We start from the raw sequence: 54469 nt of genomic DNA on the forward strand, positions 1-54469 counted from the left end.
TTTTTCCCACCCTCCAACGGGAGGGGGCGGGTCGGAGCGGGTGGGGTGTGCCGGACGTAAAGCGAAGCAGTCCGGCACACCCCACCCGCGGAGGCCCGTCACCGCACCCCGACAGCCCCGCGCAGCGGACCGGCCCGCCGCAGGCGCAACGGCGGGAACCGACAAGCATCACCCGCGCCCAAGCCCCGCGCAGCGGACCCGTGACGGTGGGGGCACCCACAAGCATCACCCCAGCCCAAGCCCCGCGCAGCGGAGCCGTAACGGAGCCCCCCGCGGCGGGAACGCGGACTACGTGGGAGGCAGGCCAAGCGCAGCGATAGGGTGGCGCGGTTGCCGATCGCCGAGTTCAGCCGACGGAGACCGTGACTACCACCACCAGCGCCACCAATAACCATCACCTGTCCCCGGCGTTTCCGGGGCGGGCCCCTTGGGGTACCGCGAACAAGCTGCGTGCCTGGCAGCAGGCGGCCATGGACCGCTACATCGAGGCGCAGCCGAGAGACTTCCTCGCCGTGGCGACGCCGGGCGCCGGCAAGACGACCTTCGCGCTCACGCTCGCCTCGTGGCTGCTGCACCACCACGTCGTGCAGCAGGTGACGGTCGTCGCACCGACCGAGCATCTGAAGAAGCAGTGGGCGGAGGCGGCCGCCCGGCTGGGCATCAAGCTGGACCCGGAGTACAGCGCGGGGCCGCTGGGCCGTGAGTACCACGGGGTCGCGGTCACCTATGCCGGTGTGGGTGTCCGGCCGATGCTGCACCGCAACCGGATCGAGCAGCGCAAGACCCTGGTGATCCTCGACGAGATCCATCACGCCGGTGACTCCAAGTCGTGGGGCGAGGCGTGTCTGGAGGCGTTCGAGCCGGCGACCCGGCGGCTGGCGCTGACCGGTACGCCGTTCCGGTCGGACACCAACCCGATCCCGTTCGTGACGTACGAGGAGGGGAACGACGGCATCCGGCGTTCCTCGGCCGACTACACCTACGGCTACGGGAACGCGCTGGGCGACGGCGTGGTCCGGCCGGTCATCTTCCTCTCGTACAGCGGCAACATGCGCTGGCGGACGAAGGCGGGTGACGAGATCGCGGCGCGGCTCGGCGAGCCGATGACCAAGGACGCGGTGTCGCAGGCGTGGCGGACGGCGCTGGACCCGCGCGGCGACTGGATGCCGAACGTGCTGCGCGCCGCCGACCGGCGGCTGAGCGAGGTCCGCAAGGCCATTCCGGACGCGGGGGCGCTGGTGATCGCCTCCGACCAGGAGCAGGCGCGGGCGTACGCCAAGCTGATCCGGGAGATCACGGGGGAGGGCGCCACCCTGGTGCTGTCCGACGACTCCGGGGCCTCGCAGCGCATCGATGACTTCTCGCACTCCCAGGACCGCTGGATGGTCGCGGTCCGGATGGTGTCCGAGGGGGTGGACGTGCCGCGGCTGGCGGTCGGGGTGTACGCCACCACCATCTCGACGCCGCTGTTCTTCGCGCAGGCCGTCGGGCGTTTCGTGCGTTCCCGTAAGCGCGGCGAGACCGCCTCGGTGTTCCTGCCCACCGTCCCGAACCTGCTCGGCTTCGCCAACGAGATGGAGGTCGAGCGCGATCATGTGCTCGACAAGCCGAAGAAGGACGGGGAGGAGGACCCCTACGCCGAGTCCGAGAAGGAGATGGACGAGGCGAACAAGGAGCAGGACGAGGACACCGGCGAGCAGGAGCAGTTCTCGTTCGAGGCGCTGGAGTCGGAGGCGGTCTTCGACCGGGTGCTCTACGACGGTGCCGAGTTCGGGATGCAGGCGCACGCGGGCAGCGAGGAGGAGCAGGACTACCTCGGCATCCCCGGGCTGCTGGAGCCGGACCAGGTGCAGATGCTGCTGCAGAAGCGGCAGGCCCGGCAGATCGCGCACAGCAAGAAGCGGCCGGACGAGGAGGCCGACCTGCTGGAGCTGCCGGCCGAGCGGCGTCCGGTGGTCACGCACAAGGAGCTGCTGGAGCTGCGGAAGCAGCTGAACACGCTGGTCGGCGCGTATGTGCACCAGAGCGGGAAGCCGCACGGGGTGATCCACACCGAGCTGCGCCGGGTGTGCGGCGGGCCGCCGAGCGCGGAGGCCACCGCCGGGCAGCTGACCGAGCGGATCAAGAAGGTACGGGAGTGGGCGACGCGGATGCGGTGAGCCCGCCCGGAGCCCGGTGGGGCGGTGTGCCGTGGGGACGGTGTGCCGCCCTTTGCCGTTTCCGCGGCCGGTGGGGCCGTGTGCCGGATCTGCCGGTTTCCGTCACCCCCGGATAACGTGCCGGCCCTCCCTGAAACACCACACGGAACACAACGGGGCGTTCTGGGTGGACGTACTGGGATATTGCGGGCGCCGGCGACCGGATTCTGGACGGACTCTTCCGCTCACCGAACCGGCTCGCTACTGTCCCGGTCACGCACACGCCCCGTGGCAGCGCCGCCGCGGAGCGCAGCCGGTGCCATGCGGCCGGCGGCCTCTAGCGCGCGCTGCCTCCGGGACCGCAGCGCGTCGCGCCCGAGGGCCGCCACTCACCCAGGAGGGCGTCGTGACCGCAGAGACCTCCCAGACACTCGACCGAGGACTGCGTGTCCTCAAACTCCTCGCCGACACCGATCACGGGCTGACCGTCACCGAGCTGTCCCACAAGCTCGGCGTCAACCGCACGGTGGTCTACCGCCTCCTGGCCACGCTGGAGCAGCACGCCCTGGTGCGCCGCGACATCGGCGGCCGGGCCCGGGTCGGCCTGGGGGTGCTGCGCCTGGGACGTCAGGTGCATCCGCTGGTCCGCGAGGCCGCCCTGCCCGCGCTGCGGTCGCTCGCCGAGGACGTCGGGGCCACCGCGCACCTCACCCTCGTCGACGGTACGGAGGCGCTGGCGGTCGCCGTGGTGGAGCCGACCTGGACCGACTACCACGTGGCCTACCGGGCCGGTTTCCGTCATCCGCTGGACCGGGGGGCCGCCGGGCGGGCCATCCTCAAGGCCCGGCAGGGCCGTATCCAGGACGCCGGGCTGGCGCTGACGCACGGGGAGCTGGAGGCCGGTGCGAGCGGTGCGGCGGCCCCGCTGCTCGGGGTGAGCGGTATCGAGGGGAGTGTGGGCGTGGTGATGCTCGCCGACACCGTCTCCGAGCGGATCGGACCGCGGGTGGTCGACGCGGCCCGGGAGGTGTCCGAGGCGCTCCGCTGAGCGCCGGGGCGCGGCCGGGGCCACGGGGTGTGAAGGGGCGGTGGCCGTGTCGTGAGGCGGCAGCGCCGTAAGACCCTGGTGGGGCGGGGGTCAATTAGGGTGGCGGGGTGTCTGCACGCACCCGCGCCCTGGCGGTCTGCACCGCCCTCGTCCTCGGCCTTCTCATCACCGCGGTCTTCGCCCCGCTGCCGTACTCGCTCGCCTATCCGGGCATGACGGCGAACGTCCTCGGCAACGACAAGGGCAAGCCGGTGATCACCATCTCCGGCTCCGGGACCCGAAAGACCAGCGGGCAGCTGCGGATGACCTCGATCGTGGCGACCGGCCCGGACGCCACCGTCCATCTGCCGGACCTGGTCACCGGCTGGTTCCGTACGGACGAGGCCGTGATGCCGCGGGAGGCGGTCTACCCGGTGGGCGAGAACACCGAGGAGATCGCCGAGCACAACGCGCAGCAGATGCGGGAGTCCCAGGACACGGCCACCAGCGCGGCCCTCGGGCAGGTCGGCAGGTCCGCCAAGGACATCAAGGTCAAGCTGAGCCTCGCGGACGTCGGCGGGCCGAGCGCCGGGCTGATGTTCGCCCTGGGCATCGTCGACAAGCTGGACGGTGACGGCGCGGGCCACGACCTGACCGGCGGGCGCACCATCGCGGGCACCGGCACCATCACGGCCGGCGGCAAGGTCGGCGCGGTGGGCGGCGTCCCGCTGAAGACGCAGGCCGCGAAGCGGGACGGCGCCACGGTCTTCCTGGTGCCGCGCAAGGAGTGCGCGGACGCGCGGGCGGAGCTGCCGAAGGGGCTGCGGCTGGTCCCGGTCAGCACCCTCGACGGCGCGGTGGACGCCCTGAAGGCGCTGCGGACCGGGGGCGCGGTCCCCAGCTGCTGAGACGGCGGGCGGCGGCCGGGCGGACGCGGGCGGGGACCGGTGGACGCGGGCGGCGCGGGCCGGGCCCGGCAGCGGGCCCCGCCCTCACGCCTCCTTGATGAAGCCCTGCTGGATCAGCCAGTTCTTGGCGACCTCGTGCGGGTCCTCGCCGTCCACGTCGACCTTGCGGTTCAGTTCCTGGGCGACGGTGTTGTCGAGCGCCTTGGTGACCGGGGCCAGCACCTCGGCGATCGCCGGGTACTTCTTCAGGGCCTTGGCGTTGATCTCGGGCGCGACGTTGTAGTTGGGGAAGAAGTGCTTGTCGTCGGCGAGGACGTGCAGATGCATCGCCTTGATCCGGCCGTCGGTGGTGAAGACCTCACCGAACGCGCAGGTGCCCTTCTCCGTCTCGGTGTAGACGACACCGCCGGTCATCTTGCGGACGTTGCCGGAGGGCACGTTCATGCCGTACGCCCGTGCCATGCCGGGCAGCCCGTCGTTGCGGGTGGCGAACTCGTTCTCCACGCACATCGTCACGGCGCCGGGCTTCCGGTGGGACAGCGCCGCGACGTCCGAGAGGTCGCGCACCGCCAGCTTCTTGTAGTTCGCGGAGTTCAGCGCCAGCGCGTAGGTGTTGTTCAGCCGGGAGGCCGGCAGCCAGACGATGCCGTTCTTCGCGTCCTCGTCGCGGACCGCCTTCCACTGCTCCTGGGGGTCGACGATCGGCTTGGTGTGGCCGAGGTAGGTGATCCAGCCGGTGCCGGTGTACTCGTACGCGGCGTCCGCCGTGCCGGACTTGACGGCCTCCCGGGCGCCGATCGAGCCCTGGATGCTGGTCTTGTCGATGACCTTGGCGCCGGCCGCCTCGAAGACGATGCCCATCATCTGGCCGAGGACGATCTGTTCGGTGAACTCCTTCGAGGTCACGGTGAGCTGCGCCCCGGAGAGCGGACGGCCCTGGTAGCCCGCCTTCGGGCCCGGCCGTACGTCGTCGGTCATCGCGCTGCCGCTGACCAGGCCGCAGCCGCCGAGGACGGCGGCGGTGAGCAGGGCGACGGCGAGCCGGGCGGTCCGGCGGGGTGCGGGGCGGCGGCCGGTCATGCCGTCACCTCCAGGCCGCGCGGGCGGAGCAGCAGTTCGGCCAGCGAGGCCAGCCACTCCACCAGCAGGGCGAGCGCCACGGTCAGCACCGACCCGAGGATGAGGACGGGCATCCGCTGGGTGACGATCCCCGCCGAGATCAGGTCGCCGAGGCCGCCGCCCCCGCCGAAGGTCGCCAGCGTCGCGGTGCCGACGTTCAGCACCAGCGCGGTACGGACCCCGGCCAGGATCAGCGGGACCGCCAGCGGCAGCTCGACCTGGGTCAGCACACCCGTGGGGGACATGCCGATGCCGCGGGCCGCCTCGGTCAGCGTCGGATCGATGCCGCGCAGCCCGGCGATGGTGTTGGCGAGCACCGGCAGCACGGCGTAGATGACCATGCCGACGATCGCCGACCGGGCGCCGATGCCCAGCCAGATCACCAGCAGGATCAGCAGACCCAGGGCCGGCACCGCCTGCCCGAGGTTGGCGAAGGCCATCGCGAGCGGGGTGGCCCGGCGCAGCCTGGAGCGGGTCAGCGCGATGCCCAGCGGGATCGCGATGATCAGCACGAAGAAGGTGGAGATCGCGGTGAGCTGGATGTGCTGCCGCAGCGCGATCCACACCTTGCCGTTGTCCACCGCCTGGTGGGCGATGGAGTCCAGCCGGGCGCCGCGGAACCACAGCCAGGTGGCGAGCAGCGCGGCCACCAGGAAGGCCGGCATGAAGGTCCACTTCTGCCAGCTGATCCGGCGCGCGCCGGAGGGCGGGGCCACGACCGGCGCCTCGCCGGACGCCAGCTCCCGCTGCGCCATCTCGACCTCGTCCTTGAAGGCGAGGGCCTCGTGGTCGCTCGGGTGCCGCCCGCCCGGGCGCGGGCTGTCGCCGCCGCTCCCGTCGCGGGGGCTCATGCCTTGCCTCCCGGTCCGGCCCCGTCGCCGCCCGCCCCGGCCAGGCCCTCCTGCTCCAACTGGGTCCGGCGGGCGCGCTGTTCCTGGAGCTGGTGCTGGTGCTCGATCGCTTCGAGGCGGTCGGCCTCCAGCAGCTCGTGGACGTTGTTCATCAGCGTCTCCATGTCGACCACGCCGATGTACTCGCCGCGCCGCCCGGTGACCGCGACCCGGCCCGCGTTGTCGGTGAGCACCGCCTCCAGGGCGTCGCGCAGCGTCGCGTCCCGGGTCACCGTGTCGGCCACCAGGGTGCCGGCGCGGGCCAGCGACTCCCTGGCCCGCGCCAGATCGCCGCGGCGCAGCCACTTGTACGGGCGGTGGTTGCGGTCGAGCAGCAGCAGTTCGTTGTGGGAGCCGGAGCGCAGCCGGTCGAAGATGGCTTCCAGGGGGTCGTCGAGGCCGGCGGTGGGGAAGTCGACGATGGGCACGTCCCGTACGCGGGTGAGGTTCAGCCGTTTGAGGGCCGCCCCGGCGCCGACGAAGCCGGAGACGAAGTCGTCGGACGGGTTGGTGAGGATGGCCTCGGGGGTGTCGAACTGGGCGATGTGCGACTGCTCGCGGAGCACCGCGATGCGGTCACCGAGCTTGATCGCCTCGTCGAAGTCGTGGGTGACGAAGCAGATGGTCTTGTGCAGCTCGTGCTGGAGCCGGATCAGCTCGTCCTGGAGGTGGTCACGGGTGATCGGGTCGACGGCGCCGAACGGCTCGTCCATCAGCAGCACCGGCGGGTCGGCGGCGAGCGCGCGGGCCACCCCGACGCGCTGCTGCTGGCCGCCGGAGAGCTGGCGCGGATAGCGGCCGTGGAACTCCCGCGGGTCCAGGCCGACCAGGTCGAGCATCTCCTCGACCCGGCCCGCCACCCGGCTCTTGGACCAGCCGGTCATCTTCGGGACCAGGGCGATGTTCTGGGCGACCGTCATGTGCGGGAAGAGGCCGGAGGCCTGGATGGCGTAGCCCACCTTGCGGCGCAGCTTGACCGGGTCCATGTCGGTGACGTCCTCGTCGCCGATGCGGATGCGTCCGGAGGTCGGCTCGATCAGCCGGTTGATCATCTTCAGACAGGTGGACTTGCCGCAGCCGGAGGGCCCCACGAAGATCACGGTCTCGCCGGCCTTGATCTCCAGGTTGACGTTGTCCACCGCGGGGGCGGCGCTCCCCGGGTAGACCTTCGTCAGGTTCTCCAGATGGATTCTGGCCCCGGAGTCCGGGGCGGTCTCTGTCGTCTCAGGCACGAATCCCCCTGGAGATGGTCAGGCGTCCGATGAGGACGTACGCGGCGTCGAAGAGAAGAGCGAGGATGGCGATCCCGAGGGTGCCGGAGAGCACCTGGTTGAGGGAGTTGGCGCTGCCCAGGGATGCGATCCCGCGGAAGATCTCGTTGCCCAGGCCGGGGCCGGAGGCGAAGGCGGCGATGGCGGCGATGCCCATCAGCATCTGGGTGGCGACCCGGATGCCGGTGAGGATGGGCGGCCAGGCCAGCGGCAGTTCGACGCGCAGGAGCCGGGCGGTGCGGGACATCCCGATGCCGGTGGCCGCGTCGACCAGGTCCGGGTCCACCCCGCGCAGCCCGACGATGGCGTTCCGGACCACCGGCAGCAGTCCGTACAGCGTCAGGGCGATCACCGTCGGGGGGACGCCCAGGCCGACGATCGGGATCAGCAGACCGATCAGGGCCAGGGACGGGATGGTCAGGATGGTGGCGGTCGAGACGGTGGCGAGATTGCCGGCCCACTCGCTGCGGTAGGTCACCACGGCGATGAGGACTCCCAGCAGGGTGGCGAGCACCATGCACTGGAAGACCGCACTGGCGTGCTGATACGTGTCCGTCAGCAGCTGGGCGTGCCGGGTCACGACGTATTCCCAGAAGCTCACTCGGTCTCCTCGGTTCAGTCTCCCGATGCCTGTTTCACCAGCGGGATGATCCGCAACGGAACCGGATTTTCCATCACGATTGCCGTCGAGGCCCGCACGATCCCATCAAAGCCCACAACTCGGTCGATCACGCGCTGAAGATCGGCGTTGGACCGGGCGACGAGCCTGCACAGCATGTCCCCGTGTCCCGTCGTTGTATGCAGTTCCAACACCTCGGGAACGGTCGTCAAGTGGGCGCGTACGTCATTCCCTTGCCCTTGTTTGATCTCCAGCGTGGCAAAAGCGGTCACGGGATAGCCGAGCGCCGCCGGGTCCACCTCCGGCCCGAAGCCCCGGATCACTCCATTCGACTGAAGCCGGTCGAGCCGGGCCTGCACGGTGCCGCGGGCCACCCCCAGCCGCCGGGACGCCTCCAGGACGCCGATCCGCGGCTCCTCGGCGAGCAGCTCCAGCAGCGCCCCGTCCAAATGATCGATCGCCATGGTCCGTGCCGTCCCTTTCGATGGTCATCATGTACAGATAGCCCGGCGCGGGCGTCATCTCGCTATGCAGAATGCCCAAAGGATTCGCGAACTATTGCGCACCTTGTGGATCGGCGAGACTCTGCGGCCATGGCAGACACCACGATGCACCCTCAGCCCACCACCCCCGACGCGGCCCGGCAGGCGGACCCCTTCCCGGTCAAGGGGATGGACGCGGTCGTCTTCGCCGTCGGGAACGCCAAGCAGGCCGCGCACTACTACTCGACCGCCTTCGGCATGAAGCGCGTCGCCTACTCCGGTCCGGAGAACGGCAGCCGGGAGACCGCGAGTTATGTGCTGGAGTCCGGCGGCGCCCGGTTCGTGTTCACCTCCGTCATCAAGCCCACCACCGAGTGGGGCCGCTTCCTCGCCGAGCATGTCGCGGCCCACGGCGACGGCGTCATCGACCTCGCCATCGAGGTCCCGGACGCCCGCGCCGCCTACGAGCACGCCGTCGCCCAGGGCGCCACCGGCCTCGTCGAGCCGTACGACCTCAAGGACGAGCACGGCACCGTCGTCCTGGCGGCCATCGCCACGTACGGCAAGACCCGCCACACCCTCGTCGAGCGCTCCGGCTACGACGGCCCCTACCTGCCGGGCTACGCCGCCGCCGAGCCGCTGGTGGAGACCGGGCCGCGGCGCTTCCAGGCCATCGACCACTGCGTCGGCAACGTCGAACTCGGCAAGATGAACGAGTGGGTGGCCTTCTACAACAGGGTCATGGGCTTCACCAACATGAAGGAGTTCGTGGGCGACGACATCGCCACCGAGTACAGCGCGCTGATGTCGAAGGTCGTCGCCGACGGCACCCTCAAGGTCAAGTTCCCGATCAACGAGCCCGCGATCGCGAAGAAGAAGTCGCAGATCGACGAGTACCTGGAGTTCTTCGGCGGCCCCGGCGTCCAGCACATCGCGCTGGCCACCAACGACATCGTCGCCAGCGTGCGGGCGATGCGCGCGGCCGGTGTGGAGTTCCTGGACACCCCCGACTCCTACTACGACACCCTCGGCGAGTGGGCCGGCGAGACCCGGGTGCCCGTCGAGACGCTCCGTGAGCTGAAGATCCTGGTCGACCGCGACGAGGACGGCTATCTGCTGCAGATCTTCACCAAGCCGGTCCAGGACCGGCCGACCGTGTTCTTCGAGATGATCGAGCGGCACGGCTCCATGGGCTTCGGCAAGGGCAACTTCAAGGCGCTCTTCGAGGCCATCGAGCGGGAGCAGGAGCGGCGCGGCAACCTCTGAGCCGTGCGGCGGGCCGGGGCGCCCGCGCCCGGTGGCGCCCGACGGGCCCGGGGGCCGTACACGATCTTCCGTGGACGGCCCCCGGATGCGAGGCTTGAGGTATGGACCTCATCGCACGTCTGCGCGCCGGGCTCCCCGAGGAAGCGATCCTCACCGACCCCGACGTCACCGGCTCCTACGCCAACGACATGGCGAGCTTCTGTGAGGCGGGGACGCCCGCCGTGGTCGTGCTGCCGCGGACCGTCGAGCAGGTCCAGCACGTCATGCGGACGGCCACCGAGCTGCGGGTGCCGGTCGTCCCGCAGGGGGCGCGTACGGGACTGTCGGGCGCCGCCAACGCCTCCGACGGCTGCCTCGTGCTGTCGCTGGTCAAGATGGACCGGATCATCGAGATCAACCCCGTCGACCGGATCGCGGTGGTCGAACCGGGCGTCATCAACGCCGTGCTGTCCCGCGCGGTGAACGAGCACGGGCTCTACTACCCGCCCGATCCCTCCAGTTGGGAGGAGTGCTCCATCGGCGGGAACATCGGCACCGCCTCCGGCGGCCTGTGCTGCGTCAAGTACGGCGTCACCGCCGAGTACGTGCTCGGCCTGGACGTGGTCCTCGCCGACGGGCGGCTGCTGACCACCGGCCGGCGCACCGCCAAGGGCGTCGCCGGCTACGACCTCACCCGGCTGTTCGTCGGCTCCGAGGGAAGCCTGGGCATCGTCGTCCGCGCCGTCCTCGCGCTCCGGCCGGAGCCGCCGCAGCAGCTGGTGCTGGCCGCGGAGTTCCCGTCCACCGCCGCCGCCTGCGAGGCGGTCTGCGAGATCATGGCCCGCGGCCACGCCCCCTCGCTGCTGGAGCTGATGGACCGTACGAGTATCCGCGCGGTCAACGCCATGGCGCAGATGGGCCTCCCGGACAGCACCGAGGCTCTGCTGCTGGCCGCCTTCGACACCCCCGACCCGGCCGCCGACCTCGCCGCCGTCGGCAAGCTGTGCACCGCGGCCGGAGCCACCGAGGTGGTGCCCGCCGAGACCGCCGCCGAGTCCGATCTGCTGCTCCAGGCCCGCCGGCTGACCCTCACCGCGCTGGAGCGGGTCAAGTCCGCCACGATGATCGACGATGTGTGCGTACCGCGCTCCCGGCTCGCCGAGATGCTGGACGGCACCGCCGCCATCGCCGAGAAGTACGGCCTCACCATCGGCGTCTGCGCCCACGCCGGGGACGGCAACACCCACCCCACGGTCTGCTTCGACGCCGCCGACCCGGACGAGTCCCGCCGGGCCCGGGAGTCCTTCGACGACATCATGGCGCTCGGCCTGCGGCTGGGCGGCACCATCACCGGGGAGCACGGGGTCGGCGTCCTCAAGAAGGAGTGGCTGGCCCGTGAACTGGGGCCGGTGGGGCTGGAGTTGCAGCGCGGCATCAAGGACGTCTTCGACCCGCTGGGCATTCTCAACCCCGGGAAGCTCTTCTGACACACCCGGGACCGGAGTTCCCGCTGCCCGCGTGAGGCCGGATTTTACCCGTCATGACGCGGGTGCGCAGAAAGGGCGAAGGTGGACCCTTCTGCCTATCCTGAACACGGATATCCGCGCCTTCCGGCTCCTTCCGCGAGAAGTCCGGCCACCAGCGGCCCCCAGGGATTCCGCCGTTCGGGATCACGGCGTTCCCCGCGCGCACGATCGCCGTCGTGAGGGAGATCCGTTCCCATGGACCTCAACACCATCACCGAAGTCGTCCGGCGCCCGCCCGGACGGCCGGGCGCGGACTGGCGCGCGGGCGACGCCTGGCTCGCCGGCGGCACCTGGCTGTACTCCGTACAACAGCCGGACCTGCGGCGGCTGATCGACCTGACGGCGCTGCGCTGGGACTCCCTCGTCCCGGGGGAGGCGGGGCTCGGCATCGGCGCGACCTGCACTATCCGCGAGCTGTACGGCTACACCCCGCCGCAGGAATGGCGCGCGGGCGCTCTGTTCGCGGCGGGCTGCGAGGCGTTCCTGTCCTCGTTCAAGGTCTGGAACGCGGCGACGGTCGGCGGCAACATCTGTATGTCCCTGCCGGCCGGCCCCATGATCACGCTGACGGTCGCCCTGGAGGCCCGGTACGAACTGTGGGGCGCCGACGGGACCTCGCGCACCGTCGACGCGCTCGACTTCGTGACCGGCAACCACGAGAACGTGCTCGACTTCGGGGAGGTCCTGCGGCGCATCGACATCCCGGCGCACGCCCTGCGCAAGCGCACCGCACACCGCCGCTTCTCCCTGACCCGGCTCGGCCGTTCGACGGTCTTCCTCATCGGCACGCAGACGCCGGGCACCCACGACCTGCTGCTCACCGTCACCGCCGGCACCACCCGGCCGGTGCGGATGGCCTTCGACGAGGTGCCCGACGCCCGGACGCTGCGGCAGCGCATCGACGCCCTGCCCGCCGACATCTGGTTCGACGACCCCAACGGGACCCCTGACCACCGCCGCCATCTGACCCGGCATTTCGCCGAGGAGATCCGTCACGAACTCCTCGTGGGGGGCCCGGCATGACGTACCACGTGAACGGCGAGCGCTTCGAGGAGGAACCGGCCCCCGGGCAGTGTCTGCGCACCTTCCTCCGCGCGCTCGGCCATTACGGCGTCAAGAAGGGCTGCGACGCGGGCGACTGCGGCGCCTGCACGGTCTGGCTGGACGGCGATCCGGTGCACAGCTGCATCACCCCCGCCTTCCGGGCGGACGGCCATGAGGTGACGACGGTCGAAGGGCTCGGAGCGCCCGGGAGGCTGCATCCGGTGCAGCGCCGGTTCCGCGACGCCCCCGGCTTCCAGTGCGGGTTCTGCACCGCAGGGATGATCATGACCTCGGCGACCTTCAGCGAGGACCAGAAGGCGGACCTGCCCCGGGCGCTGAAGGGGAACCTGTGCCGCTGCACCGGCTACCGGGCGATCGAGGACGCCGTGCACGGCGTGGCCGGAGTGGCGGAGGCCGTGCCCGGGAAGGCCGTCGGGACGAGCGTCGGCGCGCCGGCCGCCGACGAGGTGGTCACCGGCCGCGCCGAGTTCACCATGGACACCCACCTCGACGGCATGCTGCACCTCAAGGTGCTGCACTCCCCGCACGCACACGCCCGGATCGTCTCGGTCGACAAGACCGCCGCGCTCGCCGTGCCCGGGGTGCACCGCGTCTACACCTGGGAGGACGTCCCGCGCCGGCGCTTCACCACGGCGATCCACACCGACCACCTGGTGGACCCGGACGACACCTACGTCCTCGACCGCACCGTCCGCTTCGCCGGCCAGCGCGTCGCCGCGGTCCTCGCCGACTCGGTCGGGGCGGCGGAGGAGGGCTGCCGCCAGGTGGCCGTGGAGTACGAGGTGCTGCCCGCGGTCTTCGACCCCGAGGAGGCACGGGCCGACGGGGCGCCGCAACTGCACGGTGCGCACGACCCGTTCGTCCGCGACCCGGTCCGCAACACCCTGGTGGAGATCCACTCGCACCTCGGCGACGTCGACGCGGGGTTCGCCGAGGCCGAGGTGATCCACGAAGGCACCTACTTCTCCCCGCGGGTGCAGCACGCGCATCTGGAGACCCACGGCTCGATCGCCTGGATGGAGGACGGCCGCCTCCACGTCCGCACCAGCTCGCAGTCCCCGTCGATCGCCAAGGTCAAGCTGGCCTATCTGTTCGCGCTGCGCCCGGACCAGCTGCGGGTGTTCTGCACCCGCGTGGGCGGCGGCTTCGGCGGCAAACAGGAAGTGATCTCGGAGGACCTGGCGGCGCTCGCCACCCTGGACACCGGGCGGCCGGTCAGCTTCGAGTACACCCGCGAGGAGGAGTTCACCACCGCCTCGCCACGGCACCCCATGACCCTCACCGTGAAGCTCGGCGCCAAGGCGGACGGCACGCTCACCGCGGTGCAGATCCGCAATGTGTCGAACACCGGCGCCTACGGCAACCACGCCGGCGAGACGCTCTTCGCGGGCGGCGCCGCCGTCATGATCTACCGCTGCCCGAACAAGAAGTACGACGCGTACTCCGTCTACACCAACACCGTGCCGAGCGGGGCCCTGCGCGGCTACGGCATGACACAGCCCGCCTACGCCGTCGAGTCGGCGATGGACGAACTGGCCCGCGCCCTGCACATGGACCCGCTCGCGCTGCGCCGGCGCAACATCGTGCGGCCGGGTGATCCGCTCGTCGCCATGGAGGAGGGCCCCGACGACGTGGTGTTCAGCGAGGACGGCCTCGGCGCGTGCCTCGACCTGGTGGACGAGGCCATGGCCCGTACCGCCGGCACACCGCCGCCCGGCCCCGGGTGGCTGGTCGGGGCCGGGGTGGCCGCCTCCCTGCACGAGACCGCGCCGCCGACCGAGCACCTTTCCGAGGCCTGGGTCACGCTGGGGGACGACCTGGTCTACGAACTCGCCGTCGGCACCGTCGAGTTCGGCGAGGGCACCTCGACCGCGCACGTCCAGCTCGCGGCCCAGCAGCTGGGCACCACCCCGGCGCGCATCCGCCTGGTGCAGTCCGACACCGACCGCACCGGATTCGACACCGGCGCCTTCGCCAGCGCGGGCCTCTTCGTGGCGGGCAACGCCGTACTCCGCGCGGCCAACGCCGTACGCGACCGCGTCCTGGAGTTCGCTGCCGCGCACACCGGCGTCCATCTCGTGCTGTGCTCGATGGACGACGAGGGGGTCGTCTGCGGTGACCGGCGGGTGTCGCTGGCGGAACTGGTGGCGGCGGCCCGCGCGCGCGGCATCCGCTTCTCCGCCGCCCGCAAGGCGTACGGCTCGCCCCGCAGCGTCACCTCCAACGCGCAGGGCTTCCGGATCGCCGTCCACCCGGTGACCGGCGAGATCCGCGTCCTCCACAGCGTCCAGGCGACCGACGCCGCGGTCGTCATCAACCCCGCGCAGGTGCGGGGGCAGGTCGAGGGCGGGGTCGCCCAGGGCCTCGGCTTCGTCCTGACCGAGCACCACCACGTCGACGCGGACGGTGTCATGGCCAACCCGGACTTCCGCAACTACCGCCTCCCCACCTACGCCGACATCCCCCGCACGGAGGTGCTCCTGGTGGACTCGGCGGACTCCGTCGGGCCCCTGCGGTCGAAGGGCATCGCGGAGTGCTGCATCAACCCGGTGGCCCCCGCGCTGGCGAACGCGCTCCACGACGCCACCGGCGTCCGCTTCCGTGACCTGCCCCTCACCCCGGAACGCATCTACCGGCGGATCGGCGCGAGCGCCGCGGTGACGACGGGACCGCGCACATGACCACCGCACAGCCGGTGGGCGCCGGGGCGACGGTCATCATCGGGCAGAAGGTCCGGGCCGGCCAGGAGCGGGAGTTCCACTCCTGGCAGGAGGAGGTCAACGCCGCTGCCGCCGCCTACACCGGCTTCCTCGGCGCCGAGATCTCCCCGCCCACGCCCGTGCAGCCCGACTGGGTGGTCGTCTACCGGTTCGACTCGATCGCCCATCTCCAGGCGTGGATCAACAGCGCCACCCGGCAGAGCTTCCTCAACCGCGGCCGCGCCTACCTCGACGGCCCCGCCACCCAGCAGGTGCTCAGCGGCGGCACCCAGCCACCGGACCCGCTGGTGACCGTGGTGGTCACCCACCGCGTCCACCCGGACCACGTCGACGCCTTCCTCGCCTGGCAGCGCCACATGACCGAGCAGGAGAGCACCTTCGAGGGCTTCCGCGGCACCGAGCTGTTCCGCCCCGTCGAGGGGCTCCAGGACGAATGGACCACCCTCTACCGCTTCGACAGCGCCGAGCACCTCGACGCCTGGCTGACCTCGGGCCGACGGCGGGAAGTCCTCGCGGAGGGCGCGAAGTTCCACGACTTCCGCATGCGCACCATCGACAACTCCTTCGGCAGCTGGTTCGCCTTCGAGGAGAACGGCAGGCAGGCGCCGCCGCCGTCGGAGACCAAGACCTCCGTCGCGGTCTGGGTCGGCCTCTACCCGACCGTGGTGCTGCTGACGCTCGCCCTGTCACCGGCGCACCTGCCGCTCTGGCTGAACCTGCTCATCGGCAACCTGCTGTCCAGCTTCATCATGAGCTTCCTCACCATGCCCTTCTATGTGAACCCGCTGCTCAGACGGTGGCTGCGGCCGCCCCCTGACGCACCGCCCGGCAGGACCCGCCTCCTCGGACTCGGCCTCGTCACCGGGGTGATGGTGTTCTGGGCCGCGGTCTTCTTCCTCGTCACCACCCAGATCTGGCACCTGCCCTGACCCCGCGCCCCCCCCGCCCGCCGCCGCCCGGATGTACACGGCGGGGCCGGGAGGGTTGACTGCCCCCATGACGATCAACGATCCGCACCGACCCGGCGAGGGCATGGTGACCTTCCGGGTGACCGGCCGGGGCGTCGACGACATCACCTACGCCGTCCAGGCACCGGGGGACTCCGGCAGCGAAGAGCAGGTCACCCGGCCGGAGTTGCCGTGGTTCGCGGTGACCGACGCGCGCGGGGTGGGGGCCATGCCGATGCTCACCCTGACCCTCGACGGGCCGGACGCCTACGCCGAGTGCGAGATCCTCACGGACGGCGCTCCGGCCGTCCGCGGCACCCTGCACGGCCCGGCCGCGACTGCCGTGTTCATGGCACGCGCCGCCGCCTCGTAGGGTGACCGCCATGGAATCCGTGCTCCCCGTCGTCATCACCCTTCTCGTGCTGGCCGTCATCATGCTGGTCGCCGCCTCCGACCGCCGCGCCAGGACGCTGGAGCGCCGGCTCCGGCAGCTGGACCGCAAGGTGGACCTGCTGCTGGCACAGGCCGGCGTGGAGCAGCCGCAGGACGCCCGGATGGCCGAGATCGACCAGCTGCTGGCGCAGGGCAGGACGATCCAGGCGATCAAGATGCACCGCGAGGTGACCGGCTCCGGACTCGCCGAGGCCAAGGAAGCGGTTGAACGCCGGATGCGCTGACGGCCCGTTGGGCTGAGGATGACCAGAAGGACCCGCCGGGCCCGAAGCCCCCTCATGCCCCGCAGGAAGTGAGAGCCGATGGCAGCCACCGAAGCCGCTGATGAGGCGTACGACGTCATCGTGCTGGGAGCGGGACCGACCGGCGAGAACGTCGCCGACCGGGCGCACGCCGCCGGGCTGAGCGCGGTGCTCGTGGAGAGCGAACTGGTCGGCGGAGAGTGCTCCTACTGGGCGTGCATGCCCAGCAAGGCACTGCTGCGCCCGGTCACCGCCCGCTCCGAGTCCCGCCGGGTGCCCGGCCTCCAGGACGCCGCCGACGTCGCCCTGGACGCGCCCGCCGTACTGGCCCACCGGGACGCCATCACGTCCTACTGGAAGGACGACGGGCAGGTCCGCTGGCTGGACTCGGCCGGCATCGACCTGGTGCGCGGTCAGGGGCGGCTCGCCGGGCCCCGGCGGGTGGTCGTCGACGGCGGCCGGGTGCTCACCGCACGGCACGCGGTCGCGGTGTGCACCGGCAGCCGCGCGGTGCTGCCCGGCGTCCCCGGGCTCGCCGCCGCCCGGCCCTGGACCAGCCGCGACGCGACCAGCGCCAAGAGCGTGCCGGGCCGTCTCGTGGTGGTCGGCGGCGGGGTGGTCGGCGTCGAGATGGCCACCGCCTGGCGGGCCCTGGGCGCGTCCGTGACGCTGCTGGTCCGCGGCGACGGGCTGCTGCCCCGGATGGAGCCGTTCGCCGGGCACCTGGTCGCGGAGTCGCTCGCCGAGGCGGGCGTCTTTCTGCGGACCGGCGTCGAGGTGCGCGAGGTACGCCGGGAGGCCCCGGGCGGTCCGGCCACCGTCCTGCTGGACTCCGGCGACGAGATCGTCGCCGATGAACTCCTGATCGCCACCGGCCGGGCCCCGCGCACCGAGGACATCGGCCTGGAGACGGTCGGCCTGACGCCCGGCTCCTGGCTGGACGTCGACGACAGCTGCCGGGTGAAGGGGGTGCCCGGCGGCTGGCTCTACGGCGTCGGCGACGTCAACCACCGCGCGCTCCTCACCCACCAGGGCAAGTACCAGGCCAGGATCTCCGGCGCCGCGATCGCCGCGCGCGCCCGGGGCGTCCCGATCCTGGAGTCCGACCCCTGGGGCGCGCACGCCGCCACCGCGGACACCCGCGCCGTCCCACAGGTCGTCTTCAGCGACCCGGAGGCCGCCTCGGTGGGCCTGACCGCCGCCGCGGCCGAGAAGGCCGGCTACCGCATCCGGGTGGTCGACCAGGACCTGGCGGCGGTGGCCGGGGCGTCGCTGTACGCGGACGGCTACCGCGGCCGGGCCCGGATGGTCGTCGACCTGGACCGTGAGGTGCTGCTCGGCGCCACCTTCGTCGGAGCCGGCGTCGGCGAGCTGCTGCACTCCGCGACGGTCGCGGTGGCCGGCGAGGTCCCCGTCGAGCGGCTGTGGCACGCGGTGCCCTCCTACCCCACGATCAGCGAGGTGTGGCTGCGGCTGCTGGAGGCCTACCGGGGCTGAGGCGGCACCGGGCGGTACGGGCCCGTCCCGCACGGGCCCGGTCCGCCGCCCGCTACGCCCCGGGCTCCGGGGACTCGTCCACCGGCCGCGGGACGCCCGGCCGCAGCTCGTCCCCGGACGCCATCGCGAACAGGTCGCTCAGTCCTTTGTCGAGGCCCAGGTGCCCCCGCTCGGACCCCGGCGGCACCACTCTCAGGGTGCGCTCCAGCCAGGCCGAGACCGCCGCGGCCGGCGCCTCCAGCAGGGCCCGCCCGTCCGGCGAGTCCAGCGCTATGCACACCAGGCTGCGGCCGTCCCGCTTCGCCGGCCACACCCGCACATCGCCGTCGCCGCACGGCCGGAACACCCCCTCGACGAGCAGCTCCCTGGCGAACGTCCAGCTGACGGGGGAGTCCGAACCGATGTGAAAGGTGACGTGGACGGCGTACGGGTCGTCCGTCCCGTACCTCAGCCGGGCCGGTACCGGAACACTGCGCTCCGGCGACAGGACCAGGCCCAGCTCCAGCTCTCGTTCCACCACGGTGTGCATGGGGTCCGCCTCTCCTCGTTCCTGCGGGCCCCGGTACCGGCCCCGCGCACAGAGAGAGCCGCCAACGGCCGGACTCTTACACGACTTCGTACAACTTTTTTCCCGCGCCTCTTCCAGGTGGTCGTCGGCGGGCACGGGCACCCGGGAACCCGGGGTCTGATAGATGTGGACGCCGCGTTGCGGCAGACTGCACCCCACACCCACCAGGCCGAGTACAGATACGGGACTTCGGATGAGCGCCCCTACCTCAGGAACCGCCGGCGGTAGCCCCACGCCAGGCTTCTACCCGGACCCGTCCATTCCCGGCTACATCCGGTACTGGAACGGCGCCGCGTGGGTGCCGGGCACCAGCCGGCCCGCCCCGGCCGACGGCGAGGCGATGCCCGCCCCGCCGCCCGGCACGGCCCCCGCCGTCGAGGAGACCGGACCGGTGTTCTTCGACGAGGAGGAGGCGGCCGGTGGCTCCGCGGCGCCCGCCGTGCGCCAGGGCGGCGAGGCCGCCGTCCCGCCCGTCGCGAGCTGGGACGACCCGGCCCGCCTGCACGGCACCAGCCCCGAGTCGGCCGCCTCCTGGCAGGCCGATGCCTCCCGGCAGAGCGGGTTCGGCGGGGAGTCCGTCTCCTGGGGTGCGCCGGACCAGGCCCCGGCCGGCACACCGTCGGGGGCCGCGTCCTGGGGCGCGGTCCCGCCGCAGCGCGAGGAGCGGGGCGCGGACGCCGGAGCCGGTGAGGGCGCCGGCGCCACCCCGCCCACGGGGCGGGCCACCGGCGACGGGACGGTCGCCATCCGCGCGGTGAACCCGGCCGCCCGCCGCGGCTCCGGCGACCAGGGCACCACCGCGATCCGCGCGGTACGGCCCGAGGGCGGCAAGCCCGCCAAGGGCAACGAGACGATGGCGATCCGGGTCGCGGGCGGCGGCCGTACCCCGTCCGCCCCCGCCGAGGAGAGCACCCCGCAGTCGCTGCCGTCCGGCGGCGACCGGCCGCAGAACCAGGCCCCGCAGCGCCAGGCCCCGCAGAGCCCCGCCCCGCAGGCGGCGGCCCAGCCGGGCCCGGCGCCCCGGAGCCCGGCGCCGCAGCAGCACGCGCCGCAGGCCCCGGTGCCGCCGCAGCCCGCCCCGCAGGCGTCCGCCCCCGCCGCCGGGGTGCCGCCGCAGGGCGGTGCCGCACCGGCCCGGCCCGGCCCGCAGGGCGCCGACGCCGACGGGGTCCTCCCCTGGAAGCCGCCGACCGCCAGTGACCCCTTCGCGGCCATGGCACAGGCGGCGCAGGGCCACCCGGCCGGTCTCGGCCGCCGGTTCGCGGCCCGGCTGATCGACACCCTGGTGCTGGGCGCGCTCACCGCCGCGGCCGCCGTCCCCATGTGGGGCACGGTCGCCGACCACCTCGACGCCAAGGTCGAGGCGGCCAAGCAGTCCGGCCGCCAGGTGACGGTCTATCTGCTCGACGGCACCACCACCCCGGTCTTCGCCACGATCCTGGCCGTCCTGCTGCTCGGCGGCGCGCTCTACGAGGCGCTGCCGACCCTCAAGTGGGGCCGCACCCTGGGCAAGAAGCTCTGCGGCGTACGGGTCCTCGACATCGAGAGCCATGACAGCCCGACCCTCGGCGCCGCGCTCAAGCGCTGGTTCCTCTACAGCGTCCTCGGCGTCCTCGCCGTCGGTGTGCTGAACGTCGTCTGGTGCCTGTTCGACCGGCCGTGGCGCCAGTGCTGGCACGACAAGCTGGCCCGGACCTTCGTCGCGGCCGGCTGACCGGCGGCGGCACACCGGCTGGCCGTACCGCGGGCCGTACCGCCGTGGCGGTATCCGTTCCCCCGAACGGACCTTGCCGGATGCGGCGGGCCGCGACAAGGGGTCGACTCGGGCCATGAGTACCGACCAGCCCCGGCCCGGCCCCGGTGAGCCGCCGGAGAACGACCCGTTCCAGAAGCCGCAGGAGCCCCCGGCGGGCGACGCCCCCCGCAACAGCGCGCCCCGGGAGAACGGCGCGCCCCGCAACAACGCCCCGCACGGCAGCGGTACCGGGGGCGGCGGCTGGGGCGGCGCCGAGGGCGGGGGACCGCCCCCGGGCGGAACGCCGCCGCCGGGTGGCACCACGCCGCCCGCCGGGGGCCCGTACGGCGCCGGCCCGTATGCCGGTGACCCCTACGGCGGCCAGTACGGGGCGCCCGATCCGCTGGCCGGGATGCCGCCGCTGGCGAACCGCGGCCGCCGGCTGGTGGCGCGCATCATCGACGCGATCATCGTCGGGGTGCCGGTCTGGCTGATCATGACCCTGATCGTCGGCGGGGTGGACTTCTTCAGCACCGACGGCGACATGGCCGGCCGGCAGTCGACGGTCTCGGGCGTGACGCTGCTGGTGTACCTGGTCTACGAGGGGCTGATGCTCAGCAGCCGCGGCCAGACCGTCGGCAAGATGGCGATGAAGATCCGGGTGGCGATGCTCGCGGACGGCTCGATCCCGCACGGCCAGCCGGGCTGGGTCCGCGCCGCTGTCTACTCGCTCCCGGAGATCGTGCCCTGCTGCGGTTTCATCTTCTGGCTGATCAACGTCCTGTGGTGTACCTGGGACAAGCCGTACCGGCAGTGTCTGCACGACAAGGCCGCGAAGACCGTGGTGGTGTCCACGGAGACGGGGCCGCCTACCGGCTCAGTGTGAGTGTTCGCCGAGGCGGGCCTCACCGGCGCCGGCGGTGAGGCCGCTCAGGCGGTGCGGCGCGGCGGCGGCCCGGGGGCGCCCGGCCGGCGCCGGAGCCCGCAACGGGGCGGGCGCGGCGGACGGTTCGGTCCGTACGACATGCCGGCGGACCACCCGCGACACCCCGGGCATCGGCACCGTCATCGCGACCAGCAGCCCGAGGCCGAGTCCGGCGAGGGCGATGACCGCGACCCCGATGCCGGTCTCCGTCTGGGAGAGCAGCAGCATCGCGAGGGTGGAGAGAAAGACGGTGGCCGAACCGTAGGCGAGCTGTGCGGCGGTCGGACGAGGCATGGCGGAATCCGTCCTCGGGGGTCGGCAGGGGGCTTGGTCAGGGCGTGCCGGGAAAGGAGACTACGGTCCTTTTTGCCCGAGCGGAACGCCGGGTAAGCGTGACCTGACCCACGGTTCGGGGCACAGGGGGCGCACGAGGCCGCGGCGGCTGCCCGGACGGCATGGCGTCCTGGCTGCTGGGGGCAGGGGCGCATGCCCGGCGGGCATATACACCGGGCTGCTGCCCGTGATCCGGCGCCCGGCGTGGCCCTGGACAGCGGCGTCCGATAGCCGCAACTCGCGGACCGAGTAACGTACTTCGCTGACGTGCCCAAGTCAAGATCTGTCTTTTTCATCGTAGTTCCGGTCGAATGCCCTCGAACAGTGACCGGTTCGATGGGGAGGACAGCGCCAAGTGAGAGACAGACGACGGGTGTTCAGACCGGCCGCCCTGGCCACGGCAATCGCCGCGATCGGGGCGGCCGCTTTGTCCTCGGGGGTGGCGACGGCCGACGCGCAGGGGCCGTCACCGGTCGGCGGGCAGCATGACCCGGCTCCCGAGCGGGCCGTGGACCACGACCTCAAGGGGCCGTTCAGCGACCGGGAGGCGGCCGAGCGCAAGGAAGCGCTCCAGCAGGTCATCTCGGGTGAGGCCAAGGCGACCGAGCGGAACGGCTCCCGGGTCGTCAAGCTCGCCAAGAGCAAGTACGTCGAGCTGGCCCGGCAGAAGACCGACCGGATCTTCACCGTGCTCGTGGACTTCGGCGACAAGGTCGACGACACCACGATGTACGACCCGGACGGCGACGGCCCCAAGCCCCCGGTGAAGAAGTTCGGCGGCGACCCGGGCCCGGCGCACAACCGGATAGCCGAGCCGGACCGTGCCAAGGACAACAGCACGGCCTGGCAGAAGGACTTCAACCGGAAGCACTTCCAGGACCTCTACTTCTCGCACGACAAGAAGAAGCAGTCGCTGGCCAAGTACTACGAGAAGCAGTCCTCGGGCCGTTACTCGGTCGAGGGCGAGGTCTCCGACTGGGTCAAGGTCGACTACAACGAGGCCCGCTACGGCTCCAACTACTGCGGCCAGACCAACTGCGCCAGCGCCTGGGACCTGATCCGCGACGGCGTCAACCAGTGGGCCAAGAACCAGAAGGCCGCCGGCCGCACCGACGCGCAGATCAAGACGGACCTCGCCAAGTACGACCGGTGGGACCGCTACGACCACGACGGCGACGGCAACTTCAACGAGCCCGACGGCTACATCGACCACTTCCAGATCGTGCACGCCGGTGAGGACGAGTCCGCGGGCGGCGGTGTCCAGAAGACCAACGCCATCTGGGCGCACCGCTGGTACGCCTACGGCACCGACGCCGGCAAGACCGGCCCCGGTGCGAACAAGGCGGGCGGCGCCCAGATCGGCGACACCGGTATCTGGGTCGGCGACTACACCATGCAGCCGGAGAACGGCGGACTCGGCGTCTTCGCCCACGAGTACGGTCACGACCTGGGCCTGCCGGACGAGTACGACACCAGCGGCACCGGCGAGTCCTCGGTGGACTTCTGGTCGCTGATGTCGGGCGGCTCCTGGCTCGGCACCGGCAAGAACAGCATCGGCGACCTGCCCGGCGACATGAGCGCCTGGGACAAGCTCCAGCTGGGCTGGCTCAACTACGGCAAGGCGAAGGCCGCGAAGAAGTCCACCCACAAGCTGGGTGTCGCCGAGTACAACACGAAGAACAAGCAGGCCGTGGTCGTCGAGCTGCCGGCCAAGGCGGTCAAGACCGAGATCGTCCCGCCCGCGGAAGGCTCCAAGCAGTGGTGGAGCGGCATGGGTGACGACCTCAAGAACACCCTGTCCCGGCCGGTGGACCTCACCGGCAAGGCCAAGGCGTCGCTGACGCTCAAGGGCTGGTGGGACATCGAGAAGGACTACGACTACGCCTACGCCGAGGTCTCGACCGACGGCGGCAGCAACTGGACGGCCCTGGACGGCACCGCGGGCGGCAAGGCCATCCCGCGCGACGGCAGCGACAAGCCCGCCCTGACCGGCACCGTGGCCGCCTACCAGGACCTCGTCTACCCGCTGGACGCCTACGCGGGCAAGAAGATCGACCTGCGCTTCCGCTACCAGACCGACGGCGGCGCGGCCCAGAAGGGCTTCGCGGCCGACGCGGTCAGCGTCGTCGCCGACGGCAAGCCGCTCTTCACCGACAACGCCGAGGGCGACGACAACGGCTGGACCAGCAAGGGCTTCTCGCGCATCGGCGCGTCCTTCACCAAGGACTACCCGCAGTACTACCTCGCCGAGAACCGCCAGTACGTGTCGTACGACAAGACCCTCAAGGCGGGCCCGTACAACTTCGGCTGGACCACCGCCAAGCCGGACTGGGTGGAGCACTTCCCGTACCAGAACGGTGTGCTGATCTGGCTGTGGGACACCTCGCAGGCGGACAACAACGTCGGCCTGCACCCGGGCCACGGGCAGATCCTGCCGGTCGACGCGCACCCCAAGGCCGAGCACTGGGCGGACGGCAAGCTGATGCGCAACCGCTTCCAGTCCTACGACTCGACCTTCACCCGCTTCCGGACCGACGCCCTCACGCTGCACCGTGACGGCAAGCAGGTGAAGATCGCCTCGAAGAAGGGCGTGACGCTCTTCGACGACCGGAACGGCGTCTACTACGACAAGGCGAACCCGACCGGCGGTGTGATCGTCCCTGACACCAACACCCGGATCAAGATCACCAAGGAGGCCAAGGACGGCTCCACGGTGCTGCTCAAGATCGGCGCTGCGGGTAAGTAAAAGGTAAATTCGCAGGCCAGAGGCTGTTCGGCCGTCGCCCCCTAGCGGGCGGCGGCCGATTCGCGTTTAGATGCGTTCTACAGTTCCTTGTTGACGAGAAGTCTCACGGGGGAGATATGACGATGTCCGGTGGTGGATTCATCAGGCTTCCAGGCGGAAGCGTGGTGGTCGCCCTCTCGCTGCCCAGACCGCCGCACGGCGCACGGGCCGGCCTGTACGACTGCGGTTGCCGGGTCCGGGTCCTGGTCCATGCGGTGAACCGCCAGCGCGCCCTGACCAGGCTGCGCAACCTCGGTCTGCGGTCCGTCTACCTGCGCGGCAACACCGAGCCGCCCACACCCGACGAGGTCACGGCCGTGCTGCACCACCCCGACGGGCTGGTCTGGCGCGAGGCCCCGGACGACGACACCGAGTCCTGGCACCCGATACGGGCGCTGCTGCGGCCCCGGCCGGCCCGCGGGGCGGCGCAGGCCGGGCCGGACGAGGGGGACGAGCGCCCGGCCGCCTGACAGGGCCGTCAGCCGCCGATGAGGACCGGCTTGCCGGTCAGCTCGGCGCCCGCCGCGCGCAGCTCCTGAAGCGCCCGCTCGGTGCTGTGCGCGGCCACCCCGGCGGTCAGGTCCAGCAGGACATGGGTGCGCAGCCCGGCGCCGAGCGCGTCCAGGGCGGTGGCGCGTACGCAGTGGTCGGTGGCGATACCGACCACGTCGACCTCGCTGACGGAGTGCGCGCGCAGCCAGTCCGCCAGCGGGGTGCCGTTCTCGTCGGCGCCCTCGAAACCGCTGTACGCGGCGGTGTGGGCGCCCTTGTCGAAGACCGCGTCGACGGCGCCGGAGGCCAGCGCCGGGGCGAAATTGGGGTGGAACCCGCTGCCCTCCGTGCCGGCCACACAGTGCACCGGCCAGGAGTGCTCGTAATCCGGGGTGGTGGAGAAGTGATCGCCGGGGTCGATGTGGTAGTCCCGGGAGGCCACGACATAGCGGTAGCAGCTGCCGGCCGCCTGGCCCACCAGATCGGTGATGGCCGCCGCGACATCCGCACCTCCCGCCACCGCGAGGCTGCCGCCCTCGCAGAAGTCGTTCTGCACGTCAACGACGATCAATGCCCGGTGCATGGTGCGTGCCTTCCGGCTGGGAATCGGTGAGCGGCGCGAGCGGTGGTGTGACCGAGGGTAGCCACTCGACGGGGTTTGCGGGAGTGGGGCGGAGCCCGCCGGGGCGCGCGATACCGGGCGCGGCGTACGGCGGCCGCCGCCCGGCACCCCGCGCCCCGCCGGCGCCGCCCGGTCAGACGTACTCGGTGGGCAGCACGGCCTCGCCGCGGGAGAGCTGGGTCGCCGACAGCGGCAGCCCGGCGCGGGCGGCGATGTGCCGGTCGCGGGCGGCGTCCAGCGGCTCGCGGGCCACCACCTTCCCGGCGCTCACCAGCGGCACCAGCAGCTGCCGGTCGGCCAGCTCGGCGGGCACCGGCCCGGTGCCGATGACCTCGGCCTCGGCGACGCCGTCCGCGTCCACCCGGCGCGCCGCCCACTTGCGGCCGCCGAGCGAGGTCTTGGCGCCCATCGACTTCTTCGCGACCGGCCGCAGCGGCGCGCCGGGCTCCTCGCTGTCGGCGCGGGCGACCAGCTTGTAGACCATCGAGCAGGTCGGGTGCCCGCTGCCGGTCACCAGCTGGGTGCCGACGCCGTACGCGTCCACCGGGGCGGCGGCCAGCGAGGCGATGGCGTACTCGTCCAGGTCGCTGGTGACCACGATCCTGGTCTGCCGGGCGCCCAGCTCGTCCAGCTGCGCCCGCACCCGGTGGGCGATCAGCAGCAGGTCGCCGGAGTCGATCCGGACGGCGCCGAGCCCCGGACCGGCCACCTCCACGGCCGCGCGTACCGCCTCGGCGACGTCGAAGGTGTCCACCAGCAGGGTGGTCCCGCTGCCGAGGGTGTCGACCTGCGCGGTGAAGGCGTCCCGCTCGGTGTCGTGGAGCAGGGTGAAGGCGTGGGCGCTGGTGCCGACGGTGGGGATGTTGTAGCGGAAGCCGGCCGCCAGGTCGGAGGTGGTGTGGAAGCCCCCGACGTACGCGGCGCGGGACGCGGCCACCGCCGCCAGCTCATGGGTGCGGCGGGCGCCCATCTCCATCAGCGGGCGGTCGCCGGCCGCCACCGACATCCGGGAGGCCGCGGCGGCCACCGCGGAGTCGTGGTTGAGGATCGAGAGGATCACCGTCTCCAGGAGCACCGCCTCGGCGAAGGTGCCCTCGACCCGCATGACGGGGGAGCCGGGGAAGTAGACCTCGCCCTCCGGGTAGCCCCAGATGTCGCCGCGGAAGCGGTAGTCGGCCAGCCACTCCAGGGTCCGCTCGTCGAGGATGCCGCGTTCCCGCAGGAAGCCGAGGATGGTCTCGTCGAAGTGGAAGTTCTCCACCGCGTCCAGGACCCGGCCGGTGCCGCCCACCACGCCGTAGCGGCGGCCCTCGGGGAGGCGGCGGGTGAAGACCTCGAAGACCGAGCGCCGGTCCGCGGTGCCGGACCGCAACGCGGCCTGCAGCATGGTGAGTTCGTACTGGTCGGTGAAGAGCGCAGTCGACGGCACGGCCACCGGCAGCCCCAGGTCTGCTGTGTTCATGGGAGAGATGCTACCCCCATTACTCGTCACTCTGACGATAGTGCTCCGGGAGTCACAAAAGCCCGCCCGCGGCCTTGTGCGGCGGCTCGCCGACGCGGCCCGCGCGAGGGGCATTTGTGCGTCGCCCGCCCCCGGGTGGCAGCATGGGGCCTGTGAGCGCCCACCCGTCACCCACGACCACGCTCCGGCCGCATCGCTGCACGCTCAGTGTCCCGGTCGAGATCGAACGTCCCGAGTCGAGCGAGGCTCCCTTCGAGGTCCCCGAGCCCGACGTCCCGTGGGTCACGATCGTCCACAACGACCCGGTCAACCTCATGAGCTATGTCTCCTACGTCTTCCAGTCGTACTTCGGCTACTCCAAGGACAAGGCGCACCAGTTGATGCTCGACGTCCATCACAAGGGCCGCGCCGTGGTCTCCAGCGGCAGCCGCGAGGAAATGGAACGCGATGTGCAGGCGATGCACGGCTACGGCCTGTGGGCGACGCTGCAGCAGGACCGCCGATGAGCGGGCACTTCGCGCCGCTGCCCGACGGCGGTGCCGCCGTCCCGCTCGACGAGGTCGAGATCTCCATCCTGCGCAGCCTCGCGGTCCAGCTGATGGAGCTGATCGGGCCGGGCGAGGAGCCCGGGGAGAGCGAGAGCGACGACCTGCTGGCGTCGGTCTTCAACGACGGTCCCAGCGAGCCGCCCGCCGACCCGGTCCTGGCCCGCCTCTTCCCCGACGCCTACGGCGGGCCCGACCTCGTCCCCGATGACGACGTCCGCGCCGCCTCCGCCGAGTTCCGCCGCTACACCGAGAACGACCTGCGCTCCCGCAAGCGCGAGGACGCCCTGGCGCTGATCCGTGCGCTGGACACCCTGGCGCCCGAGGGCGGCAGCGCGGAGCTGCGGCTGAAGCCCGCCGAGTGCCGGCAGTGGCTGGGGGCTCTCAACGACCTGAGACTGGCCATCGGGACGCGGCTTGAAGTCACCGATGAGGAGGACGGCGGCGCGCTGCTGCGACTGCCGGACAGCGACCCCCGTAAGCCGATGGTGATGGCCTATCTCTGGCTCGGCGGCCTTCAGGAGACGCTCGTCGAGTCCTTGATGGGCTGAAATACGGGGGCAATACTCCGGAAGTTCGCCGGGTGTTCGCTCAGCGGACGCTCAAATCCGGATAACGATCGCGTCACCGCCGCGCTGCGTTCTGCTGCCTTTCGCGGAACTTGTCCTGTTTTCCTTGTGGTTCGGTTCACGCCATCTCTAGTCGATCTTCAGTGGCGCGTGTTAAATGTTCACGACCTGCCGTGAGCGACGCCACCCCTGTCGCTGCGGGAGCGCTAGCCGACCGACCGTCGGCGTGCAGGACTCCATCCGGGGGATCGGGACCCGATCCGGACAGACCGGGTCGGAATGGAGAAAGGCGCACCACACATGACCTCTGTGCAGGTCGACAAGCAGCACGACGGCAACGGGGCCGGGACAGACCCCGAAGAGGGTTACCAGCGGGGTCTGGGGAACCGTCAGATCCAGATGATCGCCATCGGCGGCGCCATCGGTACCGGCCTGTTCCTCGGGGCCGGCAAGGCGATCTCGATGGCCGGGCCGAGCATCGTCCTCGCCTACGCCATCGTCGGTCTCGTCATCTTCTTCATCATGCGGGCCCTGGGCGAACTGCTCATGTACCGGCCCGTTTCCGGCTCCTTCTCGGAGTACGGACGCGAATTCCTCGGCCCGTTCATCGGCTTCGTGACCGGCTGGACGTACTGGCTGTTCTGGGTCGTCACCGGCATCACGGAAGTGACCGCCGCCGCCACCTATGTGCAGTACTGGAACAAGGGCATACCGCAGTGGGCCTCGGCGCTCGTCTTCACGTGCGCGCTCTTCGGTATCAACCTGATCTCCGTGAAGATCTTCGGTGAGCTGGAATTCTGGTTCTCGATGGTCAAGGTCACCGCGATCATCGGCATGATCCTGATCGGGCTCGGCGTGATCACCCTCGGCTTCTCCGACGCCGGTGACACCGCCTCCTTCACCCTCCTGTGGTCCGACGGCGGCTTCTTCCCCAAGGGCATCGGCGGCACGCTGATGACGCTGCAGATCGTGATGTTCGCCTTCCTCGCCGTCGAGCTCGTCGGCGTCACCGCGGGCGAGGCGACCGACCCCAAGAAGGTCCTGCCCAAGGCGATCAACACCGTGCCGTGGCGGATCGGCCTCTTCTACATCGGTGCGCTGATCATCATCCTGTCCGTGGTCAGCTGGACCGCGTTCAAGCCGGGCGTCAGCCCGTTCGTCGCCGCCTTCCAGCAGATCGGCCTGCCGGCCGGTGCGGGCATCGTCAACTTCGTCGTGCTGACCGCCGCGCTCTCCTCGGCGAACTCCGGTATGTACTCCACCGGCCGGATGCTGCGCGACCTCGCGCTCAACGGCCAGGGACCGAAGTTCTTCACCCGGCTGAGCAAGAACGGCCTGCCCACCTGGGGCACCGGCGTCTCGGTCGCGATGATGCTGTTCGGCGTCTACATCAACTACCAGTGGCCCGGTGAGGCGTTCAACTACGTCGTCTCCTTCGCCACCATCTCCGGTATGTGGGCGTGGATCGTCATCCTGGCCTCGCAGCTGCGCTACCGCGCCAAGGCGAACCGCGGCGAGCTGCCGCAGTCCGAGTTCAAGGCCCCCGGCAGCCCCTACACCTCGGTCTTCGCGCTGGCCTTCATCGGCATGGTGATCGTGATGATGGGTGTCGACAAGGACGCCCGGATCTCGCTCTACGCGGCCCCCGTGTGGGCGCTCATCCTGGGCGTCGGCTACCTCTGCATCAAGCGGCGGGACGCGGCACTCCTGGCGGCCGGCACGGCCCCGCGGGAGGCCGCCGCCAAGGACACCCAGGGCTGAGCCGGCCCCGTACGGTCGGCGGAAGCGCCCGACTGTCCAGCATGCGGGCCGGTACGTACCAGTCTTCGGTACGTACCGGCCCGCTGGCTATTCTTGGCGCCATGCTGACCCTCACCAAGGCCCTCTTCGACCAGATCGTCGAGCATGCCCGCCAGGACCACCCCGACGAGGCCTGCGGCGTGGTCGCGGGCCCGGCCGGCAGCGGACGCCCCGAGCGGTTCATCCCGATGCTGAACGCCGCCCGCTCGCCCACCTTCTACGAGTTCGACTCCTCCGACCTGCTCAAGCTCTACCGCGAGATGGACGACCGGGACGAGGAGCCGGTGATCATCTACCACTCGCACACCGCCACCGAGGCCTACCCCTCGCGCACCGACATCTCCTACGCGAACGAGCCGGATGCCCACTATGTCCTGGTATCCACCGCCGACACGGACGACGCCGGGCCCTTCCAGTTCCGCTCGTTCCGGATCGTGAACGGCGAGGTCACGGAGGAAGAGGTCGAGGTCGTGGCGGCGTACTCCTGAGCGCGTCCCACCTGTCGTACACGGATCGTCCGCATCATGGGACAAGGTTCCAATACCCGGACCGGGAATCGCTACGATGACCGCATGGTTGACCACGACGTGAGCGAGAAGAAGAGGCCGGGCATGCTGCTGCTCGCTCCGCTCGCCACGCGTCGCTCCGCCTCCGCGCTGCTCGGCGCGTTCGGCTGCGGAGCCGCACGGCTGCACGTGGACCTGTGCCGCCTTTCCAGCGCCATCTGTCCGCGCTGCGCCGGCGCCTGACCCGGCCCGTACGGGGCGCACGTACCGCGCCACCCCGCACCTCCCGCGTCACCCGACGCCCTCCCGGCCTGCCGACCCCGTGCACCCGGGACGCACCGCATCCGCCACCGCACTCCCACAGGAGCACCCTCATGGCCATCGAGGTCCGAATCCCGACCATCCTGCGCACCTACACCGACGGCCAGAAGGCCGTCGAGGGCAGCGGAGACACCCTCGCCGACCTCTTCACCGACCTGGAGAGCCGGCACACCGGTATCCGCGAGCGCCTGGTCGACGGCGAGCAGCTGCGCCGCTTCGTGAACGTCTACCTCAACGACGAGGACGTCCGCTTCCTGGAGGGCATCTCCACCAAGCTCGCCGACGGCGACAACGTCACGATCCTCCCGGCCGTGGCCGGCGGCATGCGCTGATGCGTTACGACTCTCCGCTGGCGGCGGTCGGGAACACCCCTCTCGTCCGCCTCCCGCGCCTCTCGCCCTCCGAGGACGTCCGCATCTGGGCGAAGCTGGAGGACCGCAACCCCACGGGCTCGGTCAAGGACCGGCCCGCGCTGCACATGATCGAACAGGCCGAGAAGGACGGCCGGCTCACCCCCGGCTGCACCATCCTCGAACCGACCAGCGGCAACACCGGCATCTCGCTCGCCATGGCGGCCAGGCTCAAGGGCTACCGCATCGTGTGCGTCATGCCGGAGAACACCTCCTCCGAGCGGCGCGAGCTGCTCGCCATGTGGGGCGCCGAGATCATCTCCTCGCCCGCGGCCGGCGGCTCCAACACCGCCGTCAGGGTCGCCAAGGAGCTGTCCGCCGAGCACCCCGACTGGGTGATGCTCTACCAGTACGGCAACCCCGACAACGCCGGTGCGCACTACGCCACCACCGGCCCCGAGATCCTCGCCGACCTGCCCTCGGTCACCCACTTCGTGGCCGGTCTGGGCACCACCGGCACCCTGATGGGCGTCGGCCGCTATCTGCGCGAGCAGGTCCCCGGCGTCCGCATCGTCGCCGCCGAACCGCGCTACGACGATGTCGTCTACGGTCTGCGTAACCTCGACGAGGGCTTCATCCCCGAGCTCTACGACGAGTCCGTGCTCACCACGCGCTTCTCGGTCGGCTCCGAGGACGCGGTCCGCCGCACCCGTGAACTCCTCGCGGAGGAAGGCATCTTCGCGGGAATCTCCACCGGCGCGGCGCTGCACGCCGCGCTCGGCGTCGGCCGGAAGGCGGTCAAGGCGGGCGAGAGCGCCGACATCGTCTTCGTCGTCGCCGACGGCGGCTGGAAGTACCTCTCCACCGGCGTCTACACCGCCGAGTCGACCGAGGCCGCCATCGCCACGCTGCAGGGCCAGCTCTGGGCATAGCGGCGGACACCCCTTAGGGGCCGGACACCCCTTAGGGGCCGGACATCCTCCAGGGGTTCGGAGGCCCCCGGCACGGGCGCCGGGGGTGCTCCGCGGGCGGCGGGACCCGGGTGGTCTTCACGGCGGAGGCGGCGGCTGCGTACGGGCGTACGGGGCGACAGCCCAGACTGGTGATTCCGCCCACAGCTCGGCCCGCTGGAGGAGTCACCGGACCTTTTGCGGCTTACGCTCGTGGGCACCGCACAGACCGTCAAGGACCCGGCACCACCCCGGCAGCGACCGCCGGGCACCCCGCACGGACCCTTCCCCGAGCTCCCGCAGCGTTCGAGCGGGGGAGGCCCCAGACCGCCGCCCACGCCCACGGAGGTTCACGCCCGTATGAAGCTCACTGTCGTCGGATGCTCCGGGTCGTTCCCTTCCATGGAATCGGCCTGCTCGAGCTACCTCGTGGAGGCCGACGGCTTCAGGCTGCTCCTCGACATGGGCAACGGCGCCCTGGGCGAGCTGCAGCGCCACGCCGGCCTCTATGACCTGGATGCCGTGCTGCTGTCGCATCTTCATGCAGACCACTGCATCGATTTGTGCGGCTATTTCGTCGTCCGCTACTACCGCCCGGACGGCGGGCGTTGCGCGCCGATGCCGGTCTACGGACCGGAGGGCACCGAGCGGCGGCTGACCGTCGCCCACGCCGATGTGCCGCACGACGGCGCGATGAGCGAGGTCTTCGACTTCCGCACCCTGACACCCGGCACCTTCACCATCGGGCCGTTCACGATCCGTACGGAACACGTCAGCCACCCGGTGGAGGCCTTCGGCTTCCGCATCGAGCACGGCGGCCGGACCCTGACGTACTCCGGGGACACCGGCCCCTGCGAGGCGCTGGAGTCGCTCGCCGAGGGCGCCGACCTCTTCCTGTGCGAGGCGTCCTTCACGTACGGCAAGGAAGACATCCCGGACCTGCACCTCAACGGCCGGGAGGCCGGCGAGACCGCCCGGCGGGCCGGCGTGGGCCGGCTGGTGCTGACCCACATCCCGCCGTGGACCGACCCGGACATCAGCATCCGCGACGCCCAGAAGGCCTACGACGGCCCGGTCGAGGCGGCCAAGGCGGGTGCCGTCTACGAGGTGTGAGGCCGGGCGGCGTGCCCGGCGCGACGACGGCACAGGGCCCCGGAACCGTGGTGCGGTTCCGGGGCCCTGTGCGTGCGGTGCCCGCGCGGGCTACGCCTTCGTCAGGTCCTCGACCTCTTCCTCGGGCTCCCGGCCCGGGGTGGTGAGGTTGAACTTGCTGATCGCGAAGCGGAACAGCGTGTAGTAGACGGCCGCGAAGACCAGGCCGATCGGGATGATCATCCAGGGCTTGGTGGCCAGGTTCCAGTTCAGCGCGTAGTCGATGAAGCCGGCGGAGAAGGTGAAGCCGTCGTGCACCCCCAGCGCCCAGGTGAGCGCCATGGACAGGGCGGTCAGCACCGCGTGGATCGCGTAGAGCACCGGCGCGATGAACATGAACGAGAACTCGATCGGCTCGGTGATACCGCAGACGAAGGAGGTCAGCGCGAGCGAGATCATCATGCCCAGGACGGCCTTGCGGCGCTCGGGGCGGGCGGCGTGCGCGATGGCGAGGGCGGCGGCCGGCAGGCCGAACATCATGATCGGGAAGAAGCCCGACATGAACTGCCCGGCGGTCGGGTCACCGGCGAAGAAGCGGCCGATGTCGCCGTGCGCGACCTTGCCCGCGGCGTCGGTGAAGTCGCCGAGCTGGAACCACGAGACGGTGTTGACGAACTGGTGCATGCCGATCGGCAGCAGTGCGCGGTTGATCAGACCGAAGAGTCCGGCGCCGGCCGCGCCCAGGCCGGTCATCCACTCGCCGAAGGCGGAGATCGCGTCGCCGATGGGCTCCCAGACCAGCAGGAAGAGCACGCCGACGGCGGTGCCCACGAAGGCCATGATGATCGGGACCAGCCGGCGGCCGTTGAAGAAGCCCAGCCAGTCCACCAGCTTCTTGCGGTGGTAGCGCTGCCACAGGACCGCGGCGAGCAGTCCCATGATGATGCCGCCGAGGACGCCGGGGTTGTTGAGGACCGGCTCGACCCACTCGCCCTTCTCGATGTGGCCTTCCTCGACCGGGAACGCCTTGAGGACATTGCTGTAGACCAGGAAGCCGACCAGGGCGGCGAGCGCCGTGGAGCCATCGGACTTCTTCGCGAAGCCGATGGCGACGCCTATGCAGAACAGCATCGGCAGGTTGTCGAAGACCGCGCCGCCGGCCGCCGCGAAGACCTTGCTGACGGCGATCCAGCCCAGGCCCTTCTCGCCGAACACGTCGTCCTGGCCGAGGCGGTTCAGGATGCCCGCGGCGGGCAGGACGGCGATCGGCAGCTGGAGACTGCGGCCGATCTTCTGCAGGCCCTGGAACAGGCCGGAGCCCCGCTTCTTCGCGGGAGCCGCCTTCGTGGCGGTGGCCGAACTCATCGGATTCCTCCTGGTGAGGCGGGCGCTCGAAGGGGGACTGCCCGCGCTTGGACTGCACCTTGGTCTACACCACTAGTGGTTTAGACCATTCTTAGCACGTAGTCCCGACATAAAGGAATCCATTCTTCCAAGTGGTGTGGACCACACGACGACCGGCCCCCGGGTCACAGGACCCAGGGGCCGGCGGGCCCATCGCACCGGGCCGGACGGCGCCCTCCGCGACCCCGCCCGCGGAGGTTCCGTCACCCTCCTACTTCACGTTCTCCTGCTCCATCGCGTCCCCCACCTCATCCGGCTCACGGCCCGGCGTCGCCAGGTTGAACGCCGTGATGAGGAAGCGGAAGAGGACGTAGTAGACCACCCCGAAACACAGGCCGATCGGAATGATCAGCCAGGGTTTGGTGGCCAGCCCCCAGTTGATGACGTAGTCGATCAGACCCGCCGAGAAGCTGAAGCTGTCGTGCACGCCCAGCGCCCAGCTCACCGCCATCGAGACGCCCGTCAGCACCGCGTGCAGCACGTACAGCACCGGCGCGACGAACAGGAACGAGTACTCGATCGGCTCGGTCACCCCCGTCACGAACGAGGTCAGGCCGACCGACAGCATCATGCCCGCGATCTCCTTGCGGCGGTGCGGCTTGGCGCAGTGCGCGATCGCCAGCGCCGCCGCGGGCAGCGCGAACATCATGATCGGGAAGAAGCCGGTGGTGAACTGTCCGGCGTCCGGATCGCCCGCCAGGAACCGGTTGATGTCACCGTGCACGACCGTGCCGTCCGGCTTGGTGAAGCTGCCGAACTGGAACCAGACGAAGGTGTTCAGGAACTGGTGCAGGCCGATCACCAGCAGCGCCCGGTTGGCGACGCCGAAGACACCGGAGCCCCACGCCCCCAGTCCTGACAGCCACTCACTGAAGCTCGTCAGCGCGTCACCGACCGGCTGCCAGACGAACAGGCACAGCACCGCGAAGACCAGGCCGACGAAGGCCATGATGATGGGGACCAGCCGCCGCCCGTTGAAGAACCCCAGCCAGTCCACCAGCCGCACCCGGTGGAAGCGCTGCCAGAGCCACGCGGTCAGAAACCCCATGACGATGCCGCCGAACACCCCCGGATTCTGGAACTCCGCCTGCGTGACCGTCTCGGTCCTGTCCAGGCACACGCCGCTCCACAGGCCCGCCTGGGTGTACGCCTGGCCCGGACCGCAGCCCGACGGGAACGCGTGCAGCACCGAGAAGTAGACGAGGAAGCCGGTCACCGCCGCCAGCGCCGTCGACCCGTCCGACTTCTTGGCCATCCCGATCGCCACACCGATGCAGAACAGCAGCGGCAGGCCGAGCCCCGAGTCCAGCAGCGCACCGCCCGCGGCGGCGAAGACCTTGCCGACGGCGTCCCAGCCCAGCCCGTCGGCGCCGAACACATCCGGCTGGCCAAGACGGTTGAGAATGCCCGCCGCGGGCAGGACGGCAATCGGCAGCTGCAGACTGCGCCCCATCTTCTGCAAGCCCTGGAAGAGGTTCGACGCCCATCGGTTCCCCGGTGCCGCCGCTGCGTCCGAACTCATCGCTGTCCTCCCGGCGGTCGGCCCGTCGACAACCGACCTGGTGCTTGCCGCATACTGGTGGTGTAGACCACTTAGGGGTGCGTGCCGCGGCCGTCCCTCCGGCCGTCCGCGCGCACTCCGGTGATCGCCATCCTTCGTCAGACAGCGGACAAACGCCCACATAGTTGGGCTGAACGTGCGTTACGGTGTGAAAACCGCGCGGCGGAACCGCCGGCGGCCGAGACAAGCAGGAGTGGACATGGCCACCAAGGCTGAGAAGATCGTCGCCGGGCTCGGCGGACTCGACAACATCGAGGAGGTCGAGGGCTGCATCACCCGCCTCCGCACCGAGGTCGTCGACTCCTCCCTCGTCGACGAGGCCGCCCTCAAGGCCGCCGGCGCCCACGGCGTCGTCAAGATGGGCACCGCGATCCAGGTCGTCATCGGCACCGACGCCGACCCCATCGCCGCCGAGATCGAGGACATGATGTGAGCTGACCCCCGCTCACACCGAAGGCCCCACACCGGACGCCCACCGCCCCGGAGTGGGGCCCTCGCCGTTCCCGATAGGGTCTGTGCCATGTCTCGCATCGACGGCCGCACCCCCGAACAACTCCGCCCGGTCACCATCGAACGCGGCTGGAGCAAGCACGCCGAAGGCTCCGTCCTCGTCTCCTTCGGCGACACCAAGGTCTTCTGCACCGCATCCGTCACCGAAGGCGTCCCGCGCTGGCGCAAGGGCACCGGCGAGGGCTGGGTCACCGCCGAGTACTCGATGCTGCCCCGCTCCACCAACACCCGCGGCGACCGCGAATCCGTACGCGGCAAGATCGGCGGCCGCACCCACGAGATCAGCCGCCTCATCGGCCGCTCCCTGCGCGCCGTCATCGACTACAAGGCCCTCGGCGAGAACACCATCGTCCTGGACTGCGACGTCCTCCAGGCCGACGGCGGCACCCGCACCGCCGCCATCACCGGCGCCTACGTCGCCCTCGCCGACGCCATCACCTGGGCCCAGGGGAAGAAGCTCATCAAGCACGGCCGCAAGCCGCTGACCGGCACGGTCTCCGCCGTCAGCGTCGGCATCGTCGACGGCACCCCCCTCCTCGACCTCTGCTACGAGGAGGACGTCCGCGCCGAGACCGACATGAACGTCGTCTGCACCGGCGACGGCCGCTTCGTCGAGGTCCAGGGCACGGCCGAGGCCGAGCCCTTCGCCCGCGAGGAACTCAACGCCCTCCTCGACCTCGCCGTCGCCGGCTGCGCCGAACTCGACGGCGCCCAGCGGGCGGCACTGGCCGGGACGCTCTGAGCGATGGGGGCGGGGCGCCGGCGCCGCTTGGGCGCCGCGTGGGCGGGGCTGTTGAGCACCGCGAGCGCGGGGCTGCTGGGCACCCGGCGGGTGGCGCCGCTGAGCGCCGGGGTGCGCGGCCGCTGAGGGCCTGGAGCCCGCCGCCGCCCACCCCACAGCATGACGTCACCACCACAGGGGGAGGCCCCGGAACCTCCCCCTGTGACCCTTTTCTCACCAGGCCCGTCCCCTCTGGAAAAGCCACCGCGGCACCCGCACTCTGGACCCCATGTCCACCACCGCTGCCACCGCGCCCCGCACCAGCGCCCGCACCGGCGGGCCCAAGGACGACTCCCGGCTCCTGGAGCACATCCTCGGCTGGACCCTGGTCCTCGTCCTCGCCATGTTCCTCACCCACGCCGGCCTCGTCTGACGGGCCTCGCGGTCTCGTCTGACGGGGCCCGCGGCCTTGCCCCTCCGCCCTCGTGGCCTTGCCTGACGGCCCTCCGCCGGGTCCTTGGTGGGCCGTGCCGGGCCCCTGCCGGTTCCTGCGGCCGCTGACGGTGTCACCGCACCCGCACCCGCGCCCCACTCCACCTGCCCGGCCCTCCTGCCCGGCCTTCGTCGCCCGGCCCGGAGCCCGCCCCGCACCCGCGCAACCAAAACAGCCCCACCCCGCGTTTCTTCCTTTGCCCGTACACGTCCAAGGGAAGGAAACCGCCCCATGGCCCGCCGCTCGCTCCCGCAGCGCCGCCCCGCCGCCACCGCACTCGTCGCGCTGGCCGCCGCCACCCTCGCGATACCGCTGCTCTCCGGCTGCGGAGCGGTCCAGAAGGCCATGGACTGCGCCAACACCGCGTCCTCCGTCGTCGACGCCGTCGACAAGCTCCAGAAGGCCGCCGACAACGCCGTCAACGACCCCCAGAAGGCCCAGCAGGCGCTCGACGACATCGACGCCAACCTGCGCAAGCTCAGCAAGGACGCCACCGACCCGGAGCTGTCCAAGGCCATCGACAAGACGAACGACGGCATCAAGGCCGCCCGCAAGGACCTCGACAGCAACAAGGCCCCCGACATCCAGCCGATCGTCGACGGCACCGGCGAGATGACCAAGATCTGCACCCCGGGATAGCCGGGATAATCGGGGCCATGCAGACTCACACCGGCGGCCCCTCCGCACACCCCCGCCGCCTCATCCTCGCCACCCGCAACGCCGGCAAGGTCAGCGAACTCCGCGCCATCCTCGACGCGGCCGACCTCGACATCGAACTCGTCGGCGCCGACGCCTACCCCGACGTCCCCGACGTCAGGGAAACCGGCGTCACCTTCGCCGAGAACGCCCTCCTCAAGGCCCACGCCCTCGCCCAGGCCACCGGCCACCCCGCCGTCGCCGACGACTCCGGCCTCTGTGTCGACGTCCTCGGCGGCGCGCCCGGCATCTTCTCCGCCCGCTGGGCCGGCACCCACGGCGACGACCAGGCCAACCTCGCCCTGCTCCTGGCCCAGCTCGGCGACATCGCCGACGAACACCGCGCCGCCCACTTCGCCTGCGCCGCCGCCCTCGCCCTCCCCGACGGCACCGAACGCGTCGTCGAGGGCACCCTCGAAGGCACCCTCCGCCACACCCCCACCGGCACCGGCGGCTTCGGCTACGACCCGATCCTCCAGCCCCACGGCGACACCCGCACCTGCGCCGAACTGACCCCCGCCGAAAAGAACGCCATCAGCCACCGCGGCCAGGCCTTCCGGGCACTGGCCCCGGTGGTGCGGGAGTTGTTGGGCTGAGTTTTGGCGTACGCAAATGGCCTGCGAACCGGACCTTCGATTCGCAGGCCATTCTGCGTGTGCGGCCGGAGGGACTCGAACCCTCACGGGTGTTACCCCACTGGCACCTAAAGCCAGCATGACTGCCAATTCCATCACGGCCGCTTGCCACGGCCATGGTACTTGTTGGCCGGACACAGCGTGAGGTCTACCGCTGGTGTCGGCCGCCCCGGCACCAAGTGTCGGTGACCGCATGGCAGTTGGGGCAGAGAAACCGCAGATTCTGCTGACGGTCGTCACGCCAGTCGCCGTTGATGTGGTCGATCTCCAGAGTCATGGGCTTGCCGTGCCATGCGGGGCCTGTCCCGCACTCGGCGCAGCCCTGCGGCACGCCGACCTGCCGCAGGGCTCGCCGTAGCATCACGGTTCTTGTCCGGCGCTTCCCGCAGTGCTTCACGAGTATCTGCTCGGGACCCTTGACCGGCGTGGTACCCGGCTTCCCGCGCATATGTGCCTGCCCCAGGAAGTGACTCGTGTCGATGCCGTGGTCGGATACCCACTGACGGAACAGCGCGCGCCCGCGAGAGCTATCGGGCCTCTCCAGATACCGCAGGGCAGCGGCGATGGAAGAAGAGGCGCTGACGGCTTTCTGGAGGTCGTCCCTGCTGGGGCGGCGAAGGTGAGTGGCGCGCCGTGCGACGGGGTTGAAGTGCGATACATCGATTCCGAAGTGTTCGAAGCGCCTGAACAGATGCCGCCGCAGCTGATGGTAGGAGCGCCCGCCGCAGAACGCGATGACTTCGTCGATGTTCGTGCAACGCTCTGCGGCCTCGGTCAACAGCGCGCGGGTGTAGCGGATGCTGCCGCTCATTGCCGCGCTCCGGTGTCCCGGGGGCCGATGCCCTTGTTGCGCCCCCGGTAGGTATCCGTGGCCGAGTGGCAATTGGGGCACAGAAACCGCAGATTCTCCCGACAGTTGTTACGCCAGTTTCCGTCGATGTGATCGACCTCCAGCGGCAGCGGGCGATTGCGCCAGACGGGCCCGGTACGGCAGACGGCGCACCGCTCGTCCGCCCCGAGCGCGAGCAGGGCAGCTTTGAGTCGGTGGCTCGGCATTCGTCGACCGGGGTTTTCTTCGTGCACGAGCAGTTCCTCGGGGCTGTACCGCCGACGAGCCTTGGTTTTCCTCCGGCCGACCGGAGAAAAGTGCGAAGTGTCGATTCCCAGGTTCTGGATGCGCCGGCTGATGTGGGTGTGCTGACCGCCTACGGGGTCGAGACCGAGCCGTCGTAAGACCTCGCACATGTTCGTCGACAGCGCCACGGCATCCTCGAGGAGCTCCTTGGTCCAGCGAGTCCCTTCACGTTCGAAGTGCGAAGTATCTACGCCCATTGACCGCATTCGGTCATGGAGGTACCGCCGTGAGGGACCCTTCGGATGCACCCCGAGCTTGAGTAACGCCTCCGACAGCGTCCGCGAAGACGAAGCCGCCTCCTCCAGCCGCTCCCGGGTGTACGGACTGACCGGCATGATTCCCCCTCGTTCCGCGCACCGGGCCCCGTGCGCTCATCGAACGGAACAACGATCGAACGCAGTGCCGGTTACGGCGTGTGGTCCGCAAAGGTGAGGGGCCCCGGGAAAGGTTTCCCGGGGCCCCTCGGTGCCGCGTTGCGTAGGTCAGAAGCGTGGTTCCGGGGATTGGGCCTCGATGAGTTCGACGGCTTCTTCCTTGGTGGCCACGGAGGGCGGGGAGCCTTCGAGGGGCTGCTGGGCGGTTTCCTTCATGCAGGCGACGGCGATGACGCCGACGAGGGCGGCGCCCATCGTGTAGTAGGCGGGGACCATCACGTTCTTGTCGAAGACGTCCATCAGGGCGGTGATGACCAGGGGGGTGGTGCCGCCGAAGAGGGAGACGGCCAGGTTGTAGCCGATGGAGAGGGAGCCGTAGCGGACGTTGGTGGGGAAGAGGGCGGGCAGCGCCGCGGACATGGTGCCCAGGAGGCAGACCAGGGAGAGGCCGAGGAGGGCCATTCCGGCGCAGACCGCGGGGACGCTGCCCTGCTTGACGAGGAGGAAGGCCGGGATCGCGAGGACGAAGAAGCCGAGCATGCCGGTCATCAGCAGGGGCTTGCGGCCGTAGTGGTCGCTGAGTTTGCCGACGGTGCTGAGGATGCACATCAGGACGGCCATGGTGCCCAGGAGGATCAGCAGGCCGTGGGACTCCTCGTAGTGGAGGGTGTCCGTCAGGTAGGTCGGCATGTACGACAGCAGCATGTAGTCGGTGATGTTGTACGCGCCGACCAGGGCGATGCAGAGAATGAGGGTGGGCCACTGCTGGGTGAAGATCTCGCCGATCTTCTTCTTGGGGGCGTTCTCGGAGAGGTGGGAGAACTCGGCCTCGGTCTCGACGGCGGAGTTGCTGCCGCTGTGGGTCCGGGCGGCCTCGAACTTCTGGAAGGCGGGGGTCTCGTCGAGCTTGACCCGCAGGTAGAGACCGACCAGGCCGAGCGGGCCGGCGATCAGGAACGGCAGGCGCCAGCCCCAGTTGAGCATCGCCTCGTCGCCGAGGGTGGTGTTGAGCACCAGCACGATGCCGGCGGCGCCGGTGTAGCCGATGAGGGTGCCCATCTCCAGGAAGCTGCCGTAGAAGCCGCGCTTCTTGTCGGGGGCGTACTCGGCGATGAAGGTGGAGGCGCCGCCGTATTCGCCGCCGGTGGAGAAGCCCTGGACGAGGCGGAAGAGGATGAGGAGGACCGGCGACCAGAAGCCGATGGTGGCGTAGGACGGGATCAGCCCGATGCAGAGGGTGCCCAGCGCCATCATGATCATGGTGAGGGCGAGTACCTTCTTGCGGCCGATGCGGTCGCCGAGGGGGCCGAAGTAGGCGCCGCCGAGCGGGCGTACGAGGAAGGCCACGGCGAAGGTCGCGAAGGACGACAGCAGGCTGGTGGTGTCGCTGCCGCCGGGGAAGAAGACCTTTCCGATGGTGACCGCGAGATAGCTGTAGATCCCGAAGTCGAACCACTCCATGGCGTTGCCGAGTGCGGCGGCCTTCACGGCGCGCTTGACGACCCGCTCGTCGGTGACGGTGATGTCGGTGCGCCGCAGTCTGGGGTTCCGGCGCCTGGCGACGGCACGGAAGAGCACCCGGTGGCGCTTGAGCGCTTCCCGGTCTTGTTCGGGAGCGGCGTCGGCTTCGGTGCTGCCGGTCGGCACGAGGCGGTCCTCTCGGTCGGTCAGCGCGCGGTGCGCGGTGGGAGTACGACAGGTGCGCCTGCGCAGTGGAGCGCGGATCAAACCACTCTGGCCGGATGAATTGAGGTACGTCACCCGAGGCTGGGCCGTCCGGGGCGGCACGGCGGGGTGGTGGCAGGGTCATGGCGGGGGAGCGCCAGGGGCGCGGCAGCCCTTGTTACAGGACTGGTACACAGCCGAGCGGTCATTGCAGCGTTCAAGCAATCAGCCTGTGTCGCGGGGACGGGAGAGTGGCAGCGCTGGACGCGGCATTCGTGTTTGCTGTGGGGGTACGGGGCGTCGTCCCCGGGAGGAGAGCGTGATGACGGACCGCGAAGGGGCCCGTTGGGTTCGGGGGCGTACCGCGTTGGCGGCCTTTGTCGTGGTGACGGCGCTGGCGGCCGGCGGGGTGTGGTTCGTGCAGTCGCCGGACCGGGCGTCGGCGGTGGACGCCGCGCCGAAGACCTCGGCGGTGCAGGAGGTCAAGGACGACGGCAGGCAGTCCGGGGGGCTGCCGGGGGTCCGGGAGTGCGGGCGCGGCAAGCCCGGGATCAAGCCGCATGTCATCACGTTGACCTGCGATGACGCGGAGATGGTGGCGACCGCGATCACGTGGAAGGTCTACGGTCCGCGGGAGGCGTTGGGGAGTGGCGTGGTGCAGGTGGAGAAGTCCGATGCCGGGGTGGGAGCGGATGCCGGTTTCCCGGCCACGTTCCGTCTGCTCGATCCGCGGCGGGTCGGCGGTGAGCTGGCCTTCACCGGCCTGGAGGTGACGTACGAGGGGTCGACGCCGCTCGGGGACACGACGGAGATGTACAACCTCGCGTGATGGGCATTCGAGGCCGGATCGCCCTGGCCATTTCGTGTATGACGGCGCTGGCCGTGGTGGTGCTCGGGTTCGCCGTGCACCACATAGCGGATGTGGAGCGCGAACGGTCGGCGCGGGCGTATCAGGACGACCGGTTGAGTTCGGCGCTGCAGATCTACGAGCGGGACCGCACGCTGGCGCTGGGTGCACAGCTGGACGACGCGACCCTGCCGGGGCCGTTGCGGAAGGCGGTGTTCCGGAACCAGTCGGGGACGTATGTCAGCGGCGGGGAGGACCCGCGGGTGTGGGCGGCGACCGGTGTGGGCGGCGGTGACGGGAGCGGGCCGTCGCAGTCGCTGTCGGTGTCGGCGGCGTATCCGGACGACGATCCGGCGCAGGTGACGCTGGACCGGGCGCTGCTGATCGCGGGGTGCGGCACGGTCACGCTGATGGCGGGGGTGTCGTGGTTCGTGGCGCAGCGGCTGTCGCGTCGGCTGCGGATGAGTGCGGCGGCGGCGCGGCGGATCGCGGCGGGTGAGGTGCCGGACGCGGACGCGCTGGCGAGTCATGGCCGGGACGAGGTGGCCGAGTTGGGCCGCAGTGTGCACCACATGGCGACGTCGCTGGCGGCCCGGGTGGAGGCGGAGCGGGAGTTCACCGCGGATGTGGCGCATGAGCTGCGGACGCCGGTGGCCGGGCTGGTGGCGGCCGCTGAGCTGTTGCCGCAGCCGCGGGCGGTGGAGCTGGTGCAGGACCGGGCGCAGGCGATGCGGCGGCTGGTGGAGGACCTGCTGGAGGTGTCGCGGCTGGACGCGGGGGTGGAGCGGGCGGATCTGGACGCCTGTGAGCTGCCGTCGCTGGTGCGCGGGATCGTGCAGCGGGCGGCGCGGCAGCGTGGGGTCGACGAGGCCGACGAGGTGTCGGTGTCCGTGGAGGGGGAGCCGCGGATCGTGGAGACGGACCGCCGGCGGGTGGAGCGGGTGCTGGTGAATCTGCTGGCGAACGCGGCCAAGCACGGCAAGCCGCCGATCGAGGTGGTGGTGGCCGGGTCGCGGATCGTGGTGCGCGATCACGGTCCGGGCTATCCGGCGGAGCTGTGTGCCGAGGGGCCGCGGCGGTTCCGTACGGCGGCGCCGGAGCGGGGGACCGGGCACGGGCTGGGGCTGACGATCGCGGCGGGCCAGGCGGAGGTGCTGGGGGCGCGGCTGGACTTCGGCGCCGCCGCCGAGGGCGGCGCCGAAGCGGTGCTGGAACTGCCGGACGCGGCGTTGCCGGAGCCGGCGGCCGGGGCGTGTCCGGCGGATCAGGGCCGGTGAGGCGCTACAGCCCCAGATCCTTGATGATCTTGGCGACGTGGCCGGTGGCCTTGACGTTGTAGAGGGCGCGCTCGACCTTGCCGTCCTCGTCGAGGATGACGGTGGAGCGGATGACGCCGGTGACGGTCTTGCCGTAGAGCTTCTTCTCGCCGAAGGCGCCGTACGCCTCCAGGACCGTCTTGTCGGGGTCGCCGAGCAGGGTGACCTTCAGCTCTTCCTTCTCGCGGAACTTGGCGAGCTTCTCCGGCTTGTCGGGGGAGATGCCGATGACGTCGTAGCCGTGGCCGGCGAGGAAGTCGAGGTTGTCGGTGAAGTCGCAGGCCTGCTTGGTGCAGCCGGGGGTCAGGGCGGCCGGGTAGAAGTAGACGATGACCTTGCGGCCCTTGTGGTCGGCGAGCGAGACCTGCTTGCCGTCCGCGTCGGGCAGGGTGAAGGCGGGGGCGGTGTCGCCGGGCTGCAGTCGCTCGCTCATGCGCCCGCCTCGCTTCGCTCGGCGTGCCCGCATTCGCGAGGCGCGCACCTTTCCATGATTCGCTCGCTCCGCTCGCTCATGACTCTCCTTAGGCCGGGTTCGTACGCCCCGACATTAGCCAGCCCGGGCGACGGGCGGGGCCGGGGGCGTCCCGGCGGTGCGAAACGGGGGTGCTGTGGGGCGCGTGGGGGTGTGAGCTGACAGACTGTCCATCACGAATCGGCAGTCAGTGGTGTGGCCGGTTCCGTACGGGGCCGAGTGCCCGGTCCCCGTACGCATCGGCGCGAGACGACGGAGGCAGCGCGGTGGCGGAGGCCAGGACCCCGGCGCAGATCGAGGCGGACATCGTCCGCAGGCGGCAGGAGCTCGCCGTCACGCTCGACGAGATCGGTGTGCGGCTGCACCCGAAGACGATCATGGATGACGCGAAGGCGAAGGCGGCGGCCGCCGTGGACCGTACGGCGGGGCGGGCCTATGTGGCCGCCAACCGCGCGGTGACGGACGTACGGGCGCAGCTGGTGTCGGAGGACGGGGCGCCGCGGCTGGAGCGGATCGTTCCGGTGGCGATGATCGGCGTGGCCGTGGTGGGCCTGCTGACGCTGCGCGCCAGGCGGCGCTGCTAGGACCTGTCCGACGGGCCGGTCCGGCGCTCACGGCCGGAGGGCCCGGGGCCGCCGTGGCCCGGTGCCCGGGGCGGCCTTGGTGCGTGCCGGGCGTCGCCGGGCAGGTACGGTCATGCCGTGAGCCCGAATAACACCAAGGACACCCACGACAAGCTGCCGATCCGGATGCTGCACGACCGTGTGCTGGTCCGGACGGACATCCCCGAGGGCGAGCGCCGCTCCACGGGGGGCATCGTCATTCCCGCGACCGCGGCGGTCGGCCGCCGCCTGGCCTGGGCCGAGGTGGTCGCGGTCGGGCAGAACGTGCGGACCGTGGAGGTCGGGGACCGGGTGCTGTACGACCCGGAGGACCGGGCCGAGGTCGAGGTGCGCGGGGTGGCCTACGTGCTGATGCGGGAGCGCGATCTGCACGCGGTGGCCGCCGAGCGCCTGGAGGGCGCGGAGGACTCGACCGGGCTGTACCTCTAGGCCACTGGCCCACCGGGCGGTATCTCCAGCCCGGTCCGGGGTCAGGTCCGAGGCCGGGGCTCCCCGGCGCGGAGCGGCTGAAGCGCCCCTCCGGGGTTTCTCGCGGGCGGTGACCGGGGTCACCGCCCGTTCCGCTGCCCTTTGCTAGCCTCGGGACACACCCGACGAGACGCGCCGTACCGGGTCAGGACAAGACGACGCACCCCTGTTGAAGCTCTTTCGCGGAGGTGCCGTCATGGCCTGGATGCTGCTCATGGTCGCCGGTCTGCTGGAGGTCGGCTGGTCGGTCGGGATGAAGTTCACCGACGGCTTCACCCGGCTGTGGCCCAGTGTGTTCACCGGCGCGGGCATCGTCGCCAGCATGCTGCTGCTCTCGTACGCCGCCCGGACCCTGCCGATCGGCACCGCCTACGGCGTGTGGGTCGGCATCGGGGCGGCCGGCGCCGCGGTGGTCGGCATGGCGGTGCTCGGCGAACCGGCCACCGCGGCCCGGATCTTCTTCATCTGTCTGCTGCTCGTGGCGGTGGTCGGCCTCAAGGCGACGTCGGGGCACTGACGGCCGGACGGCGGCGCGCCGTCACTCGTCCCAGCGCCACATCTGCCGATCCAGATCCTCGCTCTGCGGCTGCACCGTGGGGAAGCCCTCGGTGGCCGGGGCGCTCGGCTCGGGCGCCGACGGGAGCGTGGAGGTGGGCGGTTCGGCGGTCGGCCGGGTGGGGGCGGAGGTGGGCGGCACGGGCCCGGTGGGTGTGTCGCTCGGGCCGGTGGACGGGGAACCCGAGGCGCTGGGCGACAGCGAGTCGCTGCCGGACGGCGCGGGCGAGGACGGCTCCGCCCCCGCCTCCAGCCGCAGGTCGAAGCCGCGGACCGGGCGGCCGTTCAGCGCGGCCGCGGTGTAGTCGGCCCAGATCTGGGCGGGGTAGTCGCCGCCGTTGACCCGGGACAGGCCGCCCGCGCCGTACAGCGGCACCTGTGCGGCGGTCTCCGGGTCCTGGCCCAGCACGGCGACGACGGTGGCGAGTTCGGGGGTGTAGCCCGCGAACCAGGCGGCCTTGTCGTTCTCGGCGGTGCCGGTCTTGCCGGCCGCGGGCCGTCCGGCGCCCTGGGCGGCGGTGCCGGTGCCGCCGTCGACCACGCTCTCCAGGATCGAGGTGGTGGTGTCGGCGGCCGTCCTGGGGATTGCGGCGGTCTCCTCGCGCTCGGGCAGCTCGATCTCCTCGTCGTCCTTGGTGACCTTGTCGACGAGGGTGTACGGGCGGTGCGTGCCGTGGTGGGCGAGGGTGGCGTAGGCCTGGGTCATGCTCAGCACGCTGGGGGTGGCGGTGCCCAGGGAGACGGCGCCCTGCGAGGAGGCGAGGCTGGGGGTGTCGGCGGGGATGCCCAGGGCGACGGCGGTGGCCTTGACCTTGGACGGGCCGACGTCGATGCCCATCTGGGCGTAGACGGCGTTGACGGACTTGTCGGTGGCCTCGGTGACGGTGATCGGGCCGTAGGAGCGGTCGTCCTCGTTGGCGGGCGCGAATCCGGTGGGGCGGCCGTGACGGACCGTCATCCGCTTGTTGGTGCCGTCGTAGACGGTGTTCGGGGTGATCCGGGTGCCCTCCTGGGTGGTGGAGCGGTTCTGCACGGCGGAGGCGAAGACGAGCGGCTTGAAGGTGGAGCCGACCTGGTAGTCGCTGCGGGTGGCGCCGTTGACGTACTGCTTGGCGTAGTCGACGCCGCCGTAGAGGGCGACGACCCGGCCGCTCGCGGGGTCGATGGAGGCGCCGCCGGCCCGGACGGAGCCGTCGACGTCCCGGGAGTCGTCGAGCCGGTCCATCAGCCGGGTGTTGACCGCCTTGACGAAGGCGTTCTGGCGCTTCCTGCTGATGCTGGTGGTGATGCGGTAGCCGCCGCCGCGCAGGGTGTCCTCGTCGAGGACGTGGTGGTCGGTGAGGTAGTTCTTGACCGCCTCGACGAGGTAGCCGCGCTGGCCGGACAGCCCGGGGGACGGCTTGGCGGGTTTCGTCTCGGGGAACTCCATCGCGTCCCGCTCGGCGGGGCCGAGCCACTTCTTGGTGACCATGCCGTCCAGGACGTAGTTCCAGCGCGCCAGCACCCGCGTCCGGTTCTCGGGGTGGGCGGTGAGGTCGTAGGCGCTGGGGGCGTTGAGGAGGGACGCGAGATAGGCGCCCTGGGCGGTGGTGAGCTGCGCCGCGTCGCGGCCGTAGTAGGAGCGGGCGGCGGCCTGGATGCCGTAGGCGTTGCGGCCGTAGTAGCTGGAGTTGAGGTAGCCCTCCAGGATGTTGTCCTTGCTCACCTCGCGGTCCAGCTTGATGGCGATGAAGAACTCCTTGGCCTTGCGGGTGAGGGTCTGTTCCTGGCCGAGGTAGTAGTTCTTCACGTACTGCTGGGTGATGGTGGAGCCGGACTGCTTGCCCTTGCCGGTCAGGGTGTTCCAGGCGGCCCGGACCATCGCGGCGGGGTCGACAGCGGACTCGGAGTAGAAGTCCCGGTCCTCGGCGGCGAGTACGGCCTGCTGGACGGTCCGGGGGATCTGGCTGAGGGTGACGTTCTGCCGGTTGACCTCGCCGTCGTGGGCCAGCTCGGAGCCGTCGGAGTAGAGGAAGACGTTGCTCTGGGCCTTGGCGGCGCTGTTGGCCGGCGGGATGCCGACGAGCAGGTAGCCGGCGAGCATCCCGCCGACGACGAGCAGCAGGAACAGCAGCACGGTGCCCAGCACCGCGCGCCAGGTGGGGAGGACACGGCGCCAGCCCGTGCGTTGTCCGCTCATGTCGGTATGGACTCCTCGGCCGCCGCCGGAGGTTGTACCGCGGCGGGCGGGTTCGTGTCGGGGGTGCGCGCGGTGTGCCCGGAGAGCACCGGCCGCCCGCGGGGAAACTCTCGCATCATGCGTCCCGGTCAGCGGGGGTGGCGCGCACCGGAGTCCGCCACCTGACCGGCTGAATGGCACCCACGGCTCACCCGAAGCGGTGATAATTCGATGGTGCCCGCCGCGTCCGGGACTAAGGGTCTGTCGTTTGGATCAGGCCGGATCAGGGAGCGGGGGCTGGCCTGATCCAAACGACAGACCCTAGGCTCCGGTGCTTTGCGCGTCCGACGGGAACGGTGGCTGGGGGGAGCGCGGCGTGGTGTACGCGGCGGTGGCGGCCGGCAGCTTCCGGCGGTACGCCACCTATCGGACCGCCACCGCGGCGGGGGTGTTCACCAACACCGTCTTCGGCTTCATCGTCGCCTACACCTACCTGGCGCTGTGGGACGAGCGGCCGCATCTGGGCGGCTACGACCAGGCGCAGGCGCTGACCTTCGTCTGGACCGCGCAGGCGCTGCTGGCCACCGCGGCGCTGATGGGCGGCGGGCTGGACGAGCTCCAGGAGCGCATCCGCGGCGGCGACATCGCGGTGGACCTCTGCCGGCCCGCCGACCTCCAGCTGTGGTGGCTGGCCACGGACCTGGGGCGGGCCGGGCTCCAGCTGATCGGGCGGGGGGCCGTGCCGATGGCGGTGGGCGCCCTGGTCTTTCCGCTGGCGCTGCCCGGCGACGCGGTGACCTGGGGCTGCTTCCTGCTGTCGGTGCTGCTCGGGGTGCTGGTGAGCTTCGCGCTGCGCTATCTCGTCGCGCTGGCGTCCTGCTGGCTCCTGGACGGCTCGGGGCTGGCCCTGATCAGCGGGCTGGCCTGCACGTTCTTCACGGGGATGCTGCTGCCGCTGCGGGTCTTCCCGGGCGGCTTCGGGGAGGCCGTCCAGCTGCTGCCGTGGGCGGCGATCCTCCAGGTGCCGGCCGATGTGCTGATGGGGGTCCGGAGCGGTGGCGCGCTGGTGCGGGGGCTGGTGTTCCAGGCGGTGTGGGCGGCGGCGCTGCTGGCGCTGGGCCGGCTGGTGCAGTCGGCGGCGACCCGCAAGGTGGTGGTGCACGGTGGGTAGCGCGCGGGCGCGGGCCGGGCGCGGCCGGGCGGCGGTGGCGCGGGGGCTGGCCGCGTACGGGCTGATCGTGCGGATGTGGGTGCGCTCCACCCTCGCCTACCGGACCTCGTTCGTGATGATGGCGGCCGGCAGCTTCGCGGCCAACGGCCTGGACTTCGTCGCGATCATGCTGATGTTCTCGCAGATCGAGGCCCTCGGCGGCTTCACGCTGCCCGAAGTGGCCTTCCTGTACGGGACGTCCGGGATGGCGCTGGGCCTGGCGGACCTGCTGCTGGGCAGCATCGAGGGGCTGGGCCTGCGGATCAGGGACGGCACCCTCGACACGCTGCTGCTGCGCCCCGTACCGGTCTTCGCGCAGATCGCGGCGGACCGCTTCGCGCTGCGCCGGGTGGGCCGGATCACCCAGGCGCTGCTGGTGCTCGGCTGGGCGCTGCCCCGTGTCGAGGTGGACTGGACGGTGGGCCGGGTGCTGATGGTGCCGCTGATGGCGGTGTGCGGCACGGCCATCTTCGCGGCGGTCTTCACCGCCGGGGCCGCCTTCCAGTTCTGGGCGCAGGACGCGGCCCAGGTGCAGAACTCCTTCACCTACGGCGGCAACGCGATGCTGCAGTACCCGCCGACGGTGTTCGCCAAGGAGCTGGTGCGCGGGGTCACCTACCTCGTCCCGCTGGCCTTCGTGAACTGGCTGCCCGCGCTGCGGCTGCTGGGCCGCCCCGACCCGCTGGGGCTGCCGGGCTGGGTGGACTTCCTGGGGCCGGTGGTGGCGGCGCTGATGTGTACGGGGGCCGGGCTGGCGTGGCGGCTGGGGCTGCGGTCGTACCGCAGCACCGGCAGCTGAGGGGGCCTCATGGGGCGGGCCCCGGACGGGACGACGAGGGAGGGCGCGGGATGAGCGGTGCGGCCGCTGCGGGGCAGCTGATCGAGGTCGACGGTGTCGAGAAGGTCTTCTCGGTACGGCGCAGGGTGGGCCGGCTGCGGCGGGTGCGGCAGGAGGTCCGGGCCGTCGACGGTCTCTCCTTCCGGGTGCCGCGCGGCGAGATGGTCGGCTGCATCGGGCCGAACGGCGCCGGGAAGTCCACCACCGTCAAGATGCTGACGGGCATCCTCGTCCCCAGCGGCGGCCGGCTCCGGATCGCCGGTATCGACCCGGCGCGGGAGCGGACCCGGCTCGCCCGCCGGATCGGGGTGGTCTTCGGGCAGCGCACCACGCTGTGGTGGGACCTGCCGCTGCGGGACTCCTACGAACTGGTGCGGCGGATGTACCGGGTCCCGGACGCCCGGTATCGCGCCAATCTGGAGCGCTGCGTCGAACTGCTGGACCTGGGCCCGCTGCTGGCCGTGCCGGTACGGCAGCTGTCGCTGGGGCAGCGGATGCGCGGCGACATCGCGGCGGCGCTGCTGCACGACCCCGAGGTGCTGTACCTGGACGAGCCGACCATCGGCCTCGACGTGGTCAGCAAGGCGAGGGTCCGGGAGTTCCTGCGCGAGGTGAACGCCGAGCAGGGCACCACGGTCCTGCTGACCACCCATGACCTGACCGACATCGAGCAGCTGTGCCGCCGGGTGATGGTCATCGACCACGGCCGGCTGGTCTACGACGGCGGCCTCGACGGGCTGCGGGCCGCCGGCGACGGCGAACGGACGCTGGTGGTGGACCTGGCGCGGGAACTGCCGCCGATCGACGGCGTCCCGGGCGCCCGTACGGTCCGGGTGGACGGGCCCCGGCAGTGGCTGGCGTTCCCGGCCTCGCAGAGCGCGGCGCCGCTGGTCGCGGCGGTCGCCGCGCGCTATCCGCTGGTGGACCTGTCGGTGCGGGAACCGGACATCGAGACCCTGATCGCCGAGCTGTACGCGGGCGGCGGGCAGCGGTGGGATGTCGCCGGAAACGGCGGCAATACGGGCGACGCGCTCTAATCTGTCCGTATGACTGAAGACCTCCCGGAGTTGCGCGCTTCCGACACCGACCGTGAGCGGGTCGCCGAGATCCTGCGGGACGCCCTCGCCGAGGGACGGCTGGCGATGGAGGAGTTCGACGAGCGGCTCGACGCGGCGTACAAGGCCCGCACCTACGGGGAGTTGGAGCCGCTCACCGCCGATCTGCCGTCCGCCGCGCAGACGCCGGCGCCGCTGTCGCTGTCGCTGCGGAAGGAGAGCGGTGCGCCGGTGCGCTGGGCGGAGCGGATCGTCAGCGGTGCCCAGGGGTCCTCGGTCGGCTTCTCCCTCATGAGCGGCTTCCAGCGCAAGGGCCGGTGGACGATCGGGCGGCGCTTCACGGCCGCCTGCGTCATGGGCGGCGGCGAGATCGATCTGCGCGAGGCGAACTTCGCCGGGCCGGAGGTCGTCGTCAGCTGCTGGGTGCTCATGGGCGGGGTGAACATCGTGGTGCCGCCGGGTGTCGAGGTCGATGTGCGCGGGCTCGGCATCATGGGCGGCTTCGACGCAGGCGAGGACGGGACCCCGGGCGAGCCCGGCGCGCCCCGCGTCGTCGTCACCGGCCTGGCGCTGATGGGCGGCGTCGCCGTCGAGCGCAAGCTGCCCAGGGCCGAGCGGCGCCGCCTCAAGGAGGAACGGCGCCGCCTCAAGGACGACGGGCGCAAGGAGCTGGACTAGGGGGCCGCCGGGCCGGCGCGGGCTCGTGTGGCGGGCTCAGCTCGCGGCCGTGGCGGCGGTGACGACGGCGATGGTGGTGAGGGCCGCCTGCATGTCACGTATCGCGGTGCGCACGCTCTCGGCCGCCCACTGGCCTTCCGCGACCTCGGCCATCCGGCCGGTCACCTGCTTGCGCGGGGCGTCGGGGAACGCCAGGGGGTGCAGCTTGGTGGCGTGGATCAGGGCGACGAGGCCCGCCGTGCGCTCGTCCGGGACGGCGCCCTCCAGGACGACGGCCCGGAGCCGCTGCCGCAGCTCCGCCTCGGGCGCGCCGTCGGCCTCGGGATAGCGGCGGATCGGGAACAGGCCGAGGGCCTTGTGCTGCTCCTCGACGACCACGCCGCGCGCGCACAGGCTCTGCACCGCCGCTTTGCCGGCCTTGGCGCGGTCCTTGGCGAGCCACTCCGTCACCCGCCGCCTGTCGCGGCCGCCCAGCCAGGCACCGAGCAGCTCCAGCCGGTCATCGAGCAGTCGCTCACCGGTCGGTGTCGGGTCCGTCAGGCTGAGGTGCTTGCCGTCGACGGCCACTCTCCCGGCGAGCACCAGTTCCAGCAGGATGCCGCCCGCGACGGCCCAGGCCGCCGTCTGCTGCCGCTCCGCCGTCCCGGACTCCTCGTCCAGCGACAGCAGCATGATTTCCTCGGCCAGTGTGACGGCCATGTCAGCCCCCGGTGCGTCTGGTGATGTCTCCGTCAGCCGGTCGAACGCCCGGAGCGGCGGGGAAGTTCCACGCCGCCCCGCAACCGCCCGGGACCGGCCGCCGCGGGGCGGCCGAACCCGTGGCGGCGGGCCTGCGCCGTTGGGGTGACGGCGCGGGCCGGTGTCACAGTGCGGCGGGTGCCGCGCGCTTGAGGTGGGCGAGGTTCACGGCGTCGGCCATCGCCCGGAAGCCCTCGTCGCTCGGGTGGAGATGGTCGCCGGAGTCGTAGACGGGGCGCAGCCGCACCGGCGCCGCCGGGTCGCGCAGCGCCTTGTCGAAGTCCACGACCTCGTCGTAGACGGTGCCGGAGCGGATGATCCGGTTGACCTGCTCCCGTACCGAATTCAGCTGGTTGGAGTAGCCGCGGTGTCCTCCGAACGGCGTCAGGGTGCTGCCGGTGACGCGCAGACCGCGGGCGTGCGCCTCCCGGACGAGCTGCCGCATACCGGCGACGATCTTCTGCGGGTCGAGCTGGCGCGGGGTCTTGAACAGGTCGTTCAGCCCGATCTCGACGATGACCGCCTTCACCCCGGTGCGGGACAGCGCGTCGCGCTCCAGCCGGGACAGCACGCTGGGCCCGTTGTTCGGGGAGAACTTGCTGCCGTTCACCAGCAGGCGGTTGCCGCTGATGCCCTGGTTGAGGACGCCGTAGCGGGGCGCGCCGGGCTCGTTGCGCAGCCGCGCCGCGAGGAAGTCGGTCCAGCGGTGGTTGGCGCCGGCGGTGGAGGTGATGCCGTCGGTGATCGAGTCACCGATCGCGACGACCGAGCCGCGGGCCTGGGTGCTCCACACGTCCACGCCGGTCAGATACCGCCAGTAGGGGCTCTGCTCGGTGTAGGCGGCGCCGGTGGCGTCCTCGGCGCGGTCGCCGTGCGCCAGGTAGGACGTCTGCCGGGCGTACGGGTGGTAGGTGGCGGGGCCCGAGGGGGACGGCGAGTACGTGGTGACCAGCAGGTCCGCGTCGCCGGGCACCTTCAGCCGGGTCGGGTCGCTGGTGACCGCGCCGCCCGCCGGGATGGTCACCGCGGGCTTGCCGCCGAACGCCAGCCGCCGCATGGTGCCGCTCGCGGCGGTGGGGTTGCTGGGGGCCGCGGCCAGCGCCAGCGAGGCGT

At 71.3% G+C, this 54469-nt stretch carries 56 protein-coding genes, 1 tRNA gene and 1 riboswitch (1 of these 58 cut by a window edge); of the genes, 38 read left to right on the forward strand and 19 right to left on the reverse strand.

Going from position 1 to position 54469, the window contains the following annotated elements; translation table 11 throughout:
* The first annotated feature begins 362 nt into the window (after positions 1-362).
* From ACWC9R_RS08565 to ACWC9R_RS08575, 3 genes are all read left to right on the forward strand, one after another.
* On the forward strand, positions 363-2159 hold the full coding sequence (locus ACWC9R_RS08565) for a DEAD/DEAH box helicase (RefSeq protein WP_362605011.1): 1797 nt from the start codon (positions 363-365) through the stop codon (positions 2157-2159).
* A 385-nt stretch (positions 2160-2544) separates the two neighbouring features.
* On the forward strand, positions 2545-3186 hold the full coding sequence (locus ACWC9R_RS08570) for an IclR family transcriptional regulator (protein WP_362605013.1): 642 nt from the start codon (positions 2545-2547) through the stop codon (positions 3184-3186).
* 107 nt (positions 3187-3293) lie between these two features.
* Positions 3294-4073: a S16 family serine protease gene (locus ACWC9R_RS08575; protein ID WP_450729660.1), complete on the forward strand. Its 780-nt coding sequence runs from the start codon at positions 3294-3296 to the stop codon at positions 4071-4073.
* Positions 4074-4157: 84 nt separating this feature from the next.
* Here the strand turns inward: ACWC9R_RS08575 and ACWC9R_RS08580 are convergent, their stop codons facing one another.
* From ACWC9R_RS08580 to ACWC9R_RS08600, 5 genes are read right to left on the reverse strand one after another with little or no spacing between them, the layout of a single operon-like run.
* Positions 4158-5153 carry a glycine betaine ABC transporter substrate-binding protein gene (locus ACWC9R_RS08580; protein ID WP_450729662.1) on the reverse strand — a complete coding sequence of 332 codons (996 nt, stop codon included), beginning with the start codon at positions 5151-5153 and terminating at the stop codon, positions 4158-4160.
* Positions 5150-6043: an ABC transporter permease gene (locus ACWC9R_RS08585; RefSeq protein WP_450729664.1), complete on the reverse strand. Its 894-nt coding sequence runs from the start codon at positions 6041-6043 to the stop codon at positions 5150-5152. The genes ACWC9R_RS08580 and ACWC9R_RS08585 overlap by 4 nt, the downstream gene beginning before the upstream one ends.
* Positions 6040-7314 (reverse strand): betaine/proline/choline family ABC transporter ATP-binding protein, encoded by a 1275-nt coding sequence (locus ACWC9R_RS08590; protein WP_450729666.1) that lies wholly within the window; start codon positions 7312-7314, stop codon positions 6040-6042. Before ACWC9R_RS08590 ends, ACWC9R_RS08585 begins: the two co-directional genes overlap by 4 nt.
* Positions 7307-7954, reverse strand: coding sequence for an ABC transporter permease (locus ACWC9R_RS08595; protein ID WP_450729668.1), 648 nt, complete (start codon positions 7952-7954; stop codon positions 7307-7309). The genes ACWC9R_RS08590 and ACWC9R_RS08595 overlap by 8 nt, the downstream gene beginning before the upstream one ends.
* A gap of 14 nt (positions 7955-7968) precedes the next feature.
* The gene (locus tag ACWC9R_RS08600; protein ID WP_018091280.1) at positions 7969-8436 is read right to left on the reverse strand and encodes an Lrp/AsnC family transcriptional regulator; all 468 of its coding nucleotides are present in this window, start codon (positions 8434-8436) and stop codon (positions 7969-7971) included.
* 129 nt (positions 8437-8565) lie between these two features.
* Between ACWC9R_RS08600 and hppD the strand changes: the two genes are divergently transcribed.
* From hppD to ACWC9R_RS08640, 8 genes are all read left to right on the forward strand, one after another.
* Entirely contained in the window at positions 8566-9720 is a 1155-nt protein-coding gene (hppD, locus tag ACWC9R_RS08605; protein WP_450729670.1) for a 4-hydroxyphenylpyruvate dioxygenase, read from the forward strand.
* 101 nt (positions 9721-9821) lie between these two features.
* Entirely contained in the window at positions 9822-11186 is a 1365-nt protein-coding gene (locus ACWC9R_RS08610) for an FAD-binding oxidoreductase (protein ID WP_450729672.1), read from the forward strand.
* 234 nt (positions 11187-11420) lie between these two features.
* Positions 11421-12248: an FAD binding domain-containing protein gene (locus tag ACWC9R_RS08615; protein ID WP_450729674.1), complete on the forward strand. Its 828-nt coding sequence runs from the start codon at positions 11421-11423 to the stop codon at positions 12246-12248.
* The gene (locus ACWC9R_RS08620) at positions 12245-14971 is read left to right on the forward strand and encodes a molybdopterin-dependent oxidoreductase (protein ID WP_450729675.1); all 2727 of its coding nucleotides are present in this window, start codon (positions 12245-12247) and stop codon (positions 14969-14971) included. The genes ACWC9R_RS08615 and ACWC9R_RS08620 overlap by 4 nt, the downstream gene beginning before the upstream one ends.
* Positions 14968-15939, forward strand: a complete 972-nt coding sequence (locus tag ACWC9R_RS08625; RefSeq protein WP_450729677.1) for an antibiotic biosynthesis monooxygenase — start codon at positions 14968-14970, stop codon at positions 15937-15939. Before ACWC9R_RS08620 ends, ACWC9R_RS08625 begins: the two co-directional genes overlap by 4 nt.
* A 67-nt stretch (positions 15940-16006) precedes the next feature.
* The gene (locus tag ACWC9R_RS08630) at positions 16007-16330 is read left to right on the forward strand and encodes a hypothetical protein (RefSeq protein WP_362605037.1); all 324 of its coding nucleotides are present in this window, start codon (positions 16007-16009) and stop codon (positions 16328-16330) included.
* Positions 16331-16340: 10 nt separating this feature from the next.
* A complete protein-coding gene (locus ACWC9R_RS08635) occupies positions 16341-16634 on the forward strand; it encodes a hypothetical protein (protein ID WP_450729680.1) in 294 nt (97 codons plus the stop codon).
* A gap of 78 nt (positions 16635-16712) precedes the next feature.
* Positions 16713-18149: a dihydrolipoyl dehydrogenase family protein gene (locus ACWC9R_RS08640; protein WP_362605041.1), complete on the forward strand. Its 1437-nt coding sequence runs from the start codon at positions 16713-16715 to the stop codon at positions 18147-18149.
* 52 nt (positions 18150-18201) lie between these two features.
* On the opposite strand, the gene ACWC9R_RS08645 is transcribed toward ACWC9R_RS08640, so the two are convergent.
* Positions 18202-18678, reverse strand: a complete 477-nt coding sequence (locus ACWC9R_RS08645; RefSeq protein WP_450729682.1) for an SsgA family sporulation/cell division regulator — start codon at positions 18676-18678, stop codon at positions 18202-18204.
* Positions 18679-18910: 232 nt separating this feature from the next.
* On the opposite strand from ACWC9R_RS08645, the gene ACWC9R_RS08650 reads away from it, so the two are divergent.
* Positions 18911-20431: an RDD family protein gene (locus tag ACWC9R_RS08650; RefSeq protein ID WP_450729684.1), complete on the forward strand. Its 1521-nt coding sequence runs from the start codon at positions 18911-18913 to the stop codon at positions 20429-20431.
* A gap of 115 nt (positions 20432-20546) precedes the next feature.
* Entirely contained in the window at positions 20547-21338 is a 792-nt protein-coding gene (locus ACWC9R_RS08655; RefSeq protein WP_450729686.1) for an RDD family protein, read from the forward strand.
* Here ACWC9R_RS08655 and ACWC9R_RS08660 read toward each other — a convergent pair.
* Positions 21330-21671, reverse strand: coding sequence for a hypothetical protein (locus ACWC9R_RS08660; RefSeq protein ID WP_450729688.1), 342 nt, complete (start codon positions 21669-21671; stop codon positions 21330-21332). The two genes, ACWC9R_RS08655 and ACWC9R_RS08660, sit on opposite strands and share 9 nt — an antisense overlap.
* Before the next feature lie 394 nt (positions 21672-22065).
* On the opposite strand from ACWC9R_RS08660, the gene ACWC9R_RS08665 reads away from it, so the two are divergent.
* Positions 22066-24456 (forward strand): immune inhibitor A domain-containing protein, encoded by a 2391-nt coding sequence (locus tag ACWC9R_RS08665; RefSeq protein ID WP_450729690.1) that lies wholly within the window; start codon positions 22066-22068, stop codon positions 24454-24456.
* Positions 24457-24578: 122 nt separating this feature from the next.
* Positions 24579-24965, forward strand: coding sequence for a hypothetical protein (locus ACWC9R_RS08670; protein WP_450729692.1), 387 nt, complete (start codon positions 24579-24581; stop codon positions 24963-24965).
* 8 nt (positions 24966-24973) lie between these two features.
* Here ACWC9R_RS08670 and ACWC9R_RS08675 read toward each other — a convergent pair whose 3' ends face one another.
* Positions 24974-25570, reverse strand: a complete 597-nt coding sequence (locus ACWC9R_RS08675; protein ID WP_450729693.1) for an isochorismatase family protein — start codon at positions 25568-25570, stop codon at positions 24974-24976.
* 172 nt (positions 25571-25742) lie between these two features.
* Entirely contained in the window at positions 25743-27071 is a 1329-nt protein-coding gene (locus ACWC9R_RS08680; RefSeq protein WP_450729695.1) for a nicotinate phosphoribosyltransferase, read from the reverse strand.
* A gap of 152 nt (positions 27072-27223) precedes the next feature.
* On the opposite strand from ACWC9R_RS08680, the gene clpS reads away from it, so the two are divergent.
* From clpS to ACWC9R_RS08720, 8 genes are all read left to right on the forward strand, one after another.
* Positions 27224-27577, forward strand: a complete 354-nt coding sequence (gene clpS, locus ACWC9R_RS08685; RefSeq protein WP_018091297.1) for an ATP-dependent Clp protease adapter ClpS — start codon at positions 27224-27226, stop codon at positions 27575-27577.
* On the forward strand, positions 27574-28167 hold the full coding sequence (locus ACWC9R_RS08690; protein WP_450729696.1) for a DUF2017 domain-containing protein: 594 nt from the start codon (positions 27574-27576) through the stop codon (positions 28165-28167). The genes clpS and ACWC9R_RS08690 overlap by 4 nt, the downstream gene beginning before the upstream one ends.
* A gap of 318 nt (positions 28168-28485) precedes the next feature.
* Entirely contained in the window at positions 28486-29946 is a 1461-nt protein-coding gene (locus tag ACWC9R_RS08695; RefSeq protein ID WP_450729698.1) for an amino acid permease, read from the forward strand.
* A 101-nt stretch (positions 29947-30047) separates the two neighbouring features.
* Positions 30048-30473 carry a Mov34/MPN/PAD-1 family protein gene (locus ACWC9R_RS08700; protein ID WP_450729700.1) on the forward strand — a complete coding sequence of 142 codons (426 nt, stop codon included), beginning with the start codon at positions 30048-30050 and terminating at the stop codon, positions 30471-30473.
* A gap of 84 nt (positions 30474-30557) precedes the next feature.
* Positions 30558-30734, forward strand: a complete 177-nt coding sequence (locus ACWC9R_RS08705; protein WP_318297597.1) for a putative leader peptide — start codon at positions 30558-30560, stop codon at positions 30732-30734.
* Positions 30735-30865: 131 nt separating this feature from the next.
* Positions 30866-31144 (forward strand): MoaD/ThiS family protein, encoded by a 279-nt coding sequence (locus ACWC9R_RS08710; RefSeq protein WP_266731269.1) that lies wholly within the window; start codon positions 30866-30868, stop codon positions 31142-31144.
* A complete protein-coding gene (locus ACWC9R_RS08715; protein ID WP_450729702.1) occupies positions 31144-32094 on the forward strand; it encodes a PLP-dependent cysteine synthase family protein in 951 nt (316 codons plus the stop codon). Before ACWC9R_RS08710 ends, ACWC9R_RS08715 begins: the two co-directional genes overlap by 1 nt.
* A 378-nt stretch (positions 32095-32472) precedes the next feature.
* Positions 32473-33225 carry an MBL fold metallo-hydrolase gene (locus tag ACWC9R_RS08720; protein ID WP_450729704.1) on the forward strand — a complete coding sequence of 251 codons (753 nt, stop codon included), beginning with the start codon at positions 32473-32475 and terminating at the stop codon, positions 33223-33225.
* A 90-nt stretch (positions 33226-33315) separates the two neighbouring features.
* Here ACWC9R_RS08720 and ACWC9R_RS08725 read toward each other — a convergent pair whose 3' ends face one another.
* Positions 33316-34569, reverse strand: a complete 1254-nt coding sequence (locus ACWC9R_RS08725) for a PTS transporter subunit EIIC (protein ID WP_450729706.1) — start codon at positions 34567-34569, stop codon at positions 33316-33318.
* Positions 34570-34819: 250 nt separating this feature from the next.
* Positions 34820-36130, reverse strand: a complete 1311-nt coding sequence (locus tag ACWC9R_RS08730) for a PTS transporter subunit EIIC (RefSeq protein ID WP_450729708.1) — start codon at positions 36128-36130, stop codon at positions 34820-34822.
* Between the two features lie 232 nt (positions 36131-36362).
* Between ACWC9R_RS08730 and ACWC9R_RS08735 the strand changes: the two genes are divergently transcribed.
* From ACWC9R_RS08735 to rdgB, 6 genes are all read left to right on the forward strand, one after another.
* Positions 36363-36602 (forward strand): PTS glucose/sucrose transporter subunit IIB, encoded by a 240-nt coding sequence (locus tag ACWC9R_RS08735; RefSeq protein WP_362605073.1) that lies wholly within the window; start codon positions 36363-36365, stop codon positions 36600-36602.
* 87 nt (positions 36603-36689) lie between these two features.
* On the forward strand, positions 36690-37421 hold the full coding sequence (gene rph, locus ACWC9R_RS08740) for a ribonuclease PH (RefSeq protein ID WP_362605074.1): 732 nt from the start codon (positions 36690-36692) through the stop codon (positions 37419-37421).
* Between the two features lie 3 nt (positions 37422-37424).
* Entirely contained in the window at positions 37425-37547 is a 123-nt protein-coding gene (locus ACWC9R_RS08745; RefSeq protein ID WP_450729711.1) for a hypothetical protein, read from the forward strand.
* A 142-nt stretch (positions 37548-37689) separates the two neighbouring features.
* On the forward strand, positions 37690-37833 hold the full coding sequence (locus tag ACWC9R_RS08750; RefSeq protein WP_450729713.1) for an SCO1431 family membrane protein: 144 nt from the start codon (positions 37690-37692) through the stop codon (positions 37831-37833).
* Positions 37834-38124: 291 nt separating this feature from the next.
* The gene (locus ACWC9R_RS08755) at positions 38125-38532 is read left to right on the forward strand and encodes a hypothetical protein (RefSeq protein ID WP_450729715.1); all 408 of its coding nucleotides are present in this window, start codon (positions 38125-38127) and stop codon (positions 38530-38532) included.
* Between the two features lie 17 nt (positions 38533-38549).
* Positions 38550-39185 (forward strand): RdgB/HAM1 family non-canonical purine NTP pyrophosphatase, encoded by a 636-nt coding sequence (rdgB, locus tag ACWC9R_RS08760; RefSeq protein WP_450729717.1) that lies wholly within the window; start codon positions 38550-38552, stop codon positions 39183-39185.
* A 60-nt stretch (positions 39186-39245) separates the two neighbouring features.
* On the opposite strand, the gene ACWC9R_RS08765 is transcribed toward rdgB, so the two are convergent.
* The 4 genes from ACWC9R_RS08765 to ACWC9R_RS08780 form a co-directional block, all read right to left on the reverse strand.
* Positions 39246-39329 (reverse strand) — tRNA-Leu (locus ACWC9R_RS08765).
* 43 nt (positions 39330-39372) lie between these two features.
* Positions 39373-40035 carry an HNH endonuclease gene (locus tag ACWC9R_RS08770; RefSeq protein ID WP_450729719.1) on the reverse strand — a complete coding sequence of 221 codons (663 nt, stop codon included), beginning with the start codon at positions 40033-40035 and terminating at the stop codon, positions 39373-39375.
* Positions 40032-40694: an HNH endonuclease signature motif containing protein gene (locus ACWC9R_RS08775; RefSeq protein ID WP_450729721.1), complete on the reverse strand. Its 663-nt coding sequence runs from the start codon at positions 40692-40694 to the stop codon at positions 40032-40034. The genes ACWC9R_RS08770 and ACWC9R_RS08775 overlap by 4 nt, the downstream gene beginning before the upstream one ends.
* 147 nt (positions 40695-40841) lie before the next feature.
* Positions 40842-42380 carry an MFS transporter gene (locus ACWC9R_RS08780; protein WP_450729723.1) on the reverse strand — a complete coding sequence of 513 codons (1539 nt, stop codon included), beginning with the start codon at positions 42378-42380 and terminating at the stop codon, positions 40842-40844.
* Positions 42381-42720: 340 nt separating this feature from the next.
* Here ACWC9R_RS08780 and ACWC9R_RS08785 point away from each other — a divergent pair, with 340 nt between their 5' ends.
* A complete protein-coding gene (locus ACWC9R_RS08785; RefSeq protein ID WP_450729725.1) occupies positions 42721-43227 on the forward strand; it encodes a hypothetical protein in 507 nt (168 codons plus the stop codon).
* Positions 43227-44522 (forward strand): sensor histidine kinase, encoded by a 1296-nt coding sequence (locus ACWC9R_RS08790; protein WP_450729727.1) that lies wholly within the window; start codon positions 43227-43229, stop codon positions 44520-44522. Before ACWC9R_RS08785 ends, ACWC9R_RS08790 begins: the two co-directional genes overlap by 1 nt.
* A 4-nt stretch (positions 44523-44526) precedes the next feature.
* Here ACWC9R_RS08790 and bcp read toward each other — a convergent pair whose 3' ends face one another.
* Positions 44527-44994, reverse strand: a complete 468-nt coding sequence (gene bcp, locus ACWC9R_RS08795; protein WP_398832326.1) for a thioredoxin-dependent thiol peroxidase — start codon at positions 44992-44994, stop codon at positions 44527-44529.
* Between the two features lie 305 nt (positions 44995-45299).
* Between bcp and ACWC9R_RS08800 the strand changes: the two genes are divergently transcribed.
* From ACWC9R_RS08800 to ACWC9R_RS08810, 3 genes are all read left to right on the forward strand, one after another.
* Positions 45300-45617 (forward strand): DUF3618 domain-containing protein, encoded by a 318-nt coding sequence (locus ACWC9R_RS08800; RefSeq protein ID WP_450729729.1) that lies wholly within the window; start codon positions 45300-45302, stop codon positions 45615-45617.
* Between the two features lie 165 nt (positions 45618-45782).
* A complete protein-coding gene (locus ACWC9R_RS08805) occupies positions 45783-46085 on the forward strand; it encodes a GroES family chaperonin (RefSeq protein ID WP_042155576.1) in 303 nt (100 codons plus the stop codon).
* A 142-nt stretch (positions 46086-46227) separates the two neighbouring features.
* Positions 46228-46289, forward strand: a riboswitch (guanidine-III (ykkC-III) riboswitch).
* A gap of 31 nt (positions 46290-46320) precedes the next feature.
* Positions 46321-46641 (forward strand): DMT family transporter, encoded by a 321-nt coding sequence (locus ACWC9R_RS08810; protein WP_362605090.1) that lies wholly within the window; start codon positions 46321-46323, stop codon positions 46639-46641.
* Positions 46642-46662: 21 nt separating this feature from the next.
* On the opposite strand, the gene ACWC9R_RS08815 is transcribed toward ACWC9R_RS08810, so the two are convergent.
* Entirely contained in the window at positions 46663-48858 is a 2196-nt protein-coding gene (locus tag ACWC9R_RS08815) for a transglycosylase domain-containing protein (RefSeq protein ID WP_450729731.1), read from the reverse strand.
* Between the two features lie 355 nt (positions 48859-49213).
* Between ACWC9R_RS08815 and ACWC9R_RS08820 the strand changes: the two genes are divergently transcribed.
* From ACWC9R_RS08820 to ACWC9R_RS08835, 4 genes are all read left to right on the forward strand, one after another.
* Positions 49214-50008 carry an ABC transporter permease gene (locus tag ACWC9R_RS08820; protein WP_450729733.1) on the forward strand — a complete coding sequence of 265 codons (795 nt, stop codon included), beginning with the start codon at positions 49214-49216 and terminating at the stop codon, positions 50006-50008.
* Between the two features lie 73 nt (positions 50009-50081).
* On the forward strand, positions 50082-50846 hold the full coding sequence (locus tag ACWC9R_RS08825; RefSeq protein WP_450729890.1) for an ABC transporter permease: 765 nt from the start codon (positions 50082-50084) through the stop codon (positions 50844-50846).
* Between the two features lie 50 nt (positions 50847-50896).
* Positions 50897-51922, forward strand: coding sequence for an ABC transporter ATP-binding protein (locus ACWC9R_RS08830; RefSeq protein WP_450729735.1), 1026 nt, complete (start codon positions 50897-50899; stop codon positions 51920-51922).
* A 9-nt stretch (positions 51923-51931) separates the two neighbouring features.
* Positions 51932-52618: a DUF1707 SHOCT-like domain-containing protein gene (locus ACWC9R_RS08835; protein WP_450729737.1), complete on the forward strand. Its 687-nt coding sequence runs from the start codon at positions 51932-51934 to the stop codon at positions 52616-52618.
* Between the two features lie 36 nt (positions 52619-52654).
* On the opposite strand, the gene ACWC9R_RS08840 is transcribed toward ACWC9R_RS08835, so the two are convergent.
* Both ACWC9R_RS08840 and ACWC9R_RS08845 read right to left on the reverse strand, forming a co-directional pair.
* Positions 52655-53317 carry a GOLPH3/VPS74 family protein gene (locus ACWC9R_RS08840; RefSeq protein WP_450729739.1) on the reverse strand — a complete coding sequence of 221 codons (663 nt, stop codon included), beginning with the start codon at positions 53315-53317 and terminating at the stop codon, positions 52655-52657.
* A gap of 163 nt (positions 53318-53480) precedes the next feature.
* Positions 53481-54469, reverse strand: partial view of an SGNH/GDSL hydrolase family protein gene (locus ACWC9R_RS08845; protein ID WP_450729741.1) — the 3' portion only. Its footprint extends 322 nt past the window's final position; only the last 989 of its 1311 coding nucleotides appear in the window; its start codon lies off the right edge, out of view; its stop codon occupies positions 53481-53483.

The organism is Streptomyces sp. NPDC001219 (assembly GCF_053597915.1).

Bases quoted from the DNA above. Each gene is read 5' to 3' on its own strand.
- ACWC9R_RS08660 (WP_450729688.1), bottom strand. From the start codon at position 21,671: ATGCCTCGTCCGACCGCCGCACAGCTCGCCTACGGTTCGGCCACCGTC.
- ACWC9R_RS08725 (WP_450729706.1), bottom strand. From the start codon at position 34,569: ATGAGTTCGGCCACCGCCACGAAGGCGGCTCCCGCGAAGAAGCGGGGC.
- rdgB (WP_450729717.1), top strand. From the start codon at position 38,550: ATGCAGACTCACACCGGCGGCCCCTCCGCACACCCCCGCCGCCTCATC.
- ACWC9R_RS08650 (WP_450729684.1), top strand. From the start codon at position 18,911: ATGAGCGCCCCTACCTCAGGAACCGCCGGCGGTAGCCCCACGCCAGGC.
- ACWC9R_RS08715 (WP_450729702.1), top strand. From the start codon at position 31,144: ATGCGTTACGACTCTCCGCTGGCGGCGGTCGGGAACACCCCTCTCGTC.
- ACWC9R_RS08635 (WP_450729680.1), top strand. From the start codon at position 16,341: ATGGAATCCGTGCTCCCCGTCGTCATCACCCTTCTCGTGCTGGCCGTC.
- ACWC9R_RS08675 (WP_450729693.1), bottom strand. From the start codon at position 25,570: ATGCACCGGGCATTGATCGTCGTTGACGTGCAGAACGACTTCTGCGAG.
- ACWC9R_RS08610 (WP_450729672.1), top strand. From the start codon at position 9,822: ATGGACCTCATCGCACGTCTGCGCGCCGGGCTCCCCGAGGAAGCGATC.
- ACWC9R_RS08790 (WP_450729727.1), top strand. From the start codon at position 43,227: ATGGGCATTCGAGGCCGGATCGCCCTGGCCATTTCGTGTATGACGGCG.
- ACWC9R_RS08700 (WP_450729700.1), top strand. From the start codon at position 30,048: ATGCTGACCCTCACCAAGGCCCTCTTCGACCAGATCGTCGAGCATGCC.
- ACWC9R_RS08580 (WP_450729662.1), bottom strand. From the start codon at position 5,153: ATGACCGGCCGCCGCCCCGCACCCCGCCGGACCGCCCGGCTCGCCGTC.
- rph (WP_362605074.1), top strand. From the start codon at position 36,690: ATGTCTCGCATCGACGGCCGCACCCCCGAACAACTCCGCCCGGTCACC.
- ACWC9R_RS08620 (WP_450729675.1), top strand. From the start codon at position 12,245: ATGACGTACCACGTGAACGGCGAGCGCTTCGAGGAGGAACCGGCCCCC.
- ACWC9R_RS08645 (WP_450729682.1), bottom strand. From the start codon at position 18,678: ATGCACACCGTGGTGGAACGAGAGCTGGAGCTGGGCCTGGTCCTGTCG.
- ACWC9R_RS08600 (WP_018091280.1), bottom strand. From the start codon at position 8,436: ATGGCGATCGATCATTTGGACGGGGCGCTGCTGGAGCTGCTCGCCGAG.
- ACWC9R_RS08705 (WP_318297597.1), top strand. From the start codon at position 30,558: ATGGTTGACCACGACGTGAGCGAGAAGAAGAGGCCGGGCATGCTGCTG.
- ACWC9R_RS08830 (WP_450729735.1), top strand. From the start codon at position 50,897: ATGAGCGGTGCGGCCGCTGCGGGGCAGCTGATCGAGGTCGACGGTGTC.
- ACWC9R_RS08775 (WP_450729721.1), bottom strand. From the start codon at position 40,694: ATGCCGGTCAGTCCGTACACCCGGGAGCGGCTGGAGGAGGCGGCTTCG.
- ACWC9R_RS08710 (WP_266731269.1), top strand. From the start codon at position 30,866: ATGGCCATCGAGGTCCGAATCCCGACCATCCTGCGCACCTACACCGAC.
- ACWC9R_RS08615 (WP_450729674.1), top strand. From the start codon at position 11,421: ATGGACCTCAACACCATCACCGAAGTCGTCCGGCGCCCGCCCGGACGG.
- hppD (WP_450729670.1), top strand. From the start codon at position 8,566: ATGGCAGACACCACGATGCACCCTCAGCCCACCACCCCCGACGCGGCC.
- ACWC9R_RS08680 (WP_450729695.1), bottom strand. From the start codon at position 27,071: ATGAACACAGCAGACCTGGGGCTGCCGGTGGCCGTGCCGTCGACTGCG.
- bcp (WP_398832326.1), bottom strand. From the start codon at position 44,994: ATGAGCGAGCGACTGCAGCCCGGCGACACCGCCCCCGCCTTCACCCTG.
- ACWC9R_RS08625 (WP_450729677.1), top strand. From the start codon at position 14,968: ATGACCACCGCACAGCCGGTGGGCGCCGGGGCGACGGTCATCATCGGG.
- ACWC9R_RS08810 (WP_362605090.1), top strand. From the start codon at position 46,321: ATGGCCTGGATGCTGCTCATGGTCGCCGGTCTGCTGGAGGTCGGCTGG.
- ACWC9R_RS08690 (WP_450729696.1), top strand. From the start codon at position 27,574: ATGAGCGGGCACTTCGCGCCGCTGCCCGACGGCGGTGCCGCCGTCCCG.
- ACWC9R_RS08695 (WP_450729698.1), top strand. From the start codon at position 28,486: ATGACCTCTGTGCAGGTCGACAAGCAGCACGACGGCAACGGGGCCGGG.
- ACWC9R_RS08655 (WP_450729686.1), top strand. From the start codon at position 20,547: ATGAGTACCGACCAGCCCCGGCCCGGCCCCGGTGAGCCGCCGGAGAAC.
- ACWC9R_RS08785 (WP_450729725.1), top strand. From the start codon at position 42,721: ATGACGGACCGCGAAGGGGCCCGTTGGGTTCGGGGGCGTACCGCGTTG.
- ACWC9R_RS08815 (WP_450729731.1), bottom strand. From the start codon at position 48,858: ATGAGCGGACAACGCACGGGCTGGCGCCGTGTCCTCCCCACCTGGCGC.
- ACWC9R_RS08670 (WP_450729692.1), top strand. From the start codon at position 24,579: ATGTCCGGTGGTGGATTCATCAGGCTTCCAGGCGGAAGCGTGGTGGTC.
- ACWC9R_RS08805 (WP_042155576.1), top strand. From the start codon at position 45,783: ATGCTGCACGACCGTGTGCTGGTCCGGACGGACATCCCCGAGGGCGAG.
- ACWC9R_RS08745 (WP_450729711.1), top strand. From the start codon at position 37,425: ATGGGGGCGGGGCGCCGGCGCCGCTTGGGCGCCGCGTGGGCGGGGCTG.
- ACWC9R_RS08825 (WP_450729890.1), top strand. From the start codon at position 50,082: ATGTGGGTGCGCTCCACCCTCGCCTACCGGACCTCGTTCGTGATGATG.
- ACWC9R_RS08750 (WP_450729713.1), top strand. From the start codon at position 37,690: ATGTCCACCACCGCTGCCACCGCGCCCCGCACCAGCGCCCGCACCGGC.
- ACWC9R_RS08835 (WP_450729737.1), top strand. From the start codon at position 51,932: ATGACTGAAGACCTCCCGGAGTTGCGCGCTTCCGACACCGACCGTGAG.
- ACWC9R_RS08770 (WP_450729719.1), bottom strand. From the start codon at position 40,035: ATGAGCGGCAGCATCCGCTACACCCGCGCGCTGTTGACCGAGGCCGCA.
- ACWC9R_RS08640 (WP_362605041.1), top strand. From the start codon at position 16,713: ATGGCAGCCACCGAAGCCGCTGATGAGGCGTACGACGTCATCGTGCTG.
- ACWC9R_RS08585 (WP_450729664.1), bottom strand. From the start codon at position 6,043: ATGAGCCCCCGCGACGGGAGCGGCGGCGACAGCCCGCGCCCGGGCGGG.
- ACWC9R_RS08840 (WP_450729739.1), bottom strand. From the start codon at position 53,317: ATGGCCGTCACACTGGCCGAGGAAATCATGCTGCTGTCGCTGGACGAG.
- ACWC9R_RS08755 (WP_450729715.1), top strand. From the start codon at position 38,125: ATGGCCCGCCGCTCGCTCCCGCAGCGCCGCCCCGCCGCCACCGCACTC.
- ACWC9R_RS08630 (WP_362605037.1), top strand. From the start codon at position 16,007: ATGACGATCAACGATCCGCACCGACCCGGCGAGGGCATGGTGACCTTC.
- ACWC9R_RS08730 (WP_450729708.1), bottom strand. From the start codon at position 36,130: ATGAGTTCGGACGCAGCGGCGGCACCGGGGAACCGATGGGCGTCGAAC.
- ACWC9R_RS08720 (WP_450729704.1), top strand. From the start codon at position 32,473: ATGAAGCTCACTGTCGTCGGATGCTCCGGGTCGTTCCCTTCCATGGAA.